We start from the raw sequence: 57,671 nt of genomic DNA on the forward strand, positions 1-57,671 counted from the left end.
TTCGGACAGGAAGCGATGGCCGAGCGTGGTGTCGTCGGCGTCGATGCCGAGCACGCTGACCGGCACGACCTCTTCGCCGTGCAGCGTGGTCAGTCGATGCACCGGGCGCACGAACTGCACGCTCGAACCGTCCGGGCGCTGATACGTCATCGGCTTTGCGATCGGCAGCTTCACGAGCGTTTCGTCGAGCGCGCCTTGCAGGCCGTCGGCGAGCGTCGCGCCCGGCGCCGCGTAGCGCAGGAAGAACGCTTCGGCCTTACCGTCCTGGGCGCGTTCGAGGTCGTTCACCGTGAAGTCGGGGAAGCCGAGCGCGGCGAGTTTCTTCGCGAGCGGCGCGGTGGGCTGGCCGTCTTTATCGAGCGCGACGGAAACGGGCAGCACTTTTTCGCGCACGTGTTTTTCCGGCGCGACCGCGCGCACGTTGTGAATCGTCACCGCGAGACGACGCGGCGTAGCAAAGCGTTCGAACGACGGCTCGCCTTCGATCAGATCGCGCGCCGCGAGGCGCTGCGCAATACCGTCGGCGAAGGCGTCGCCGAGACGGGCGAGCGCCTTCGGCGGCAGTTCTTCGGTCAGCAGCTCGACGAGCAGGGTAGCGTGTTGAGATTGAGTCATTGGTTGAAGTTCTCGTCAGTCCTGGTCGATCTTGCGTTCGACTTTCAGCGGCGGCGCCCACGCGGGCATCGCGGCTTCCTGCTCGTCGGTGGTGAGGCCGGGCACGCCGTGCACCGGATTGCCAAGCATCGGGAAGCCGAGCTGTTCGCGCGAGTCGTAGTAGGCCTGCGCGACCAGACGCGACAGCGCGCGAATCCGGCCGATGTACGCCGCGCGTTCCGTGACCGAAATCGCGCCGCGCGCGTCGAGCAGGTTGAACGTGTGGCCGGCCTTCAGCACGAGCTCATAGGCGGGCAGCGCGATCTGTGCATCGATCATGCGCTTCGCTTCCGCTTCGTAGCTGTTGAAGAACGTGAACAGCAGATCGACGTTCGCGTGCTCGAAGTTGTAGGTGGACTGCTCGACCTCGTTCTGGTGATACACGTCGCCGTAGGTCAGGCGGCGCAGTTCGGGGCCGTTCGGGCCTTGTTCTTCCCACTCGGTCCAGACGAGGTCGTAGACGTTCTCGACCTTCTGCAGATACATCGCGAGGCGCTCGAGTCCGTAGGTGATTTCGCCGAGCACCGGCTTGCAGTCGAGACCGCCGACCTGCTGGAAGTACGTGAACTGGGTCACTTCCATGCCGTTCAGCCACACTTCCCAGCCCAGCCCCCATGCGCCGAGCGTCGGGTTTTCCCAGTCGTCCTCGACGAAACGCACGTCGTTCTGCTTCAGGTCGAAGCCGAGCGCTTCGAGCGAGCCGAGGTACAGGTCGAGAATGTTTTCCGGCGCGGGCTTGAGCACCACCTGATACTGGTAGTAGTGCTGCAGACGGTTCGGGTTCTCGCCGTAGCGGCCATCTTTCGGGCGGCGCGACGGCTGCACGTAGGCGGCGCGCCACGGCTCGGGGCCGATCGCGCGCAGGAACGTATGGACGTGGGACGTGCCCGCGCCGACCTCCATGTCGATCGGCTGGAGCAACGCGCAGCCCTGCTTGTCCCAGTAGGACTGCAAGGTCAGGATGATTTGCTGAAACGTGAGCATGAAGTGCCTTTCGGGCATGGGGCCATGCCACGTGCGCCTAAGCGCGCGAGGGGGCCGTGGAGCGAAGTGCTAAACCCGAGATTTTAACGGAAAGGAAGGGGGGCGGCCCGTTTTGCGGGGTCGGACGGGCCGCGATGCGGTTTTTGGGCGACAGGCGACGCGGCAAGGGCCGCGCGCACGTTCAGCTCGCCGCCAGCTCCGCCTTCGGCGAGAACGAATCGCTTTGCGCGATCGGCCAGTACGTCTCGAACAGGGTATAGCGATAGTTGCCGTTGAGCAGGTCGTTCGGTTCGAGATATTTGAGCAGATCCGACATCAGCCGCACCTCATGCGAGGACACGCGCCGCACGATGTGATGCGCGCGCAACTCAGCCGGATGCCGGAGCCCGGCGGCCTGGATGATTTCCTGCAACGCGTGCAGCGTGTTGTGGTGGAAGTTGAACACGCGATCGGCCTTGTCCGGCACCACCAGCGCGCGCTGGCGCACCGGGTCCTGGGTCGCGACGCCGGTCGGGCAGCGGCCGGTATGGCAGGTCTGCGCCTGGATGCAGCCGACCGCGAACATGAAGCCGCGCGCCGCGTTGACCCAGTCCGCGCCGATCGCGAGCGTCTTCGCGATATCGAACGCGGTGATCATCTTGCCGCTCGCGCCGATGCGGATGCGTTGCCGCAGACCGATGCCGACCAGCGTGTTGTGCACGAGCAGCAGCCCCTCCTGCAACGGCACGCCGACGTGATCGGTGAATTCGAGCGGTGCCGCGCCGGTGCCGCCTTCCGCGCCGTCGACGACGATGAAGTCCGGCAGGATGCCCGTTTCCAGCATCGCCTTGGCGATACCGAAGAATTCCCACGGATGCCCGATGCACAGCTTGAAGCCGGTCGGCTTGCCGCCCGACAGCGTGCGCAGCCGCTCGACGAATTCCAGCAGCTCGCGCGGCGTCGAGAACTCGGAGTGCGTCGCGGGCGAGATGCAGTCGCGGCCCATCGGCACGCCACGCGTTTCGGCGATTTCGGGTGTGATCTTCGCGGCCGGCAGCACGCCGCCGTGACCCGGCTTCGCGCCTTGCGACAGCTTCACCTCGATCATCTTCACCTGCGGTTCGGCGGCCTGCTTCGCGAACTTCCCGGCGTTGAAGGTGCCGTCATCGTTACGGCATCCAAAATAACCGGACCCGATTTCCCAGATGATGTCGCCGCCATGTTCGCGGTGATACTTCGACATCGAGCCTTCGCCGGTGTCGTGCGCGAAGTTGCCTTTCTTCGCGCCGAGATTCAGCGCCATGATCGCGTTGGCCGACAGCGAGCCGAAGCTCATCGCCGATACGTTGAAGATCGACATCGAATATGGCTGCGCGCGATCGGGTCCGACGACGACGCGAAAGTCGTGGCCATCGAGCGTGGTCGGCACGAGCGAGTGGCTGATCCACTCGTGCGCGAGTGCCTTCACGTCGATCCGCGTGCCGTACGGGCGGCTGTCCACGTCGTTCTTCGCGCGTTGATAGACGATGCTGCGTTGCGCACGCGAGAACGGCTTTTCGTCGGTATCGTCTTCGACGAAATACTGACGGATCTCCGGGCGGATGGATTCGAAAATGAAGCGCAGGTGGCCCCACAGCGGGTAATTGCGCAGGATCGCGTGGCGCTGTTGCGTCAGGTCGAACAAGCCGAGCGCGACGAGCGCGGCCGGCACGAGGATCCAGAACCACGACAGGCGATGCGTCGCGGCGAGCGCGGCACATACCGCGGTGAGGGCGATTGCGCACCACATGGCCAGATAGCGTCGAGAAAACATGGGGACTCCAGTGCAGTGAAGATCATTGCGGCGGCATCGTCCGCACGGGGGTGCGGGCGGTATCGGTCGCGAGGGAAAACTGGCGGTTGCGGGTCACGGTGCGACGCGGACCGGCGAAGCCCGAAGATAAGGCCTGCGAATGGAAGCCAAGCGTCGCACGCGAAGGTGAAGTGTGTGTGAATGCGCCAGGCGGGGGAAACATGGTGAACGGCGCGAACCTGTCGGAATGGTACGACCCGCCGCGCCCGCCGTTATGCATCGCTCAACGCGCGCCGAGCAGAGCCGCGTTTTGCCGCGGGGTTTGCGGCTCGTCCTGCGCCTGGCCTTGCGGCTGCTTTGGCTTGTGCGCCTGCCTGGCGACGCTGCGCGCGGGTTTGCTTCGGCGCCTGATCCTGCGGCAGCTCGGCCGGTTGCCCGGTCATCGCGCGTTCGATGATGCCGCCGCCGAGGCACACGTCGCCGTCATACAGCACCGCCGATTGGCCCGGCGTGACGGCCCATTGCGCGGCGTCGAAGCTCAGTTCGAAGAGGCCTTCGCCCGAACCGCCTCCCGCCGAGGCGTTGAACGTGCACGCCGCGTCGGCCTGCCGGTAGCGCGTCTTCGCGCCGCACGCGAAGCCGTCGGCCGGCGGCTCGCCCGCGACCCAGCTCGTGTTGCCCGCCGACAGCGTATGGCACAGCAGCCACGGATGGTCGTGTCCCTGCGCGACGTACAGCGTATTCGTCGGAATATCCTTGCCGGCGGCGAACCAGGGCTCGCCGCTGCCGTCCTTGCTGCCGCCGAGACCGATGCCCTTGCGCTGGCCGAACGTGTAGAACGCGAGGCCGATGTGCTCGCCGACGATCTTGCCGTCGGTGGTCTTCATCGGGCCCGGCCTGGTCGGCAGATAGCGGTTCAGGAAGTCGCGGAAAGGCCGCTCGCCGATGAAGCAGATGCCGGTCGAATCCTTCTTCTTCGCGTTCGGCAGGCCGATCTGCGCGGCGATCTCGCGGACCTTCGTCTTGGGAATTTCGCCGAGCGGGAACAGTGTTTTCGACAACTGCGCCTGGTTCAGCCGATGCAGGAAGTACGACTGGTCCTTGGTATGGTCGAGCGCCTTCAGCAGCTCGAAGCGGCCATCGTTCTCGCGCACGCGCGCGTAGTGGCCGGTCGCGATCGTTTCCGCGCCGAGCGACATCGCGTGATCGAGGAAGGCCTTGAACTTGATCTCGGCGTTGCACAGCACGTCCGGGTTCGGCGTGCGGCCGGCCGAATATTCGCGCAGGAATTCGGCGAACACGCGGTCCTTGTACTCGGCCGCGAAGTTGACCGCCTCGACGTCGATGCCGATCAGGTCCGCCACCGACACCACGTCGATCCAGTCCTGGCGCGTCGAGCAGTATTCGCTGTCGTCGTCGTCTTCCCAGTTCTTCATGAACAGGCCGACCACGTCGTAGCCCTGTTCCTTTAGCAGCCACGCGGTGACCGACGAATCGACGCCGCCCGACATGCCTACTACGACTTTGCGCTTGCTCATAAGGTACTCACTGGGTGCTGCATGACTGCATGGATCTGTGGGGCCGCTCGTGACGGCCTTATTGCTTCGGCGCAACCGAATGCGTATGGACGACGTCGAGCGGGAAACGCCGGCCGGCCAGGTAATCGTCGATGCACTGCATCACGAGCGGCGTGCGATGCCGCTCGGGGCAGGCGCGCAACTCATCGGCGCTCATCCACAGCGTGCGGACGATGTCGGGATCGAGCGAACTCGCCGGGTCCGGTTCGCCGCCCGCGCCGCAATAGGTGAAGCGCAGGTACGTGGTGCCCGCGCGGTCCGGCCGCTCGAAGTGGGTCATGTACATGCCGACGAGCGCCTCGGGCGCGAACGGATGCGCGGTTTCCTCGAACGTTTCGCGGACCACCGCTTCCAGCAGCGTTTCGCCCGCCTCGAGGTGGCCGGCGGGCTGGTTCAGGCGCAGGCCGGCGGCAGTGTGTTCCTCGACAAGCAGGAAGCGCCCGTCACGCTCGACGATCGCCGCGACGGTCACGTGCGGCCGCCAGGTTTCCGGTTTCATGGGTGCGCATTTTACCGGTTATGCGCGCCGGCTGCCTGGTGACCGCTGGCAGCCGGTTCGCAGCGTGTTCGAGGTGGCATCGCGACCGATCCGTAACAGTTTGGCGGTCTGCCGCGCATTCGCATCGACCCCGATATTTGTGATGTGGCGGTTTCCGGTTAAAGTGGGGCCTGCGTTAGCCGTTGCATGTGCAAGCCGGCGAGCCTCGTCGGCAGATCTGTCGTCAAACAGGAAGTCGAGGAGGAACAACGATGCACATCGGAGTGCCAGCCGAGACGCGCGCGCATGAAACCCGCGTTGCCGCGACGCCCGAGACGGTCAAGAAGTACGTGGCGCAAGGCCACCGGGTCACGCTCCAGAGCGGCGCCGGCGCCGGCGCGAGCTTTCCCGATGACGCCTATACGGCCGTGGGCGCGGAAATCGTCGATGCCGCCACTGCATTCGGCGCAGATCTCGTCCTCAAAGTCCAATCCCCCACCGATTCCGAACTGCCGCTGCTCAAGCGCGGCGCGACGCTGGTCGGCATGCTCGATCCGTTCAACGCCGACAACGCGGGCAAGCTCGCCGCGGCCGGCGTCACCGCGTTCGCGCTCGAAGCCGCGCCTCGCACCACGCGCGCGCAGAGCCTCGACGTGCTGTCGTCGCAGGCGAACATCGCCGGCTACAAGGCGGTGCTGCTCGCGGCGACGCTCTATCCGCGCTTCATGCCGATGCTGATGACCGCTGCCGGCACCGTGAAGGCCGCGCGCGTGCTGATTCTCGGCGCGGGCGTGGCTGGCCTGCAGGCGATCGCCACCGCGAAGCGCCTCGGCGCCGTGCTGGAAGCGTCCGACGTGCGCCCGGCCGTCAAGGAGCAGATCGAGTCGCTCGGCGCGAAGTTTCTCGACGTGCCCTACGAGACCGACGAGGAGCGCGAGGCCGCGCAAGGCGTGGGCGGCTACGCGCGGCCGATGCCGCCGTCGTGGCTCGCGCGCCAGTCGGCGCTCGTGCACGAGCGCGCGAAGCAGGCCGACGTGGTGATCTCGACCGCATTGATTCCAGGCCGCCCCGCGCCGACGCTGCTGTCGGTCGAAACCGTGCAGGCGATGAAACCGGGCTCGGTGCTCGTCGACCTCGCGGCCGGCCGCGGCCCCGAAGTCGACGGCCGGCGCGGCGGCAATTGTCCGCTGACCGAGGCGGACCAGGTGGTGGTGCGCTATGGCGTGCAGATCGTCGGCTATACGAATCTCGCCGCGATGGTGCCCGCCGACGCGTCGTCGCTGTACGCGCGCAACGTGCTCGACTTCCTGAAGCTGATTATCGCCAAGGAAGGCACGCTGAACATCGATCTCGCGGACGACATCGTCGCGGCCACGCTGCTGGCTCGCGACGGCCAGGTCACGCGCAACGCATAGGGGGAAGCCGAAGATGGAAGTCATCAATCACACGGTGATCAACCTGATCATCTTCGTGCTGGCGATCTACGTCGGCTATCACGTGGTCTGGAACGTCACGCCCGCGCTGCATACGCCGCTGATGGCGGTGACCAATGCGATCTCGGCGATCGTGATCGTCGGCGCGATGCTCGCGGCGGGTCTCACCGTCGGCAGCGCCGGGAAGTTCTTCGGCACGATCGCGGTCGCGCTCGCGGCCGTCAACGTGTTCGGCGGATTCCTCGTCACGCGGCGAATGCTCGAGATGTTCAAGAAGAAAGAACCCAGGAAACTACCGGCTGGCGGCAAGGAGGGTACGTAAATGAGCCTGAACGTCGTCACGCTGCTGTATCTGGTCGCGTCGGTCTGCTTCATCCAGGCGCTCAAGGGGCTGTCCAATCCGAAGACCGCGCGCGTCGGCAATACCTTCGGCATGGTCGGCATGGCGATCGCGATTCTGACGACCATCGCGCTGATCTCGCGGCAGGCCGAAGTACTTGGCTCCAATCTCGGTCTCGGTCTCGGCCTGCTGCTGTTCGGGCTCGTGATCGGCGGCGCGATCGGCGCGTTCGTCGCCGCGCGCGTCGAGATGACCAAGATGCCTGAACTGGTCGCGGCGATGCACTCGCTGATCGGTCTCGCGGCCGTGTGCATCGCGTATGGGGTGGTGTCGGAGCCGGCCGCGTTCGGCCTCGTCGATCCCGACGTGCCGATCGAGGGCTTCCTGCCGTACGGCAACCGCATCGAACTGTTCATCGGCACGTTCGTCGGCGCGATTACTTTTAGCGGCTCGGTGATCGCCTTCGGCAAGCTGTCGGGCAAGTACAAGTTCCGCTTGTTTCAGGGTGCGCCAGTGGTCTACGGCGGCCAGCATCTGATCAACCTGATGCTCGCGCTCGCGATGCTCGGCTTTGGCGTCCTCTTCTTCCTCACGCAGTCGTGGCTGCCGTTCATCATCATGACGATCATCGCGTTCGTGCTCGGCGTGCTGATCATCATTCCGATCGGCGGCGCGGACATGCCGGTCGTCGTGTCGATGCTGAACTCGTACTCGGGCTGGGCGGCGGCGGGCATCGGCTTTTCGCTGAACAATCCGATGCTGATCATCGCCGGCTCGCTGGTGGGGTCGTCGGGTGCGATCCTGTCGTACATCATGTGCCGCGCGATGAACCGCTCGTTCTTCAACGTGATCCTCGGCGGTTTCGGCAACGAGCCGGGCGCGGCCGTGGGCGGCGCGGCGGAGCAGCGTCCGGTGAAATCGGGTTCGGCCGATGACGCGTCGTTCATGATGGGCAACGCGGAAACGGTCGTGATCGTGCCGGGCTACGGGCTGGCCGTCGCGCGCGCGCAGCATGCGTTGAAGGAGCTGACCGACAAGCTGGTCGAGAAGGGCATCGAGGTGAAGTACGCCATTCACCCGGTGGCCGGCCGCATGCCGGGTCACATGAACGTGCTGCTCGCCGAGGCCGAAGTGCCGTACGACATGGTGTACGAGATGGAGGACATCAACGGCGAGTTCGGCCAGGTCGACGTGGTGCTCGTGCTCGGCGCGAACGACGTGGTGAATCCGGCCGCGAAGAACGATCCGAAGTCGCCGATCGCGGGCATGCCGATCATCGAGGCGTACAAGGCGCGCACCGTGATCGTCAACAAGCGCTCGATGGCGGCGGGCTACGCCGGGCTCGACAACGACCTGTTCTACATGGACAAGACGATGATGGTGTTCGGCGACGCGAAGAAGGTGATCGAGGATATGGTGAAGGCGGTCGACTAGATCGCTAGCGGTGAATCGGCGTCAGGATCGCGGTGGGTCACCGCGATCCTTTTCATCTGTTCGGCCTCGCGTCCACATGCCGCAGCAGATCCGCGAGCCGCCTGCCTTCCTGATCCGGATACGTCTCGAGCACTTCGAGATCGCGCATCTTCTCCAGTCCGAAGTTGCGGAAATCAGCACGCAGCTCGCACCATGCGCCGAGCGTCCAGCGCGCGCCCCAGTACGCGAGCGCGAGCGGCCAGACGCGGCGCTCGGTGTCGGCGCCGTTCGCGTCGGTGTACGCGTGGCGAATTGTCTGCAGCCTGAAGGGGCAGCGGATCAGCTTGCGCGAAGCGTTCAACGGCTAGTCAGGAAATTTGGGGGCACTCCGCGAGTGCCGAGAAGTCCCCCATCGTCTTTGTGAGCGACGACCAGAAGGAGGATTGGGTCCTTGAAGTCGAAGGAAAGAAAATCGGCGTATTGCCGGCACTGCGGCAAGAATTGATGACGGAGACCGGACAGGACTTCCAGATTTATACGGTGCCACGCTTTTTGTCATACGTTAAGAAAACGGAGAGCCCGGAGCTTGGCGAGGAGTCCATCGAAGAAGCTGCCACGGTTCGCGATCAGCGTGTCGCCACTGTCGAAGCCCGCGACCTGGCCGGATTCCTCCAAGCGGTCGTCCCAATCCGGGAAGATTATTCAGCTGGGGCACATCGCGTCTGGCGCAGCCTAAAAGACATAAATCCTTCGATCGCATCGAAAGCATTCGAAAGGGCTCGGCTACAGGCCACGCTCACGGCTGTAACCCATGAAATTGCGCGCATGCAATATGAGGTGGCGGCGGCCCAACAAGCCGGCAACGCGACGTCGGCGGACGAGACGACGCTTTACACGCTTTTCACCGAGCAAGTGAAGAAATTGGATACGCTCCAGCTCTTGCGACGCGAGCTGGATGACCACCTTGCGTTGCTCGCTCTCGATAAGGAGAGCGAGCATAAGTGAGCCGCCGTCGGCGGATTTTTCGCGGACGCGAAAATTTCTCTTTCGGAACTCACAACGTAGTGACTTGTCTACATTCCTGACATGTAGTAACGTTACTACGTTCGGTGGCGGGAGGAAATATGACGATTACGACCTTATCCAGCAGGGAACTCAATCAGGACGTGACCCGGGCGAAAAAGGCGACCAAGGACGGCCCTGTATTCATCACCGATCGCGGCAGGCCCGCCCATGTTTTGCTGAGCATCGAGGAATACTGGCTTCTCGTCAGACAGCGTCGCAACATCGTGGACGCCTTGGCCATGCCCGAGGTTGCTGACATTGAATTCGATCCGCCGCGCGTGGATATATCCATTCGGCCGGCTGAATTCTGATGTTTGTTATCGATACGAATGTCGTTTCCGAACTCCGTAAGGGGCGCAGGGCGGATGCCAACCTCGTCGCCTGGGCAAAGAGCGTCGATGCTTCGGCGCTCTTTGTTTCTGCAATCACGATCATGGAGCTGGCAACGGGCGTTTTGCTGAAGGAGCGCAGCGACCCGAGCCAAGGCGCGTTGCTGCGCGCATGGCTCGATGAGCAGGTCTTAACTGAATTTGCGGATCGCGTGCTGCCTGTCGATACGGGCGTTGCCTTACGCTGCGCGCGCTTGCATGTACCGGATCGGCGCTCGGAGCGTGACGCGCTTATCGCCGCTACGGCGATCGTTCATGGTATGACCGTGGTGACGCGAAATGTCGCTGATTTCGTAGCAACGGGCGTCTCCCTTGTGAACCCTTGGCAGGCCGCGTGATTTTTCGCGGACGCGAAAAATTTCGCGTCGGGTCAATGCCGGTAACTGGACTTACCGGAATGCGTTTTACCTGCGATAACCGCCTGGATCGCCAGGCACCGCGGCCGTAAGCCTGATGCGGCGGGCTTTCATAGGGAGCTTGACCCAATGACCATCAACGCATCTACATGGACAAGACGATGATGGTGTTCGGCGACGCGAAGAAGGTGATCGAGGATATGGTGAAGTCGGTCGAGTAGCTCGTTAGCGGTAAACAGACCCTGAGATCGCGGTGCGTCGCGCCGCGATCCTTTTCATATTTTCGGCCTCGCGTTTACGTGCCGCAGCAGATCCGCGAGCCGCCTGCCTTCCTGATCCGGATACGTCTCGAGCACTTCGAGATCGCGCATCTTCTCCAGTCCGAAGTTGCGGAAATCAGCACGCAGCTCGCACCATGCGCCGAGCGTCCAGCGCGCGCCCCAGTACGCGAGCGCGAGCGGCCAGACGCGGCGCTCGGTGTCGGCGCCGTTGGCGTCGGTGTACGCGAAGCGCACCACCTGGCGCGCATCGATCGCGCGATGCAGCGAGTCGAGCTGCGTCGAAAAATCCCCCTTGATGTGAAACGACGGCGCGAAGATCGCGAGCCGTTCGAGCGTCGCGCGCTTGTCGGCGGGCATCGCCGATGCGATTTTGGCCAGCGCGCCCCGCGCGCCGCTCGCGAAGCCCGCGCCACCCCATGATTCGAGCATGCGCGCGCCGGCGGCGAGCGCGGCGAGTTCGTCGGCGGTGAAGGTCAGCGGCGGCAGACTTGCCGAGCGCGACAGCCGATAACCGATGCCCGCTTCGCCTTCGATCGGCACCCCTGACAATTGCAGATCGCGCACGTCGCGATAGACCGTGCGCGGCGAGATGTTCAGCCAGTCGGCTAGTTGCTGCGCGGTGGTCAGGCGCCGGCCGCGCAGCAACTCGGCGATCTGGAACAGGCGGTCGGCGCGGCGCGTCATCGTGGGCGTCGGGTAGAGGAGGAAGGGGACGGTCCCGCGATGATAGCGCCGCATGGCGGCCTTCGGTCCGGGCGCAGCGGCTTCAGGTGCGCGCTTAGCCGTTGGTGCGCGAATGCAGGCCGAGGCGGTTGCCTTCGGTATCGGTGAAGAACGCGATATAGCCGATGTCCTGCGGCAGCTTGATCACCGGGCCGTCGGTCTTGCCGCCCGCCCGTTCGATGCGCGCAAGCGCCGCGTCGACGGTAGGCAGCGCGTTCAGGTAGACGGTGACGCCGTCGACGCCGGGCGTCATCGACGGATTGTGGACGATCGCGCCGCCGGTCGCGGGCTCCTCGTAGCTGAACACGGCGATCGGCTGGCCGCCGATCTCCTGTCGATTCAACGGGGCGTCGAGCGCGGCTTCGTAAAAGCGCACCGCGCGATCGAAATCGACGGACGGGATTTCGAACCAGGCAACGAGTTTGGGCAATGCGGACATGACACTCTCCTTCGGTTGGCAGTAGGCCGTTCAAGCGCCGGATGGCGTGAGAAGGAGTGTGCGGGGGTGCTGCTGACAGCGTGGTGGCAGTAGGGTGCGAAGACGCGACCGCTTCACCCCACCAGCAACTGAAACACGCCGACCACATCGCTCATGCGCGTGGCCTGCTTTTCGAGCGACGCGATGACGACAGGGCGACGACAGCGCGCCGCCCCGCTAGAAACAGCCTCAAGCCGCCGGCGTATCGCCCTGCGGACGCTGCCGCACGCTGCCCGCGATCAGATCGAAGCGGAACAGCCGGCATTCGAGCGCACCGTTGAACAGCGGCGTCTTCGTCGATTCGCGCAGCCGCAGTTGCCCCGGAAGCTTGCGATCCGACGTCAGGATGAACGCATGCCATCCGGCAAAGCGCTGCTTCAACGCATTGCCGAGCAACTGGAAAAACTCGCTGTCCGGCGCTTCTTCCTGAATGCGGCGGAAGCCGTCGTCGTCGCGATTGCCGCGGCCTTCGCGAAGCTCGCCGCGCGCATTGCGGCCGCGCACTTCGATCCGCTCGCCATACGGCGGATTCGCGACGAGGATGCCCGGCGCCGAGCCAGGCGGGGTCATGTCGCGCGCATCGAGCTGCTTGAGCGAAATGGGCGGCAAGCCGGCGCGCTCGAAGTTCGCGCGCGCTTTTTCGAGCATGTCGCCGGAGATGTCGCTGCCGAAAATCTCCAGATCCGCGCCGCGCGAGCCGCGCGCCGCGTTTTTCGCTTCGAGCGCGGCGCCCTTCAGCGCTTGCCAGCTCCGCGCGTCGAACTGTTTGAGCTTCTCGAAGCCGAAGCGCCGCTCGACGCCCGGCGCGATGTTCAACGCGAGCTGCGCCGCTTCCGCGAGGAACGTGCCGCTGCCGCACATCGGATCGTAGAGCGGCGTGCCGGCCTGCCAGCCAGTCAGACGCAGAATGCCAGCCGCGAGGTTTTCGCGCAGCGGCGCCGCGCCCTTGTCGAGACGCCAGCCGCGCTTGAACAGCGGATCGCCGGAAGTGTCGAGGTACAGCGTGCAGTCGGTCGCGCTCAGGAACGCGAACACGCGCACGTCGGGCATCGCGGTGTCGATGCTCGGCCGCACGCCGCTTGTTTCGCGCAGACGATCGCAGATCGCGTCCTTCACGCGCAGCGTCGTGAACTCGAGACTGCGCAGCGGCGACTTGATCGCGGTGACGTCGACGCGCAGCGTCTCGTGCGCGGAGAACCACTGCTCCCAGCGCTGCTCGAGCGCGAGCGCGTAAATGTCCTGCTCGCTGCGGTAGGGCCGCTCCGCGATTTTCAGCAGCACGCGGCTCGCGAGACGCGAGTGCAGATTGGCGGCCATGCCGGCGGCCCAGCCGCCGCGAAAATGCACGCCGCCCGGTACCTGGGCGCCGGCCGTGAAGGCGGCGCCGTTCAGATGTTTGGCGGCAATTTCGGCGAGTTCGGCCGCGAGCGGAGCTTCGAGCCCGCGCGGGCAAGGAAGGAAGAAATCGAAGGACATTGAGGTTGCCGCAAGGCGTTGGATAAGGCGCTATTGTACGCGGTCGGGGTCGGCGGGCCGGCACGATTGGGCGCCGGCCCGCCGCCTGTCCTCGCGCTATCTCGCCTCGCGTACCGCTTTGGCCGGCCACACGAGTTCCAGCGGATGCCGCCTGACCCGCTGCCAGATCGCCCCGCGCAGCGAGCGCACCGCATTGCGCCGCAAATCGCGCGATTTCACCGCCATGTAGAACGCCAGCGCAAAACTCACCGCGACATTGAGAATCGCCATGCTGCCGACGCCCGCCACCGCCCACCACAGAGCCGGCAGCTTCAGCGCGCTTTCGCCGAGCACGCCGAGCGCCACGCCGATCGAGCCGGCAGACAGCGTCACGTGACGCACGTCGAACTTGAACGTGAAGGCGGTGAGGATCGCCGGCACGAGCCCGAGCATCAGGCCGAGCGTGATATTGCCGACCACGCCCGCGACGTTCGCGCGGCACCAGCGCGCGAGACGGTCGGCGCCGGCCACGCCGAGCGTCATGCGCAGGCGCCGGTTGTAGGCGAGCGCGTCGGCGACGCGATGCAGGATGAACCAGTTGTCCGCCCAGCCCGCGAGCAGGCTGGACGACCACAGCAGCACGCCCGTCAACGCCGCATAGAACGGCGTCGGCCCGATCAGCGAGAACGACTGCAGCGTCGCGATCGCCTTGTCGGCCGAAATGAGGTCGGTGTTGAACAGCGCGTGGTACAGCAGATCCACGCACAGACTGACGGGAAACACCAGCAGCACGTTGCCGAGCACCGCCGCGGCCTGCGTGCGCATCAGTGCGGTCACCGAACTCACGAAACTATCGACGCCGGCCGGCGTGCCGACGCCGTCGAGTTCGCGCGCGAGCGTCGGCGCGGTCATCGCGGGCTGTTTGGTCGCGAGCGAGAAGTGCAGGAAGTGGATCAGCAGAAAGCTCGCCGCGTAGTTGATGCCGGCGAGCACGCCTTCGAGCATCGCGTGCAGATGGGCGCCGGTGATCGCGAACTTCACGCACACGGTGACGACGGTCACGAGTCCGCCGCCGGCCGCCATGCGTATCATCTTCAGATACTCGGCGCGATCGCGCGCGATGTAGTGTTCGCCGGTGTCCGCGCTGTACTCGACGATCTTGCGCGCGAGCAGCGATGAATTGCTGCGCGCGAGATGCGCGACGCTCTGGCTCGCGTGATTGGCGCGCACGAGTTCGGCGGTCAGGCGCGCGGCCGCGTGCAGATCGTCCTGCGCCATCCAGGCATCGAGCAGATGCTCGGCGCGCTCGATGCGCATGCGCATCCGCTCGACCTGGAACACGATGTCGACACTCACGCCGTTGCGGTACAGATGCGCGAACACGTTGTCGGTTGCGCCGCGGCATTCGTCGAGCAGCAGCCGCAGATAGTTGACCTCGCGTAGCAGCGGCTCCTGCGGGCCGCCCGCCGCGTACGCGTCGTGAGCGGCTTCGACCGCGAGCATCGCGCGGGTGAGACGGTAGAACGGTTGGCTTTCCATTGCGACGCGCACGCCGTTGACGTCGGTGGTTCGTGCGTCGATTACGCGGTCGACGCGGTCGTCGATGCGATCGCCAGGTGGCGCCACACCGCCCAGCCGGCTGCGCACCGTTTGCGACAGTCCGGTCGAGCTGATCTGGCAGGTCAGGTTGTGCAGCGCGGCCAGCAGGTCGAGCGAGAAGGGCGTGCTGTCGCGTCCGTCTTCTTCGTCGTCGGACGCGTAGTCGAATAGCGCGTGGATACGCACCAGCAGATCGGTGGGCAGCGTGTCGATCCATTCGACGTCGCTCTCGGAGCCGAACATCAGCGTGACGATCGCGGTGAGGTCGCGGCGGTTCGGCGCGGGCGGAATCAGCGACGCCTCGAGGCGTTCGAACACCGCGCCGAAGAAGCCCGAATGCACCGGCATGCCGGCGTCGCACAGCAGCGAGAGGCCATCGCTTTCGCGCAGCAGCGCGCGCAGGATGCCGGCGACGTTCGCCTTCCACGCCGGGTTGCGATCGAGCACGTGCAGCAGGTAGCGGATGCGCGTATGGGCGGGGTTGGACTGTGGGGCGGCGGTGTCGTCGGTATCCGTCGTGACGGGCCGCATCGTACGGCCCCGGCGAATCCAGTGCACGAGTTCGATCAGCCACTCGCTGCGTTCCGCATACGGTGCGCTCTTGTCGGCGATCGCGAGCAGGACATCGAGTTGATGGCCGCCGTCGCGCGACGCGCGCCATTTTTTTATCAACCGTGTGATGGAGTCGAACATGATGTTTTCGTGCAGAGACGCGCGGAATCGGAGGGGCAAGCAGGTATTGCGGATGCGCGTCTGCTGAAGGTGTGCGCTGAAGTGGGTGCGGCCCGGATCAACACGCGTGTGCACGCGGGCACCGGGCTCGCGCCAGCCAGGCCTGTCAGGCGCCGGCTCCCGCGGCCGTTCCCGCCGAAGGACAGGGCGGCACGGCCGGCGCCGCGGCGGGTCTGGCCGAAGACGAAGGCCGGCCCGTCGTGCTCGTGGAAGCGACGGCCGTTGCCGCCATCGCGCGCACGCCCATCGCGATCTGTGTCGACACTTCCGCGAGCGCGCGCCGATGTCCATCGACGAGCGCGTCGTACCCGCCGCCAACCGTCTCGCTGACCACGCTGCGACACGTCATCACCGCATTGCTGCGCACGGCCCGCACGCTCCACACCGCATCGATCAACGCATGCGAGCCGGGCCACGACTCGAAGCGCTGCACGTTCATGGCGATCCGGTAGACGGCCGCGTCGTCGGGGTGCGCGGTGCCGAACGTATCGATGGTGCCGAGCTGCTGCGTCAGATTCGTCGACAGCGCGCGGCGGATTTCATCGCCGGGCAGCGACGCCCAACGCTCCTGTTCGAGCAACTGCACCTGAGTCGGCCCGGTCTGCACGACCAGCTGATTTCTCGCCACCTGCGGCGGCACGTTGACCGGCGCGACTTCGATCAGCCAGGCAGGCGCGGCGCTCGTGCGCGCGACGGCCGGCGCGGTGCCATTCGCGGCGGTGCTTGCGCTATCCGCGCCACCCAGCGTATAGAAACGGCTCGACGGCGACGAGCACGCCGCGATGGCGAGAGCCGCAGCCAGTGCGGTGCCGTACGCGACGCCGCGTACGGCACCGCGCACGAGCGCGCGCGGCGGACGGGGGAGCCGGGCAAACATCATGGTTTATCTCCTGATTTACCGCGCAACAGCGATTCGGGATGACGCTCGAGGTAGTCCGACAGCGCGTTCAGCGACTGCAACGTGCGCGTCAGTTCCTGCAGCGCCTGATGAACGTCGGACTGCATCGGCGAATCCTGCTGCAAGGTTGCCTGGGCCGAACTGAAGGTCTGCTTCGCGGCCGTCAGCGTGTCGCGCGCCTGCGGCACGACTTCGTTGTCGAGACGCGAGAACAGCTGGTCGGCGTTCTTCAGCGCGGTGTTCAGATTCGCGCCGATCTGGTCGAACGGCACCTTGTCGAGCTTCTTCGCGATGTCGGCGACCTGCAGCTGCAGTTCGTCGAGCGTGTTCGGAATGGTCGGCAGCTCGAACGGATCGGTCGTCACGTCGACCTTGGCCGGCGGCGCTTTCGGGAAGATATCGAGCGCCACGTACAGCTGGCTCGTGATCAGGTTGCCGGTGCGCAACTGGCCGCGCAGGCCGTGCCTGACGAGTTCCTGCAGCAGGTTCTCGCCGGCGAGCGTGCCCGGCTGCGGCGAGCTCTCGCGGAAGCGCTTGCCGAGGCGGTCCGGGTACAGGTTCATCGTGACCGGCATCGTGAAGCTCTGCGTCTTCGGATCGTAGTCGATGCCGATATTGGTCACCTGGCCGAGCACGATGCCGCGGAAATCGACCGGTGCGCCGATCGACAGCCCGCGCAGCGACTGGTTGAAGTTCATCACGACGCGCAAGGGCACGCCGTCTGGTTCGCGCATCGCGTCCGCTTCGTCCGAGCCGAGGCGGAAGGTCTGGTTGTTCGGCGCCTGCGGGCCCATGTTCTGGCCGGGCGGCGACTGGAAAGACAGACCGCCGACGATCACTGTCGCGAGCGACTGCGTGTTCAGCTTGAAGCCGCTCGAATCGAGCCGCAGATCGACGCCGCTCGCATGCCACCAGCGCGTGTTGGTGCCGACGTACTGGTCGAACGGTGCCGACACGAACACCCGCATCGTCACGCCGGTGCCGCTCTTGTCGAGCGAAAAGCCGACCACCTGGCCGACCTGTACGCGCCGGTAGAAGATCGGCGAGCCGATGTCGATCGAGCCGAGCGAATCGCCGTGCAGCGTGTACTGGTGGCCTTTCTGGTCGCCGGTGATGGGCGGCGGCGTTTCGAGGCCGACGAAGTTGCTCTCGCTTTCGGTCGAGCGGCCCGCGTCGGCGCCGATGTACGAGCCCGACAGCAGCGTGGTCAGACCCGACACGCCGCTCGCGCCGACGCGCGGGCGCACCACCCAGAAGCGCGAGTCCTTGACCGCGAACTTTCCGCCTTCCTTGGTCAACTGCACCTGCACGAGCACGTGCGACAGATCCTGCGACAGCGTGATCGTCTTAACCGCGCCCACGTCGACGTCCTTGTACTTGACCTTGGTCTTGCCCGGCTCGAGGCCTTCCGCGCTGATGAAGCTGATCGTGATCACGGGGCCCCGCTCGGTCACCGACCTGATCACGAGCGCGATGCCGATCAGCGCGGCAATCAGCGGAATCACCCAGACGAGCGACGGCAGCCAGCGGCTGCGTGGCTCGATCTCGGGGTCGGGCAGTTGGGGCGGCAGTCTGGGTCCGTTCGAATCGTTGCGCGGCGCGTCATCGGAAGCGGGCGTCGGTCCTTGCGGGCTAGTCATGGTCGAGATCCTGAGGTGTTGGGGTACGGCTTTCCACGGGGTCCCAGATGAGTCGTGGATCGAATTGCATGGAGGCCAGCATCGTCAGGATCACGACCGAGCCGAACGCGATCGCGCCCGGCCCGGCCGTGATCACGGCCAGCGATTTGAAACGCACGAGCGCCACGGTGAGCGTGACGACGAACACGTCGAGCATCGACCAGCGGCCGATCCGCTCGACCATCCGGTACAGCGACGTGCGCTGTTGCGGACGCCAGCGCGAGCGGCGCTGAGCGGTGACGGTGAGCAGCACGAGCACCGAGAGCTTCAGCATCGGCACCAGGATGCTGGCGATGAACACGATCATCGCGAGCGGCCAGTCGCCGGAGGTCCAGAAATAGACGACGCCGCTCATGATGGTGTCGTCCTCGGAGCCGAGCAGCGACGACGTATGCATCACCGGCAGCAGATTCGCCGGGATATACAGCAGCGCCGCGGCGATCAGCAGTGCCCATGTGCGCATCAGGCTGTCGGGGTTGCGCGAGTGCAGGTGCGCGCCGCAGCGGCCGCAGTGCTGCGGCGTGACCGAGCGGATGCGCGGTTCGACGCGCCCGCACGAATGGCAGGACAGCAGGCCCGCGCGTTTCGCGGTGACGTATTTCATCGCGGGCTCATCCTTCGCGCGGCGTGGGCGGCAAGCCGGGCGGGGTGCCGTCCGCCGTGCTGTTGGTTGTGCCACCAGCGCTGCCGCTGGTCGAGCCCGCGAGCGCGGACGGCGCCGGCGGACCGGCGAGCGAGCCGACCGCGACCGCCGCGCTGTTGTCCGACGTGCGCGGCAACGGCCGATCGCCGCTCGCGTCGATCTCGTCGGCGACATCCCACAGCACGCGCGGATCGAATGTGACGACGACCGCGAACATCAGCGTCAGCGCGCCGAAAGCGAACAGTGCCGCCTCGGGAATCACGCGCGCGAGGCTCACCATCTTCACGATCGTGATCAGCACGCCGAGCATGAACACTTCGATCATGCCCCACGGCCGCACGAACTGGATCGCGCGCAGCACGCGATTGAAGTGCGCGGGCACGTAGCCGGCGCGTAGCGGCACCAGCACGTACAGCAGCGCGACGAGTTCGGTGAACGGAAAGAGGATCGTCGAGCAGAACACCATCACGGCGACGATCTCCATGTCCTCGCCCCACAGCGCGACGAGCGCGCCGAACAGCGTAGTCTGTGACGTGATGCCGTTGGTTTCGAGTTCGACGATCGGAAAGCCCTGCGCGATCACGAACGTGATCAGCGCGGCGAGCGTCAGTGCGCAGATCGCGTCGAGCTTGCGCGAGACGCCGCGATAGAGCGTCGCGCCGCAGCGCGGACAACGCGCGGCGACGCGCCCGACAAGCCGTGGCTTGCGGAACAGCGTATCGCATTCATGGCACGCGATCAGGTTGTCATGTTCCATGCGGCAGATGGGCTAACGACGTAGTGGCGGCGTGCAAGGCCTGCTCGTTACGAGGGGTCGGACGGCGGTGAGCAGCAATAGTACCAAACGCGGCCTCGCGACCGAGGCGAGCCGCGCGCGGCGCGGGGCGTGGCGCCGTCCCCCGCGCGCGCTGGTCCGGGCCTGAGATGGCGTCGATTCGGGGACTTCCGTCCCCGAATCGTTCAACGCAAGGGCGGTGACGCGGCGCCCTGGGGCCATTGCAGCGCAAAATTCGGGCCCGTTCCGCCGACGCGCTCCAGCCAGCTTTTCGCGCTTGGGGTAGCATGGCGCCCGTGGCATGCCCGGCGGCCTTTTGTGGCGATGATGTCCGCCGCATCGGCCGCGCGTGCCGCGCCGATGCGCGGCGGTGATCGCGGAATAGCTGGCCGCGGCGCGCCGTTAACTTCTAACTGCCTGCGTTGATCTGTCATGACACTCAATCCATCGTTCGGTACCCGGGAGTCGTACACGCGGACCGCCATCGCGTTTCACTGGCTGATCGCATTGCTGATCGTCTGCGGCTTTGCGCTCGGCTGGGTGATGACCGACATCCCGGGCTTCACGCCCACCAAGCTGCGCTATTTCTCGTGGCACAAATGGATCGGCGTGACCGTGTTCGCGCTCGCGATCGTGCGCATCCTGTGGCGCGCGACCCACGCCTCGCCGCCGATGCCGCGCCGCATGCCCACCTGGCAGCGTGGCGCCGCGCATGTCACACATCTGTTGCTGTACGTGCTGATGATCGTGATTCCCGTGTCCGGCTATCTGTATAGCTCGGCGGCGAACGTGCCGGTCGTCTACCTCGGGCTGATTCCGCTGCCGCGAATCATCGCGCCCGATCCGCACCTGAAGGAAGTGCTGAAGAACCTGCACATCGCGTTGAATTACACGTTGCTCGTGCTGGTCGCGCTACACACCGCGGCGGCGCTCAAGCATCAATGGCTCGATCGCGACGGCCTGCTGTCGCGCATGATCCCCTTCCTCAAATAAGGACAACCATGAAGGGTTCGTTTTATCGCTACATGCTGGCCGCGTTCGCAGCGGCGTCGCTGAGCGCCGCAGGCGCGGCGCTCGCGCAGGTCGACGTCGCGAAGAGTTCGGTGACGGCTACCTCGAAGCAGATGAACGTGCCGGTTGAAGGCAAGTTCAACAAGTTCACGGCGCAGGTCAGCTTCGATCCGGCCAAACCGACGGCCGGCAGCGCGCAGCTCAACATCGACGTCGCCAGCTACGATCTCGGCGACGAGAGCTACAACGAGCAGGTGCGCGGCAAGGAATGGTTCGACGCGAAGACCTTTCCGAGCGCGACGTTCGTGTCGAGCGCGATCGCGCCGGCCGGCGGCAGCCAGTTCAAGGTGACCGGTAAGCTGACCATCAAGGGCAAGTCGGAGACGGTCGTGGTGCCGGTCACGGTCGGCCAGCAGGGCGCGATGCAGACTTTCGACGGCGCGCTGCCGATCAAGCGCTCGCAGTTCGACATCGGCACCGGCGAATGGAAGGACACATCGGTCGTCGCCGACGACGTCGTGATCAAGTTTCATATCGTCGCCGCGCGCAAGTAACGCGCACGGCGCTCGCGAGGTCCGCCGCGCCACGTGGGGCGCGGCCGCTTTCCCACCGCAGGTTGCATCGCGATTTTCAACGCAAAACAGGAGCACGAATTGAAAACGTCCATATTGATCGCTGTTGGCGCGCTGGCTTCGTCGCTGTCGTTCGGCGCCTTCGCCGCCGATACCTATCTGCTTGATCCGATGCATACGTTTCCGAGCTTCGAGGCCGACCACTTTGGCGGTCTGTCGATCTGGCGCGGCAAATTCACGAAGACCACGGGAACGGTGACGCTCGATCGCGCGGCCAAAACCGGCACCATCGACGTCACCGTCGATCCCGCTTCGGTACAGACCGGCAACCCGAAGCTCGACGATCACCTGAGGGCCGCCGAGTTCTTCGACGTCGAGAAGTATCCGACCGTGACCTACAAGGGCACCGAGATCAAGTTCGACGGCGACAAGCCCGTCGAGGTGATCGGCACGCTGACGATTCGCGGCATCACGAAGCCGGTGAATCTGAAGATCGATTCGTTCAAGTGCATGCAGCACCCGGTCCTCAAGCGCGAAGTCTGCGGCGTCGAGGCGAGCACCGAATTCAATCGCGCCGATTACGGCATGGAGTTCGGCGCGAAGTACGGCTTCAGCATGCAGACGCGCCTGCATATCCAGTCGGAAGGTATCAAGCAGCAGTAGGGGCGCCGGCAGCTGTTGCGATTCGATCCGCGCTGCGCCGCAATACGAAAACCGTTTCGGTCGTTCACCGACGAAGCGGTTTTTTGTCGCCCGTTGCGAACGCCTCGGCCATGGTGGCGCGCCTCGGCCATTTGTCGCTCGCATCGCTTTTATTTTTTCAGTTAAATAGAGCGCAAGCAGTCATGCCGGTGCTGCGCGTTGCCGGGATGGCCTGGGCGGACGTTATGCGTTCGTGTCGATAAATATTTCGCGCAGTACAGGAGATCTGGATGAATGCAACGACAGCAGCAAGCGTCGCGGGAAGCCGGCAGAATTCGTGGGGCGCGGTGGTGGCCGCCTCGATCGGCAACGCACTCGAATGGTTCGATCTCGTGGTGTACGGCTTTTTCGCCGTGACCATCTCCAAGCTGTTTTTTCCGGCCGGCAACGACACCGTATCGCTGCTGCTCACGCTCGGCACGTTCGGCGTGTCGTTCTTCATGCGGCCGCTCGGCGCGATCGTGATCGGCGCGTACTCGGACCGCGCCGGGCGCAAGGGGGCGCTCACGCTTTCCATCCTGCTGATGATGAGCGGCACGCTGATCATCGCGATTTTGCCGACCTACCAGAGCATCGGTCTCGCCGCGCCGCTGATCCTCGTGCTCGCGCGGCTGATGCAAGGCTTCTCGGCCGGCGGCGAATTCGGCAGCGCGACTGCGTTTCTCGCCGAGCACGTGCCGGGCCGGCGCGGCTTCTACGCGAGCTGGCAGATGGCGAGCCAGGGTCTGACGACGCTGCTCGCGGCCGGTTTCGGCGCGTTGCTGACCGGCCAGCTGTCGCCGGAACAGATGGCATCGTGGGGCTGGCGCGTGCCGTTCTTCTTCGGTCTGCTGATCGGGCCCGTTGCGTTCTACATCCGCACCAGGCTCGACGAGACGCCCGAATTCCTCGCCGCCGAAACGACGCAGACGCCGCTGCGCGATACGTTCGCGACGCAGAAGCTGCGGCTCGTGATCGCGATGGGCGTGGTGATCCTCGGGACCGTGTCCGCGTATCTGATGCTGTTCATGCCGACCTATGGCGTGCGGCAACTGGGGCTCGCGCCGTCGGTCGCGTTCTCGGCGATCGCGGTGACGGGTCTGATCCAGATGGTGTTCTCGCCGGTGGCCGGGCATTGGTCGGACCTGCATGGACGCACACGCATCATGCTGGGCGCGGCCGTGCTGCTGTTCGTGCTCGTCTATCCGGCGTTCGCGTTCCTGATCGCGCATCCGAGCTTCGGCACGCTGATCGTGTGGCAGATCGTGTTCGGTTTTCTCGTCAGCGGCTACTTCGGCGCGACGCCGGGACTGCTGTCGGAGATATTCCCAGTGCAGACGCGCACGACCGGCATGTCGCTCGCGTATAACATCGCGGTGACGATCTTCGGCGGCTTCGGGCCGTTCATCATCGCGTGGCTGATCAGCGCGACCGGTTCGAAGGCAGCGCCGAGCTACTACGTGATGTTTGCCGCGCTGCTGAGCATCGCGGCGCTGATCGGCGCACGGCGCAAGCTGGGGTTCCGCTAGGGCCTGTTCACGCTTCGTTATTAGCGTGAACAGGCCCTGGGAACGAGGCGGTAACGACGGCGTACGTAGACGCAAAAGGCCGGTTCGACAGAACCGGCCTTTTTTATTGTGCGCATCCTCAGCGGTTACGCGCGCATCAAACCTGGGCGCCCGCGTTCGGATCGTCCGGATCGACGCGTTCCTTCTTGTCCTTGATCAGGTCTTCGCGCTTGACGCCGAACCACATGGCAAGAGCCGCGGCGACGAACACCGACGAGTAGATACCGAACAGAATACCGACCGTCAGCGCGAGCGCGAAGTAGTGCAGCGTCGGGCCGCCGAACAGGAACATCGACAGCACCATCATCTGCGTACAGCCGTGCGTGATGACGGTTCGCGACATCGTGCTGGTGATTGCGTGGTTGATCACTTCGATCACGGTCATCTTGCGTTCGCGGCGGAAGGTTTCGCGAATCCGGTCGAAGATAACGACCGACTCGTTGACCGAATAGCCGAGCACCGCGAGCACCGCGGCCAGCACCGACAGCGAGAACTCCCACTGGAAGAACGCGAAGAAGCCGAGAATGATGACGACGTCGTGCAGGTTGGCGATCACGCCGGCGATCGCGTACTTCCATTCGAAGCGGAACGACAGGTAGATCACGATGCCGGCCACCACGCAGGCGAGCGCGAGCAGACCGTCGGTGGCGAGCTCCTTGCCGACCTGTGGACCGACGAACTCGACGCGCTGCAACTGCACTTCCGGCGTGTCGGCCTTCAGCGCGCCCATCACCTGGTCGCTCTGCTGCGCGGACGTGTAGCCCGTCTTCAGCGGCAGACGGATCAGTACGTCGCGCGAGGAGCCGAAGTTCTGCACCTGCGCGTCGGCATAGCCGAGCTTGCCGAGCGTGTTACGCACCGGGTCGAGCGGCACCGCGCCCGGATACTGCACCTCGATCACGGTACCGCCGGTGAATTCCACCGACAGATGCAGCCCGCGATGCACGAGGAAGAACACGGCGGCGAGGAAGGTGATCAGCGAGATCGCGTTGAAGATCAACGCGCGCTGCATGAACGGAATGTCTTTACGGAAACGGAAAAATTCCATGGTCTTGTTCTCCGGGACTCAGCGGGATGAACCCGGTTTTTGCCGCGTCGAGTCATTCGACGTCGGCGTGCCCGGCGCATTGCGGCGACGCACGGTCGGCTTCGAGCGACCCTGCGCGCCGGCCGCGGCCGGTGCCTTCGAGCTTGCCTTCGCTTTCGCCTTCGCCTTCGCCGTGGCGATGGCCTGCGCGGTGTCGGTCGCGGCGTCGCTGCCGCCGAGGGTGTTGCCGGCATACGCGGCCGAGCCTGCCGCCGCCGTTTGCGGACGCCACACCTGGCCGATCGACAGCGACTTCAGCTTCTTCTTGCCGCCGTACCAGAAGTTGACCAGGCCGCGCGAGAAGAACACCGCCGAGAACATCGACGTCAGAATGCCGATACAGTGGACGATCGCGAAGCCGCGCACCGGACCGGAGCCGAACGCGAGCAGCGCGAGGCCGGCGATCAGCGTGGTCACGTTCGAGTCGAGAATCGTCGCCCATGCATGCGCGTAGCCGTTCTGGATGGCCAGTTGCGGCGGCGCGCCGTGGCGCAGTTCCTCGCGCACGCGCTCGTTGATCAGCACGTTCGCGTCGATCGCCATACCGAGCGCGAGCGCGATAGCGGCGATACCCGGCAGCGTGAGCGTGGCCTGCAGCATCGACAGCACCGCGACCAGCAGCAACAGGTTCACGGACAGGCCGATCATCGAGATCACGCCGAACAGCATGTAGTACGCGCTCATGAATACGGCGATCGCCGCGAAGCCCCACACGACCGAGTGGAAGCCCTTCTTGATATTGTCGGCGCCGAGGCTCGGGCCGATCGTGCGTTCCTCGATGATTTCCATCGGCGCGGCGAGCGAACCGGCGCGCAGCAGCAGCGCGAGGTCGGCGGCCGCTTGCGGGGTCGGCTGGCCGGTGATCTGGAAGCGGTCGCCCAGTTCCGACTGAATCGTCGCGACGGTCAGCACTTCGCCCTTGCCGCGCTCGAACAGCACCATCGCCATTGGCTTGCCGATGTTGTCACGCGATACCGCGCGCACCGCGCGGCCGCCGGCCGAGTCGAGACGGATATTGACCGACGGACGCTGATGCTCGTCGAAGCCCGCCGACGCGTCGATGATGCGGTCGCCGGTGAAGATCACCTGCTTGCGCAGCAGCACCGGCGTCTGGTTGCCTTGCGTGAAGAGTTCATCGCCCGGCGGCACCGGGTCGTTCGGGTTCGGATGCGTGTTGACCGGATCGGCGAGGCGCGCTTCGAGCGTCGCCGTACGGCCGATGATGTCCTTCGCCTTCGCGGTGTCCTGCACGCCCGGCAGCTCGACGACGATGCGGTCCGTGCCCTGTTGCTGGATCACCGGCTCGGCCACGCCGAGTTCGTTCACGCGGTTATGCAGCGTCGTGATGTTCTGCTTGAGCGCGGCGTCCTGCACCTCGCGCTGCACGGCCGGCGTAAAGGTGCCGACGAGCTGCACGCCGCCGTCCGCGCCGGTGTTCGGCTGCGACGCCCACTGCAGTTCGCTGACGCTGCGGCCGAGCAGCTTGAGCGCTGCGTCCGCCGTGGCCTGGTCGGCCAGATTCACCACCACCGACTGGTTCACGCGATTCACGCCGCCGTCGCGCACGTTGTTGTCGCGCAGGAGCGTGCGCACGTCCGAGGCGTCCGAGTCGAGCTTCTTGTTCAGCGCGCCGGCCATGTCGACCTGCAGCAGGAAGTGCACACCGCCGCGCAGGTCGAGACCGAGGTACATCGGCAGCGCGCGCAGCGCGGTCATCCAGGTCGGCGACGCGCTTTGCAGGTTCAGTGCGACGACGTACTGCGGATCGTTCGGGTCGCTATTGAGCGACTTCTGCAGCAGGTCTTTCACGCGCAGCTGCGTGTCCGTGTCCGTCAGGCGCACGCGGATGTTCGCGTTGTTCTGCGAGTTGTCGAACGTGATTGCGGTCGGCTTGATGTGATTGGCCGCGAGCGCGGCTTCGATCGACGCTAGCGTGGCGGCGTCGAGTCTGACCGTGGCCTTGCCGCTCGACACCTGCACCGCCGGCGCTTCGCCGTACAGATTGGGCAGCGTGTACACGAGGCCGATGACCAGAGCCACCAGCATCACGGCGTATTTCCAGAGGGGGTAGCGATTCATGAGTGGTCCAACGGGAAGGTTGGCTTGGATGCGATGCGTCCGGCGATGAGCGCGGGCCGTTCAGCGAACTGCCTGAACCGCCGGCGAGGCCGCACCGGACGCGGGGAGTGCAGGCCTTACAGCGACTTGATCGTGCCCTTCGGGAGAATTGTCGTGACCGACGCCTTTTGCACGGTGACTTCCGTGCCTTCCGAGATTTCGATGCCGACGTAGGCTTCGCCCACCTTCGTCACCTTGCCGACGATGCCGCCGTTCGTCACGACTTCATCGCCCCTGGCCATCGCTGCGAGCATGTTGCGATGTTCCTTCTGACGCTTCATTTGCGGGCGAATCATGATGAAGTACAGCACGCCGAACATCAGGATCAGCGGCAGGAAGCTCATCAGGTTCGATTCGATACCACCTGCTGCTGCGCCTTGCGCGAAGGCATTGGAAATGAACGACACGTTGGTCTCTCCGTTATCAGTCAAACGATCAAAAAAATCAGCCGATTATTCTACCACCGGCCACACGCGCGCCGGCGCGGCGAATCGGCTTTGGGATCAACCGTTTAAAGGTCCGATTCGGGGCAAATTCAGCGGCCGGCGAAAGTAAATTGTAAGTTGTCCGCGTGCGGCATGCGCAATCCATGTGGCGGGCCGTCAGGACGACGGTTCGACGCCGCGCGCGCGGTCTTCGTGGAAACGCTTGCGGAATGTGTCGAACAGTTTCGCCTCGATCGCATCGCGCATTTCCTGCATCAGTTCCAGGTAGTAATGCAGGTTGTGGATCGTGTTCAGCTGCGCGCCGAGAATTTCGCCGACGCGATGCAGGTGGTGCAGATAGCCGCGCGTGAAGTTGCGGCAGGTGTAGCAGCCGCATTGCTCGTCGAGCGGGCGCAGCGAGTTCCTGTGCGTCGCGTTGCGGATCTTGATGTCGCCGAAACGCGTGAAGAGCCAGCCGTTGCGCGCGTTGCGCGTGGGCATCACGCAGTCGAACATGTCGACGCCGGCCGCGACGCCGGCCACCAGGTCTTCCGGCGTGCCGACGCCCATCAGGTAGTGCGGCTTGTCGGCCGGCAGCTTCGGGCCGATGTGGTTCAGGATCCGCATCATGTCTTCCTTCGGCTCGCCGACCGACAGACCGCCGATCGCGAGGCCGTGGAAGTTCTTCTCCGCGAGGCCGGCGAGCGACTCGTCGCGCAGATCCTCGAACATGCCGCCCTGCACGATGCCGAATAGTGCATTCGGATTGCCGAGGCGCTCGAATTCGTCGATCGAGCGTTGCGCCCAGCGCATCGACATGCGCATCGATTCGGCGGCTTCCTTGTGCGAGGTCGGGATGTTGTCGGTCGCGTACGGCGTGCATTCGTCGAACTGCATCACGATGTCCGAGTTCAGCACCTTCTGGATCTGCATCGACACTTCCGGCGACAGGAACAGCCGGTCGCCGTTGATCGGCGACGCGAACGTGACGCCGTCCTCGGTGATCTTGCGCAGATCGCCGAGCGAGAACACCTGGAAGCCGCCCGAGTCGGTCAGGATCGGCTTCTTCCAGCCCATGAAGCCGTGCAGGCCGGCGTGCGCCTCGATGGTTTCGAGGCCGGGTCGCAGCCACAGGTGAAACGTATTGCCGAGGATGATCTGCGCGTGCATTTCGTCGAGCTCGCGCGGCTGGACCGCCTTCACGGTGCCGTAGGTGCCGACCGGCATGAAGATCGGCGTTTCCACCACGCCGTGATTGAGCGCGACGCGGCCGCGGCGGGCGAGGCCGTCGGTGCCGAGCAGTTCGAATTTGAGGCGGTTCTCGGGGCGCTCGTGGGCAGGCTGTTGCGAGGGATGACCAAGGGTCATGGGGATCACTCCTGGGCGACCGGAAAACAGTCCGGCGCAATCAATGAAAACCGCCACGAGGGATCGGGGCGGCTAGGAAAACTGCCAATACGCTGAAGCAGTGCTCGAACCGGCTCATGCATCGCGCCGCGTGAGCAGCATCGCGTCACCGTAGCTGAAAAAACGATAGCGCTCGTCGATCGCATGACGGTACGCGGCGCGAATCGTCTCGACGCCGGCGAACGCCGACACCAGCATCAGCAGCGTAGATTTCGGCAAATGGAAGTTCGTGACCAGCCGGTCGACCACGCGGAACCGGTAGCCCGGCGTGATGAAGATGTCGGTTTCCGCGCTCGCCGCGCCGAGCGGATGACCGGCGGCTTCGGCGTCGCGCGCGGCGGCTTCGAGCGCGCGCATCGACGTCGTGCCGACCGCGATCACGCGGTTGCCGCGCGCTTTGGTCGCAGCGATCTTGTCCGCGAGCGCTTGCGGCAGGTGATACCACTCGCTGTGCATCTTGTGCTCGGCGATGTTTTCGACGCGCACCGGCTGAAACGTGCCCGCGCCGACGTGCAGCGTCAGCGTCGCGCGGTCGATGCCGAGGGCATCGAGCCGGGCGAGCAGCGTGTCGTCGAAGTGCAGGCCGGCGGTCGGCGCGGCGACCGCGCCCGGGTTCTGCGCGAATACGGTCTGATAGCGGGTTTCGTCGGTCGCGTCGGGGTCGTGCTCGATGTACGGCGGCAGCGGCAGACGGCCGTACTGCTCGATCAGCGTCAGGCAGTCGTCGGGGAAATGCAGCGTGTAGAACTGATCGACGCGCTCGCCGACGGTGACGTCGAACGCATCCGCGAGACGGATCGTCGTGCCCGCCTGCGGGCTCTTGCTCGCCCGGATCTGCGCGAGCGCGCTGCGCTCGCCAGTCAGGCGCTCGACCAGCACTTCGATCTTGCCGCCGCTCGACTTCTGGCCGAAGAAGCGCGCCTTCAGCACTTTGGTATCGTTGAAGACGAGCAGATCGCCCGGCGCGAGGCACTCGGGAAGTTCGGTGAAGCGGCGATCGATCAGGCGCGCGGCGCCGTCGGCGGCGCCTGCGGCGTCCACGTCGAGCAGACGGCTTGCGCTGCGCTCGGGCAGCGCGACTTGCGCGATCAGCTCGGGCGGCAGATCGAAATCGAAATCGGAAAGCGTAAACATGCGAACGACTGGAAGCGGGTTGGGACTGATTTGGGACTGAATTGAGCCGAAGCCGGAGCCGGGCGGCTATGATGGCGGGACGCCGAAGCGGCCCGCGCGCTTTGTGCCGCATCCTGCCTACGCTGGACGCGCGAAGGGCGGTACGACTTCTTTTCGACAGCACCCGATATTGTACTTGCGAAGCAGCCTATGCCTTTGTCCGACCGCCGATCGTCCGTTGCCACCCTCGAAGCGGGCGCCGAACCGCGGCGCCGCGGTGCGCGGGCGGAGGCGGGGGAGCGGGATGCGGCGGAAGATGGCGCGCAAGGCGGCATGATGTCCGCTGGCCACGATGCCGGGCGCGGCGGCGACAAGCCCGGCGAGCACACGGGCGACCCGCCGGATCAATTCGCCGCCGACCACGCGAGCGACGACAAACCCGCCGCCAAAACCAAAGGCGCGGCAAAAGCCGCCGCCAAAGCCCCGGTCAAAACCGCCGACAAGCTCGCCAAACTCGGCCTCACACGCGACATCGACCTCGTGCTGCATCTGCCGATGCGCTACGAAGACGAAACCTCGCTGACGCCGATCGGCCACCTGCTGCCCGGCGGCATCGCGCAAACCGAAGGCGTGGTGTTCGACAATGAGATCGCCTATCGCCCGCGCCGGCAGCTGCTCGTGAAGCTGCGCGACGCCGACGGCGACGAACTCGTGCTGCGCTTTCTGAATTTCTACGGCTCGCAGGTCAAGCAGATGGCGCCCGGCGCGCGCCTGCGCGTGCGCGGCGACGTGCGGGGCGGCTTCTTCGGCATGGAGATGGTGCATCCGACCGTGCGCGTCGTCGATGAAGACACGCCGCTGCCGCAGGCGCTGACGCCGGTCTATCCGAGCACCGCGGGCGTGTCGCAGGCGTATCTGCGCAAGGCGATCGACAACGCGCTCGCGCGCACGTCGCTGCCGGAGCTGCTGCCCGCGCCGGTCGCGCGCGCGTTTCTCGAACCGCTCGGCGTGCCGGCGCTGATGGACGCGGTGCGCACGCTGCATCATCCGGGCCCGCAGTCGGACGAAACGGCGCTGATCGACGGCACGCATCCCGCCTGGGTGCGCATCAAGTTCGAGGAGCTGCTCGCGCAGCAGATGTCGCTGAAGCGCGCGCACGACGAGCGGCGCACGCGCGCCGCGCCGGCCATGCCGCGCCGCAAGCTCGGCGACGAATCGGCGCTGGTCGCGCGGCTGCTGAAGGCGCTGCCGTTTTCGCTGACGGCCGCGCAGCAGCGCGTCGGCGGCGAGATCGCACTCGACCTGACGCAGCCGCATCCGATGCAGCGGCTGTTGCAGGGCGACGTCGGCAGCGGCAAGACGATCGTCGCGGCGCTCGCCGCCGCGCAGGCGATCGACGCCGGCTACCAGGCCGCGCTGATGGCGCCGACCGAAATTCTCACCGAGCAGCACGCGCGCAAATTGCGCGGCTGGCTCGAGCCGCTCGGCGTGAATGTCGCGTGGCTCGCGGGCAGTCTGAAGACGAAGGAGAAGCGCGCCGCGATCGAAGCGGCCGCGCTCGGCACCGCGCAGCTCGTGATCGGCACGCACGCGATCATCCAGGACGCGGTCGAGTTCGCACGCCTCGGACTCGTGATCGTCGACGAGCAGCATCGCTTCGGCGTCGCGCAACGGCTCGCGTTGCGCGCGAAGGCGCAGGGCGCCGCCGACGGCGCGGCCGACTTCCAGCCGCATCAACTCATGATGTCCGCGACGCCGATTCCGCGCACACTCGCCATGACCTACTACGCGGACCTCGACGTCTCCACGATCGACGAACTGCCGCCGGGCCGCACCCCGATCCTCACGAAGCTCGTGTCCGACGCGCGCCGCGAAGAGGTGATCGGCCGCGTGCGCGAGGCGGCGTTGATGGGGCGCCAGGTGTACTGGGTGTGTCCGCTAATCGAGGAAAGCGAGACCCTGCAGTTGCAAACCGCGGTCGAGACCTACGAGACGCTGGTGGCCGCGCTGCCCGAGCTGAAGGTCGGGCTGGTGCACGGGCGCCTCGCGCCCGCCGAAAAGGCCACGGTGATGGACGCGTTCTCGCGCAACGAGATCCAGCTGCTGGTCGCGACCACGGTGATCGAAGTCGGCGTCGACGTGCCGAACGCATCGTTGATGGTGATCGAGCATGCGGAGCGCTTCGGTCTCGCGCAGCTGCATCAGTTGCGCGGACGCGTGGGGCGCGGCAGCGCCGCGTCGGTCTGCGTGCTGCTCTACACCGGACCGCTGTCGATGACCGCCCGCGCGCGCCTGCAAACGATGCGCGAAACCACCGACGGCTTCGAGATCGCCCGCCGCGACCTCGAAATCCGCGGGCCTGGCGAGTTCCTCGGCGCGCGGCAGTCTGGCGCCGCGATGCTGCGTTTCGCCGACCTGCAGAACGATCAGCACCTGATCGAGCCGGCGCGCGAAGCCGCCGCGACGCTGCTCGACCAATATCCGGACGTGGTCATTCGGCATCTGGCGCGCTGGCTCGGCGCGCGCGAGCAGTATCTGAAGGCCTGAGCGCCGTCCCCGCCGCAAGCACAACGGCTAAAAAGTTGGCGAACCGACCCTATAGGTGTATAACTAGAACCTATCGAATCCATCAGACTGATTGATCCCCGAATGACGCTCACCGAATTGAAATACATCGTGGCGGTGGCCCGCGAGCGGCACTTCGGCCGTGCCGCCGAAGCGTGTTTCGTCAGCCAGCCCACGCTGTCCGTCGCCATCAAGAAGCTCGAAGACGAGCTGAACGTGCAGATTTTCGAGCGCGGAACCAGCGAGGTCAGCGTGACGCCGATCGGCGAACAGATCGTTACGCAGGCGCAACGCGTGCTCGAGCAGACGCTCGCGATCAAGGAAATCGCCAAGCAGGGCAAGGACCCGCTGCTCGGTCCGCTGCGCCTCGGCGTGATTTACACGATCGGGCCGTACCTGCTGCCGACGCTCGTCAAGCAGATGATCCAGCGCGTGCCGCAAATGCCGCTGATGCTGCAGGAAAACTACACGCTGAAGCTGATCGAGCTGCTCAAGCAGGGCGAAATCGACGTGGCGATCATGGCGCTGCCGTTTCCCGAAACCGGGCTGATGCTGCGTCCGCTGTACGACGAGCCGTTCGTCGTCGCGCTGCCGTCCGGCCACGCATGGGAAAGTCGCCCGAAAATCGACCCCGACGACCTGAAGCAGGAAACCATGCTGCTGCTCGGCAGCGGCCACTGCTTCCGCGATCACGTGCTCGGCGTGTGTCCCGAGCTGATGCGCTTTTCGCAGAACGCCGACGGCATCCAGAAGACCTTCGAGGGCTCGTCGCTCGAAACGATTCGTCATATGGTCGCAAGCGGCGTCGGCATTACCGTGCTGCCGCGCATGTCGGTGCACGAGGTCAAGCCACATGCGGGCGGTATCGACGCGGGCCTGCTCAGCTATGTCGCGTTCGACGAGCCGGTGCCCGATCGCCGCGTCGTGCTGGCATGGCGCAAGAGCTTCACGCGCATGCCCGCGATCGACGCGATCTGCGACGCAATCGCCGCGTGCGACCTGCCGGGCGTCAAAAAGCTCGATCTGCCCGCCGCCGTCAACTGACTCGCCATCATCCGCAGCCGCGCCGGACACCGGTGCGGCCTGCCGCAAAAAGGGCGCAAGCCCTATCGAATAGATTAAATTAATCAAATACGAATATTCGATAGATGTTGCTATAGTTTCCTCCACGGATCGCCCGATCCCCTTATTCGATAAGGCTCAGCGCCCAGACTCCGAGTCGGGGCGCGAGACAAGCCAGGAGGAAAACACCATGCAAGCGCCTTCACAGCCCATCCACGCTTTTCCCGCGCAACCGGCCACGACGGCCGCCGCGCCGAGTATCCGTACGGTCGTCGTGTCGTTGCTGGCCGACCGGGTGCTGGCCGCCTGACGTGCCTACCCGTGACGGCGTCCGTCGCGCACGGATGTCGCATGCTTTTCCCCGATTCGATAGAAACCACGCAGGAGTGCCCATGTCCGAACGTAAGCTCACCAATGCCGCCGGCGCGCCCGTCGCCGATAACCATAACTCGATGACCGCCGGCCCGCGTGGCCCCGTGGTGCTGCAGGACGTCTGGCTGCTCGAAAAGCTCGCGCACTTCGATCGCGAAGTGATTCCCGAGCGGCGCGTTCACGCGAAGGGTTCGGGCGCGTTCGGCACGCTGACGGTGACGCACGACATCTCGCGCTACACGAAGGCGAAGGTGTTCGCGCAGGTCGGCAAGGAAACGCCGCTTTTCATGCGCTTTTCGACGGTGGCCGGCGAGCGTGGCGCGGCCGACGCCGAACGCGACGTGCGCGGCTTCTCGATCAAGTTCTACACCGGGGAAGGCAACTGGGACGTGGTAGGCAACAACACGCCGGTGTTCTTCATTCGCGATCCGCTCAAGTTTCCGGACTTCATTCATACGCAGAAGCGTGATCCGTACACGAATCTGCGCAGCAACGTCGCCGCGTGGGACTTCTGGTCGAGTCATCCGGAGTCGCTGCATCAGGTGACGATTCTGATGAGCGATCGCGGCATTCCGAAGAACTACCGGCAGATGCACGGCTTCGGCTCGCACACGTACTCGTTCATCAACGCGAGCAACGAGCGTTTCTGGGTCAAGTTCCACTTCAAGTCGCTGCAAGGCATCGAGAACTTCACCGACGCCGATGCCGCGCAGGTAGTCGCCAATGACCGCGAAAGCGCGCAGCGCGATCTGGTGAACAGCATCGACGCGGGCAACTTTCCGAAGTGGCGCTTCGCAATTCAGGTGATGCCGGAAGCGGATGCGGCGAACTACCGCTTCAATCCGTTCGACATCACGAAGGTGTGGTCGCAGAAGGACTATCCGTTGATCGACGTCGGCACGCTCGAACTGAATCGCAACGCGGCGAACTATTTCGCGGACGTCGAGCAGGCGGCGTTCACGCCGGCGAACGTGGTGCCGGGCATCGGATTTTCGCCGGACCGTCTGTTGCAGGGGCGGCTGTTCTCGTACGGCGATACGCAGCGTTACCGGCTCGGCATCAATCATCACCAGATTCCGGTGAATTCGCCGCGCGTGCCGAACCCGCATTCGTTTCATCGCGATGGCGCGATGCGCACCGACGGCAATCGCGGCGGCAACGTGAATTACGAGCCGAATCGCTTCGGCGACTTCGTGCAGGACGCGAACGCGTCCGAGCCGCCGCTCGCGGCGGGCGCGGTCGCGCGTTACGAGCATCGCGAGGACGACGACTACTACACGCAGCCGCGCATGTTGTTCGCGCTGTTCGACGACGCGCAACGTGAGCGTCTGTTCGGCAATATCGCGCGACATATCGACGGCGTGCCGCAGGAGATCGTCGCGCGTCAGATCGAGCATTTCCGCCGCGCCGATCCGGCTTACGCGGAAGGTGTGATCGCGGCGCTCGCCGCGTTGCGGGAAGGCAGGAACCGCTAGGCGTCATATACGCGGCGGATGGTAAAGCAGTGGCAAAGTAATCGACGGCGCGGCGCATTGCTGCGGTCCGTCACGAGACGAACCCGGAGTACGATCATGATTCGGATGATGATGGCGAGCATTGGCGGTCGGGCCGCCGCGCCGAGCATGCAGGCGCAATGGCAGGCGTTGATGTTTCGCAAGGCGCTGGGCTTTGCGATCGTCGCGAGCGGCTTTGCGGTAATCGCCGCGCAGGCGTTGCAACACGCGCTGGGCGGCTGAGCGCAGTACCGCCAGAATGGCTGCGCAGCAAGGCTCTCGGGCACGCGTTGCGCAAACCTTGCGGCATTCACGCTACACTGTCGAACGTTTTATTCGTGTTTTCGCAGACCGTCATCTGCCGACCGGTTCGTATCACTCTTCAAAGGAGTCATCATGGCCAAGAAAGAAGCCGCCGCAGCAGTACAGCACGTCAACATCGGGATCAGCGACAAGGATCGCAAGAAGATCGCCGAAGGGCTGTCGCGTCTGCTCGCCGACACCTACACGCTGTACCTGAAGACCCACAACTTCCACTGGAACGTCACGGGTCCGATGTTCAATACGCTGCACCTGATGTTCGAAACGCAGTACAACGAACTCGCGCTCGCGGTCGACTCGATCGCCGAACGCATCCGTGCATTGGGCGTGCATGCGCCGGGCAGCTACAAGGATTTCGCGAAGCTGTCGTCGATCCCCGAAGCGGACGGCGTGCCGGCCGCGGAAGACATGATCCGTCAGCTGGTCGAAGGTCAGGAAGCGGTGGTGCGCACCGCGCGCGCGATTTTCCCGTCGACGGAAGCCGCCAACGACGAGCCGACCGCCGACCTGCTCACGCAACGCATGCAGACACACGAAAAGACCGCATGGATGCTGCGCTCGCTGCTCGCCTGATTTGGCGCAGCTGAGCCGGTCGAGTCCGATGCCGGCGCCGGCATCGCCCGCGCCGTGCTAAAAACGCACAAGCCTCCCTGCACGGGAGGCTTTGTTTTTTGCGCCGCTGCCGCGTGACGCACAGATTCGAGCGCGTGGCACTTCGATACGCGGCCGCGCGAATCCTGGGCCGCCGTGCGCTTCCCGTAAAATAGGCGCACCGTGTTCGCACTTCACCGAATTCGTCCCATGTTCGCCCGACTTCCCCTGTATCTGCGCCTCGTGCGCATGGACAAGCCGATCGGCAGCCTGCTGCTGCTGTGGCCGACGCTCAACGCACTGTGGATCGCGTCCGGCGGTCATCCGTCGTGGCAATTGCTGGTGATCTTCACGCTCGGCACGGTGCTGATGCGCTCGGCCGGCTGCGCGATCAACGACTACGCGGACCGCGATTTCGACCGTCACGTGAAGCGCACCGAGAACCGGCCGATCACGTCCGGCAAGATCAATGCGTGGGAAGCGGTCGGGTTGGCAACCGTGCTGTCGCTGGTCGCGTTTCTACTGATTCAGCCGCTCAATGCGTTGACCAAGGAGTTGTCGGTGGTCGCGCTGTTCGTCGCCGGCACTTATCCGTTCATGAAGCGCTTCTTCGCGATTCCGCAGGCGTATCTGGGCATCGCGTTCGGCTTCGGTATTCCGATGGCGTTCGCCGCGGTGCAGGATCACGTGCCGCTGCTCGCGTGGGTGATGCTGGTCGCGAATATCTTCTGGGCCGTTGCGTACGACACCGAATACGCGATGGTCGATCGCGACGACGACATCAAGATCGGCATCCGGACGTCGGCGCTGACGTTCGGCCGTTTCGACGTGGCCGCGGTCATGCTGTGCTATGCGGTGACGCTCGGGATTTACGTCGGCATCGGCGTGACGCTCGGGTTTGGTCCGCTGTACTGGATCGGCTGGGCGGTCGCGGTGGGTTGCGCGATCTATCACTACACGCTGATCCGCCATCGCGAGCGCATGCCGTGCTTTGCCGCGTTCCGTCACAACAACTGGCTCGGCGGCGCGTTGTTCGCGGGGATCGCCGCGCATTACGTGGTGGCTTCGTTTTAATTCGCGTCAGCGCTTTTCTGGCTTCAGACCGCTGCGTTTCTACACGCCGTAGGCGCCTGCCCTGATGAGAAGAAGGACAGTCGCGCTACGGCGTGTCTGTTTCCGCTGTTTCTTTTCGACGCCGGTTCGCGTTACTGCTTGCCGAACTCGTCGCCCATTTCGCGCGCCCGCGCGTCGGCGGCCAGTGCGCCGCGCACGATCGCGTCCTTGATGCCGCTCGCTTCGAACGAGGCGAGCGCTGCCGCAGTCGTGCCGCCTTTGGATGTCACGCGCTCGCGCAGCACGCTCGGCGGCTCGTCGGAATTGGCTGCGAGTTGCGCGGCGCCCGTGAAGGTCGCGACCGCCAGCGCGCGGCCCTGCGCTTCGTCCATACCGAGCTGGCGCGCGGCTTCCTGCAGCGCTTCGATGAAATAGAACACGTAGGCCGGCCCGCTGCCCGAGATCGCGGTGACCGCGTCGATCTTCGCTTCGTCGTCGAACCAGACGGTTTCGCCGACCGCGCCGAGCACCTGCGACGCGAGCGCGCGGCCCGCTTCGTCGACGCTGCCGCTGGCGACGAGACCCGTGACGCCCCTGCCGATCAGCGCCGGCGTATTCGGCATCACGCGCACGATGCGGTTGTGGCCAGCGAGCCAGCGCGACATGTCGCCGATCCGAATGCCCGCGACGATGCTGACGACGAGTTGCGACGCGCGCAGATGCGGCGCCAGCGTCCCGGCGACGCTCTTCAGGATCTGCGGTTTCACCGCGAGCACGACCGCGTCGTAGTCGGCGAGCGTGACGTCGGCGGCCGCGCCGGTGCGGATGCCGAATTGCTGCTCGTTGCGCTGGCGCGCGTCTTCGTTCGGATCGACCGCGTACAGGTCCGCGGGCGCGACGCCCCGCTTGATGAGGCCGCCGATCAACGCCGCGGCCATGTTGCCGCCGCCGATAAACGCAATTTTCATGATGGTCCGGGTAGGTTCAGATGAGATGCGGTGAGGGCTTCGCGCAGCCAGGTTCGCGCAAGGCCCGTGGAAATGCTCAGCGCGAGTAATCGCGTGCGCCGAAGATCGCGGTGCCGACGCGCACGATCGTCGCGCCTTCGAGCACGGCTGCTTCAAGATCGGCCGACATGCCCATCGACAGCGTATCGAGCGCGAGCCCGTCGTTACGCAAGCGCTCGAACAGCTCGCGCAATTGGCGATGCGGCGCGCGTTGTTCTGCGAGATCGCCGCCCGGTTCGGGAATCGACATCAGTCCGCGCAGCTTCAGCTTCGGCAGCGCGGCGATCTGCTGCGCGATAGCGGCCGCCTCGGCGATGGCGACGCCACTCTTCGACGCTTCACCGCTGACGTTGACCTGCAGGCACACGTTGAGCGGCGGCATGTTGTCCGGGCGCTGCTCCGACAGCCGTTGCGCGATCTTCAGCCGATCGACCGAATGTACCCAGTCGAAATGCTCGGCGACGGGCCGCGTCTTGTTCGATTGCAGCGGCCCGATGAAATGCCATTCGAGCGACGCGCGCAGATCGGCAAGTGTCTGGATCTTGTCGAGCGCTTCCTGCACGTAGTTCTCGCCGAATGCGCGCTGACCGGCCGCATGAGCGGCGCGCACGGCATCGGCGGGAAACGTCTTGGAGACCGCGAGCAGCGTCACGGACTGCGCGTCGCGGTGGGCCGCTTGCGCGGCCCTGGCGATGCGCTCGTGCACGTCGGCGAGATTGTGAGGCAGATCGGACATGGAACGAACCGGGGTTCAGCGAAGACGATGCCCCGATTATACGGACAGCATGTGCTCGACCAGTTCGATCCAGTGCGCGACGGGCGTCGACGTACCGCTTTGCAGATGCGCGATGCAACCGACGTTCGCCGACACGATCACCTGCGGCTCCTGCGCCTGCAAACGCTCGAGCTTCTGGTCGCGCAGCGCGTACGACAGGCGCGGCTGCAGCAGCGAGTAGGTGCCGGCAGAGCCGCAGCACAGATGGCTGTCGGCGGGCAGGCGCACTTCGACACCGAGCGCGCTGAGCAGTTGCTCGACCTTGCCGCGGATCTGCTGGCCATGCTGCAGCGTGCAGGGTGGATGAAACGCGACCGTGTGTACCGAGCGGCGGCGCGTGATGGCGACGAGCTGTTCTTCGAACTCGGGCAGGATCTCGGAGACGTCGCGCGTCAATTCGACGATGCGGCGCGCCTTCTCGGCATAGTTCGGATCGAGGCGCAGCAGGTGCGCGTATTCCTTGACCGTCGCGCCGCAGCCCGACGCGTTCATCACGATCGCTTCAACGCCCTGTTCGACGTAGGGCCACCATGCGTCGATGTTCGCGCGCAGGTCGTCGAGCGCTTCGTCGTGGTAGCCGAGGTGCAGGCGGATCGCGCCGCAGCAGCCGGCGTCGGGTGCGATCAGCGTTTCGATGCCGAGCGCATCGAACACGCGCGCGGTCGCGATGTTGACGTTCGGCATCATCGACGGTTGCACGCAGCCCGCCAGCATCAGCACCTTGCGTTCGTGTTTTGCGCTCGGCCATTCGAGCGGGTGTTGGCGCGCGGGCACCTTGTCGCGCAGCTTCTTCGGCAGCAGGCCGCGCACGTGCTGACCCAGCCGCATCGCCGGCGTGAAGATCGCGCTGTTCGGCAGCACGCTCGCGAGCAGGCGCCGCATCAGCCGCTGATTGAGCGGACGCGTGACTTTCTCTTCGGTGAGCTTGCGGCCGATTTCGACGAGCCGCCCATATTGCACGCCCGACGGGCAGGTCGATTCGCAATTGCGGCAGGTCAGGCAGCGGTCGAGGTGAACCTGCGTGCTGCGCGTGACCGGCGCGCCTTCGACCATCTGCTTGATCAGATAGATGCGCCCGCGCGGGCCGTCGAGCTCGTCGCCGAGCAGTTGGTAGGTCGGGCAGGTGGCGGTGCAAAAACCGCAATGCACGCATTTGCGCAGGATGGCGTCCGCTTCGTTGCCATCGGGCGTATTACGAATGAAGTCCGCGAGGTTGGTTTGCATCGCGTCGCTCAGAAGTCGGGGTAGAGACGGCCGCGGTTGAAGATGCGGGCCGGGTCGAATGCATGTTTGAGGCCGCGATGGATTTTCATCAGCGGCGCGGGCAGCGGTGTGAATACGCCGGCGCTGCGGTCGTAGCCGTGGCCGCTGCGGAAGATGGTCGCGTGGCCGCCGGCCTGTTTCGCGCTGATGCGCACGGTTTGCGCGTCGGTGTCGGTGATCCACCAGCGCTGGCCGCCGCCCCATTCCATCAGTTGCGCGCCGGGCAGCTGCAGCGGCTCGGTGATCGACGGTAGCGCGAGACGCCACAGCGCGGCCTTCGGTGGAATGCCCGCGAAAAACGAATCGGTCTGTTCGCGCAGGCCGGCCCAGAAGCGTTCAGCTTCGACCGCATCGACGACTTCGCCGCCGAGCCCGGTGCGCGCTGCCTTGACCGCGGCTTCCGCGCCGCCCAGGCGCACCGCGAGCGTGCCGTTGCGCCATGCGCTCGCGGTGATCGGCAGGGGTCGGCCGCCCCATTCGTTGAGCTTGCGTACCGCGTCGGTGCCGTTCATGTCGAACTTCAGCGTGGCTTCGACCTGCGGCCGCGGCAGCACTTTGACCGACAGCTCAAGGATCAGCCCGAGCGTGCCGAGCGAGCCCGCGAGCAGCCGCGACACGTCGTAACCCGCGACGTTCTTGACGACCTGGCCGCCGAAGTGCAGCACCTGCCCCTGGCCGTTCATCACGACGGCGCCGAGCACGAAGTCGCGCGCGGCGCCGACGGCCGGCCTGCGCGGCCCCGAAATCCCAGCGGCGATGCAGCCGCCGAAGGTGGCCTGCGGCCCGAAGTGCGGCGGCTCGAACGGCAGCATCTGGTTGTGCTCGGCGAGCGCGGCTTCGATTTCCAGCAGCGGTGTTCCCGCGCGCGCGGTGATCACGAGCTCGGCCGGATCGTACGCGATGATGCCGCGATAAGCGCGCGTGTCGAGGATCTCACCTTCCAGCGTCTGGCCATACCAGTCTTTGGTGCCGCCGCCGCGGATGCGCACCGCGCGTCCCTCGGCGCTGGCCGAACGCACGCGTTCGGACCATACGGCGACGATGTCGTCCTCTTCCATGGTGTCCTGCTCGTTGTGTTTCGTTTGATTGTACCGGGCGGCGGCTCGCTGGCAAGCCGGAGCGCACCCGCATGACGGGGCGCGGCATCGGTCTGGAGGAGAGGGCGCAAAGCGCCGCGCAGGCCGCGCCAGCATCAGCGCGGGCGCGGCGAACGGTGGATGCGCGCTGCAAACGCCAGCCGCTAGAAGCGCGGCAGCTCGGGATGAGGCAGCAGCCCGCCGCGCACGTGCATCTTGCCGTATTCGGCACAGCGCGCCCGCGTCGGGATGCCCTTGTCGGGGTTCAACAGGCCGGGCGCGTCGAATGCTCGCTTGACCGCGTGGAACGTGTCGCGCTCTTCGGGCGAGAACTGCACGCACATCGAATTGATCTTCTCGATGCCAACCCCATGCTCGCCCGTCACCGTGCCGCCCAGCTCGACGCAAGCTTCGAGGATGTCGCAACCGAACAACTCGGCGCGATGCCACTCGTCCTGGTCGTTGCCGTTGAACAGGATCAGCGGGTGCATGTTGCCGTCGCCGGCATGGAATACGTTGATGCAGCGCAACTGGTAGGTCTTCTCCATCTCCTCGATGCGCGCGAGCAGCGGCCCGATACTGCGGCGCGGCACGGTACCGTCCATGCAGTAGTAGTCCGGCGAAATGCGGCCGGCGGCCGGAAACGCGTTCTTGCGCCCGGACCAGAAGCGCAGGCGCTCGGCTTCCGTGCGTGAAATCTGGATACGGGTCGCGCCGTGCTCGCGCAGCACCGCGGTCATGCGCACGATCTCGGCCGCGACTTCCTCGGGCGTGCCGTCCGATTCGCACAGCAGGATCGCCGCCGCGTCGAGGTCGTAGCCCGCGTTGACGAACTCCTCGACCGCGCGCGTGGCGGGCTTGTCCATCATCTCGAGGCCGGCCGGAATGATGCCCGCCGCGATGATGCCCGCAACGGCGTCGCCGCCTTTGACGACGTCGTCGAAGCTGGCCATGATGACCTGCGCGGTTTGCGGCTTCGGGATCAGCTTGACGGTGACCTCGGTGACGATCGCGAACATGCCTTCGCTGCCAATCAGCACCGCGAGCAGATCGAGCCCCGGCGCGTCAGGCGCGAGCGAGCCGAATTCGACGATCTCGCCTTCCATCGTGACCGCGCGCACGCGCAGCACGTTGTGCACGGTGAGGCCGTACTTCAGGCAATGCACGCCGCCCGAATTCTCCGACACGTTGCCACCGATCGTGCAGGCAATCTGCGACGACGGATCCGGCGCATAGTAAAGACCATACGGCGCCGCGGCTTCGGAGATCGCCAGATTGCGCACGCCCGGCTGCACGGTCGCGATGCGCGCGTACGAGTCGACTTCGACGATCTTGCGAAAGCGCGCGAGCGATACCACCACGCCGTGCCGAATCGGCATCGCGCCGCCGGACAGCCCGGTGCCCGCGCCGCGCGGCACGATGGGCACCTCGAGGCGATGGCAGATCTGCACGATGCGCTGCACCTGCGATTCGGTTTCCGGCAACACGACCGCGAGCGGCAAACGCCGGTACGCGGCGAGTCCGTCGCATTCGTACGCGACGGTGTCTTCTTCGCGATACAGCAGACAGTGGGTCGGCAACACGGCCATCAGCGCCTGCACGACTTCGCGCTGACGCTGCGCGAGGACTTCGGCCGACAGTTCAGCGGGTGCGTTCATGTGAGTTGTCTCCTCGTGGCTTGCGCCGGTCCGGCTTGCTGGTTCGAGCCGGCTGTTTCGTGCAGCCTGCCTCGCATCGCTTGCGTGTTCAGCTTGGCGCGGTTGCCGCCGGGCGTGTCAGCGGTTTGCCGCGGCCGGCATGCGCAGTGTCGATCAGGCCGCCGCCCAGGCGAAAATCTTGCCCGGGTTCATCAGATTGCGAGGGTCTAGCGCGTGCTTGATGGAGCGCATCGTGTCGACCGCGACGTCGCCGTGCTCCTCGAGCAGAAAGCCCATCTTGTGCAGGCCGATGCCATGCTCGCCGGTGCAGGTGCCGTCCATCCGCAGCGCGCGCTGCACGATGCGATGGTTCAGGCGCTCGGCCTCCTCGAGCTCTTCGGGCTTGTCCGGGTCGATCAGGATCGCGACGTGGAAGTTTCCGTCGCCGACATGGCCGACGATCGGGCAGGGCAGCGGCGACGCCAACAGATCCTGCTCCGTTTCGACTACACACTCCGCGAGACGCGAGATCGGCACGCAGACGTCGGTGGTGACCGCGCGCGAGCCGGGCTTCAGTTGCAGCATCGCGAAATAGGCGTTGTGACGCGCGGTCCACAGACGGCTGCGGTCTTCGGGGCGCGTCGCCCATTCGAAGCCTTCACCGGCATTCTGTGCGGCGATTTCCTCCACGAGTTCGGCCTGTTCCTTGACGCCGGCCTCGGTGCCGTGAAATTCGAAGAACAATGTGGGCGCTTCGCGCAGTGTCAGATTCGAATGGCGATTGATCGAGCGGATCGCAAGTGAATCGACGAACTCGACACGCGCGATCGGCACGCCGATCTGGATCGTCTCGATGACCGCGCGCACCGCATCGCCCATCGACGGGAACCTGCACACCGCGGCCGACACCGCCTCCGGCTGCGGATAGAGGCGCAGCGTGATTTCGGTAATCACGCCGAGCGTGCCTTCCGAGCCGACGAACAGGCGCGTGAGGTCGTACCCCGCCGACGATTTGCGCGCGCGCGAGCCGGTCTTGATCACGCGGCCATCGGCGAGCACGACCGTCAGGCCGAGCACGTTCTCGCGCATCGTGCCGTAGCGCACGGCGTTGGTACCCGACGCGCGGGTTGCCGACATCCCGCCGATGCTCGCGTCGGCGCCGGGGTCGATCGGGAAGAACAGGCCGGTGTCGCGCAGCGCTTCGTTCAGTTGCTTGCGCGAGATGCCGGGCTCGACGGTGACGGTCAGGTCTTCGGCGTTGATCGACAACACCCGGTTCATTTCCGACAGATCGATCGACACGCCGCCTTGCACGGCAAGCAGATGTCCTTCGAGCGACGAGCCATTGCCGTACGGAATGATCGGCACGTCGTACTGGCCGCACAGCTTGACGGCGGTTTGCACGTCTTCGCTTGTACGCGCGAACACGACGGCGTCAGGCAGTTGCGGATCGAACGGTGATTCGTCGCGGCCGTGGTGCGCACGCACGGCTTCGGCAACGGAAACCCGATCGCCGAAAGCGGCTTTGAGCTGGTTCAGCAATTCGGCGGGAAACGGCCGGCGTAGCGGCGCCGGCGGCACGGGATGGTTCACGCATGTCTCCTGTGTCGACCGGAGTTAGCGCGACGGCGCTTACTCCGGTCCCATGAAAGTTTCTTTAGATAACGGTCTGTTTGCAGCACGTGTTTCATTTTACGCCGTTCGCCCGCCGGGCAGCGCTGGGCCGGCTTCCGCTCATATAATGGCGGCGATTTCGCGATGCGTGCAATATGGACAAACCAGCTGGCAGCATCGTCACTAATACATGGGAGACGTCATGGGCAATCGCCTCAGCAAGATCGCCACTCGCACCGGCGACGACGGCACCACCGGTCTCGGCGACGGCCGCCGCGTGCGCAAGGACAGCGCGCGTATCGCCGCGATTGGCGACGTCGACGAACTCAATTCGAATCTCGGCGTGCTGTTGTGCGAGAACCTGCCCGAGAACGTACGCGCGGCGCTGGTCGCAATCCAGCACGACCTGTTCGATCTGGGCGGCGAGCTGTGCATTCCCGGTCACACGATGATTACCGAACAGCATCTCGCGCAGCTCGACGGCTGGCTCGCCGACTACAACGCCACGCTGCCGCCGCTGAAGGAATTCATTCTGCCGGGCGGTTCGCGCGCGGCCGCGCTCGCGCATGTGTGCCGTACCGTTTGCCGCCGCGCGGAGCGGGCGATCGTCGCGCTTGGCGAACACGAGGCACTGAACACGGCGCCACGTCAGTACGTGAACCGGCTGTCCGATCTGCTGTTCGTGCTGGCGCGCGTGCTCAATCGCGCGGACGGCGGCACCGACGTGCTGTGGCAGCACGATCGCGGCGCGCCGTGAATGGCGACGCACATGTGCGCATGGACACGCACGGTGCTTCGCACGAGCCGAGGCTCAACCGACGGCGAGCGTGACCGGCTTGCCGATGCGGCTCAGCATTTCCACGAGCGTGTCGATCGTGAACTTGGTGGTTTTCTTGTTGACGACGTCGGACACGCGCGGGCGCGACACCATCAGGATTTCGGCCGCCTCGGCCTGCTTCAGATGATGCTGTTCGATCCACGTGGACAGCTCGGTCATCAGCTGTTCCTTGAGCAGCCGCGTGTCGTTGATCTGCTTTTGCGACGCCGCGTGAAGGCGCTTCGCTTCATCGGCGGAAAAACCGAGTTCGAGGAACACGTTCGCGCCGGCTCGCGTTACGTGACGAATGTTGGTGTCGATCGTCATGGCTGGGTGGTCCTGTAATGGGTGATGGCGCGGTAGCGCGTTTCGGCAATTTTTCTGTCGCGCGGTCCGAGCCTCTGCGTTTTCTTCTGAAAGCAATGCAGCACGTACAGCGCTTCGGCGTATTTGGTCACGTACATCACGCGAAAAATGCCGTCTTGGTCTCTAATGCGAATTTCGCGCGTGCCCGCGCCGATAGACTCGAACGGTTTCCAGTTGTCAGGGTCGAGTCCTGACTGAATCTTGTGAAGCTGAAACCCTGCGAGACGACGCGCTTCGTTGGGAAAAGCGAGCAAATCACGGTAGCTGGAGCCTAGCCAGCGAATTTCTTTTTCCTGCTCCATCGCCACCTCATGTATAAAATCTTATACGCATTCTCCAGCCCAGTCAAGCGTGTAAACGACCGGGCAACGAGCTATGACGATATCGAGGCGGCAGGCTGAGTACCATTCGTCCGAATGGCCAATAAAAAACCCCGGTTCGAAATTGAACCGAGGTTTTTTCTACGGACGGCTAACAAGCCCCCGCCGTGGTGGCGGGCCAGGCGTTCAGTTGCCGCTGCCGCGCGCGACGCGGCGCTGCCTGACCGCTTCGGCAAGGCCTTCGAGCACCGCGACGCTTTCGTCCCAGCCGATACACGCATCGGTAATGCTCTGGCCGTACGTGAGCTCGCAGCCTTCCTGCAGATCCTGGCGACCCGCGACGAGGTGCGACTCCACCATCACGCCGACGATCCGCTCGTCACCCGCGGCGATCTGACGGCCGATGTCCGCGCACACCGGAATCTGGTTTTCGTGCTTCTTCGAGCTGTTCGCGTGGCTCGCATCGATCATCAGACGCGCGGCGAGACCCGCCTTGCCGATGTCCGCGCAGGCCGCGTTGACGTTGTCGGCGTCGTAGTTCGGCGTTTTGCCGCCGCGCAGAATCACGTGGCAGTCCTCGTTGCCCGCGGTCGATACGATCGCCGAGTGGCCGCCCTTCGTGACCGACAGGAAATGGTGCGGCTGCGAGGCGGCCTTGATCGCGTCGACGGCGATCTTCACGTTGCCGTCCGTGCCGTTCTTGAAGCCGACCGGGCACGACAGTCCCGAAGCCAGCTCCCGGTGCACCTGCGATTCGGTCGTGCGCGCGCCGATGGCACCCCAGGAGATCAGATCCGCGATGTACTGCGGGCTGATCATGTCGAGGTACTCGGTGCCGGCCGGCAGGCCGAGTTCGTTGATGCGCAGAAGCAGCTCGCGCGCGGTGCGCAGACCTTCGTTGATCTTGAAGCTGTTGTCCATATGCGGGTCGTTGATGAGACCCTTCCAGCCCACCGTCGTACGCGGCTTTTCGAAGTACACGCGCATCACGGCTTCGAGTTCGCCGGCAAAGCGCTTGCGCTGCTCGATCAGACGCCCCGCGTATTCGATCGCGGCCTTCGGATCGTGAATCGAGCACGGGCCGATCACGACGATCAGACGATCGTCCATGCCGTGCAGAATGCGATGCATCGCGGTGCGCGAGTCGTAGATCACGTTGGAAACCGTCTCGTCGCAGGCAAATTCGCGGATCAGGTGAGCGGGCGGCGTGAGTTCCTTCAATTCGCGAATGCGGACATCATCGGTATTGTGCGGGGGCATGTTGTTCTCCTGAATCGGTTCGTAGCGTGTTCGCGCGGGCAACGGGGGCGATCAGTCAGTGATCAAACAGCGAGGCCAGAGCGGACGACGATCAAAAAATGGTCAACGACAAAATGTCAGTCAGGTATCGAAAAGCGTGAGACGAAAAAAAACCGCCAGGCTAGCTGGCGGTTTTTCGGGAATTCTCGGTGTCCTGCGTGCACTAACACCCCTCTCGATCCGCCAGCGGTCTGAGATACCAAAAAAAGTAAAAATAAAACTTGGCGGACATGGCGAAGTGAATGCGTCGCTGGTCAAAAAGGGTGAGTGAGTTTATAACCCGGTACAGGCTCGGCTGACAAGCTGGGGCGTCGAAAAATGCGGAAAACCCGCACACTTCGGGCCTTGCGTGCGCGAAGCGTGCATCCGTGACGAAATCAGGCCGTGCCGCCGACCGTCATCCGCTCGATGCGCAGCGTCGGTTGACCGACGCCCACCGGCACGCTCTGGCCTTCCTTGCCGCACACGCCCACGCCCGAATCGAGCTTCATGTCGTTGCCGATCATCGTGACGTACTTCAGCGATTCCGGTCCGCTGCCGATCAGCGTCGCTCCCTTGACCGGATACGTGATCTTGCCGTTCTCGATCATGTACGCCTCGGAGGCCGAGAACACGAATTTGCCGTTCGTGATGTCGACCTGACCGCCGCCGAAGTTCACCGCATACAGGCCGTTCTTCACGGACGCGAGGATTTCTTGCGGGTCCTTGTCGCCGTTCAGCATGTACGTGTTGGTCATGCGCGGCATCGGCAGCGCCGCGTACGATTCGCGCCGTGCGTTGCCGGTGACCGGCATCTTCATCAGACGCGCGTTCAGGGTGTCCTGGATGTAGCCCTTCAGGATGCCGTCCTCGATCAGCGTCGTGCACTGGGTCGGATTACCTTCGTCGTCGATATTGAGCGAGCCGCGACGATTCGGCAGCGTGCCGTCGTCGACCACGGTGACGCCCTTCGCGGCGACCTGCTCGCCGATGCGTCCCGCGAATGCCGACGACCCTTTGCGGTTGAAGTCGCCCTCGAGCCCGTGGCCGATCGCCTCGTGCAGCAGCACGCCGGGCCAGCCCGGCCCGAGCACGACGGTCATCGCGCCGGCCGGCGCCGGACGCGCGTCGAGATTGACGAGAGCGGCGTGCACCGCATCGTCGACATAGCGCGACAGCACTTCATCGGTGAAATAGCCGTAGTCGAAACGCCCGCCGCCGCCGCCGCTGCCGATTTCGCGGCGGCCGTTCTGCTCGGCGATCACCGTCACCGAGACACGCACGAGCGGCCGGATGTCGGCCGCGAAGCCGCCGTCGCTGCGCGCGACCAGCACCACGTCGTATTCGCCGGCGAGGCCCGCCATCACCTGCTGGATGCGCGGGTCGCGGCCGCGCGCCATCTGCTCGATGCGCTCGAGCAGCTTGACCTTGGCGGTGGCGTCGAGCGAATGCAGCGGGTCGGACGGCAGGTACAGATCGCGCCCGGCGATGCCGGTCAGCGACGACGCCACCTTGATCTTCTGCTTGCCGCCGCCTGCCTTGGCGATCGCGCGCGTGGCGATGGCCGCCTGGCGGATCGCTTCCGGCGACAGGTCGTCCGAGTAGGCGAACGCGGTGCGCTCGCCCGACACGGCGCGCACGCCGACACCCTGATCGATGCTGAAGCTGCCCGACTTTACGATGCCTTCCTCGAGACTCCACGCTTCGCTGCGGGTGGTCTGGAAGTACAGGTCCGCGTAGTCGACGCGGTGCGTGAAGATTTCGGCGAGCGTGCGCGTGAGCAGCGATTCGTCGAGACCATAGGGCGTGAGGAGGATGTCCTTGGCGGCGGCGAGATTACGGATACCGGGTTCGATGATGTTCATGCGAAGTATGTTCTGCTCGATACGAAGGGGTCGGGGAGCGCCTGCGTCGCTATATGCGTGGCAGGCGCCGCAGTTTCAATGTCGGTTTCAGGTCAGCACGCGATGACGCCATGCCGGCAGGCTCTGCCGCACTTCGTCGATGCGCGCGCGTTCGAGGTTGCCCGCGACCACGCCGGCGCCCTCGTCGCGCACCGCGACGATCTCGCCCCACGGGTCGATCAGCATGCTGTGGCCCCAGGTGCGGCGACCGTTTTCATGTTTGCCGCCTTGCGCCGCGGCGAGCACGTAGCACTGGTTTTCGATCGCGCGAGTGCGCAGCAGCAGCTCCCAATGCGCGCGGCCGGTCGTGTAGGTAAACGCCGACGGCACCACGATCAGCGCGCAGTCGCCCATGCGCCGGTACAGCTCGGGAAAGCGCAGATCGTAGCAGACCGACAGGCCGACCCGGCCGAATGGCGCCTCGAAGCTTTGCACCGAGGTGCCGGGTCGAATCGTGCGCGCTTCGTCGAACGATTCTTCGCCCTTTTCGAAGTTGAACAGGTGGATCTTGTCGTAGCGCGCGGCCTCGTTGCCGTTCGGGTCGAACACCAGCGTCGTGTTCAGTACGCGCGACGGCTCCGGTGCGTTCAGCGGCAGGGTGCCGCCGATCACCCAGATCTGGTGGCGGCGCGCGGCGTCGGCGAGAAAGCGTTGGATCGGGCCGTCCTGATGTGGCTCGCGCACGGCGAGCTTGTCGGTGTCCTTGAAGCCCATGAAACAGAAATACTCGGGGAGCAGCACGAGTTGCGCGCCGTCGGCGGCGGCTTCGGCGATCAGGCGCTCTGCGTCGGCGAGATTGCGATCGCGATCCGGCGAGCTGACCATCTGCAGCGCGGCGACCCGGAAGGGGCTGGCTACAAGGCCGCTGGACGTTGCGGCGGATGCGGATGAAGTGACGTGTGTTTCGCTCATGAGCGTGTCGAAAGACTCCCGGCGGGCGGCGGTGTGAAGCGCGGGCGCCGCATGCATGGTTCTGGGCTGGCTCGGCCCCGTTGGCGCGTTGAGTCGATAGAGCGGCACGAGCGGCCGCGTGGTTCGAGACGGCGGCGCCAGGGAAACCGGAGCTCAGTGCGCTTCCACGGTCGAAGCCGGAGCGTCAATCTTACCCCCTTCGCCCGTCACCCGCTCGACGTGCGGTTTCGACCACGAGCCGGTGATCGCGTAGTCGCGCGCGAATACGTGCGACACCCCATGCGTGAACGCGATATCGGCGATCAGCGCGCCGAGGCCGATCAGCGGATTGATGACCGTCGCGGCGATCACCGCGGAGCCGGCGCTGACGGTCGGCACTACGTGCAGGTGCAGGTCCTGGCTCTTCTGCGCGATGTCGACCGAGCCCACCATCTCGGCGCGGGCCGGCGCGGTCACCATCCTGAAGTTGTCGGTGCGGGCGATGCCGTCATGAATCTGCGCGGTACCCGTCACGCTCGAGAACGGCAGGCCCTCGCCGATCACATCGCGGAAATTGAGTGTGGCGATGCGCGCGAGGCTTTGCAGGCTCAGCACGCCGAGCAGCGTCGCGACGCCCGGATCGACCTTCAGGATCTGACCGTGGTGTAGATCCAGCGCGAGGTTGCCGTTCAGCGTCGAATAGTCGATCGTGGTCGGGCCGCCCTGCCACACGGCCTTGCCCTGAATCGAGCCGGTGCCGCCCCTGAGCGTCCTCGGCAGACCGAAGCGCTCGAGCATTGCGCCGGCATCCTTGATGTCGAGCTTGAAATCGAACACGGTGCGGCGCGGCGTGGCTTCGTCGGCCGAGATGGGCAGTTCGGTCGAAGTACGCCAGTTCGCGGTCGCGGTCAGCGTCGCGGTGGGGTTCGTCACGTCGAGCTTGTCGAGCTGCCAGACCGGCACGCCGTTTTCTTCGAAGTTGTGCGCGTCGACCTCGAGCCGGCCGACGTTGCGATCGTGCACGATCAGCTCGTCGACGACCAGATCGATCGACGGCATGTTCAGCGCGGGCGCCGACATCGCCGGACCGAGCAGGTCCTTGTCCGCGACCGACGGAATCACGACGCGCGCGAAGCGCGCCTGCAGTTCGCCCGGCGATTCGCGGGTCGCTCCTGGCAGCCACGACACGTGGCCTGAGACCTGATTCGACGCGATGTTCGCCTGCCACGTGCGATCCACGTGCGACGCGCCGACGATCACGTTGTCCCAGTGACGCTTGAGCAGCGTAAGCATGTCGATGTGCAGCGCGAAGCGGTTCGGCAGGAACTGCGTGAGCATGGGATTCGGCACGGCCGTAGGCGCGGCCGCGGGTGTGGCCGCGCTGCCGGCGGTATTGCCGCCGTTCGCACCGCCGTTCACGCCATTCGCCCCGCCCGCGCTCACGCCCGCGCGCAGCTGCGCGGCGAGCGCGCGCCAGGCGTCGGCATCGATCTCCTTGATGTCCGCCGCGGCGACCACGCCCTCGGACGGCAGGTCGATCGGCCGGTTCACGCCGATCGCGCCGCGCACGACGGTCGGTGACGTACGCGGCTGCGCGTTCGGCCGATAGCGCAGCAGATACGCGGCGACGACCGGCCCCAACGTCAGGTCGGCGCGTTCGAGGCCGGCTTCGCCCGGCACCGTCGACGGATTGACCGAGAAGTGCAGCGGCATCGGCGTGCCGGCAGTCTTTTTGAACGGCGCTGGAAAATCGAGCCCGAGGCCGCTCAGATCAGAGTTGGCGCTGACCTCCGGCAGGCGGCCCTTCGCGCCGGTGACGCGCAATGCATAAGGCGCGCTGCCGCTCATATGCGTGAGCACCTGTGCGGCCGGGCCATGCAGATGCAGCTCGCGCGCGGCATCGACGGCGATGTGGCCGTTGAGTGCGAGCGCGTACGTGCCGTCTTGCCGCAAGCCGCCGTTCGCACGCACGTCACCGCCGAGGAACTGGCCGGAGAGCCGCTCAACCTCGGCCGTGCGTTCGGTGAAGCGCACCCGGCCGTTCAGCTGCGACAGCGACGGCGCATTGCTCACGCTCAGGCGATTGTTCTGGAAGCCGAGCGCGCCTTCCACGCCGATATGCGGCTTCGGCGTACGCGGGATCGTCAGCTTCAACGCGAGCGACGCGGGCCCTTCCGCGCGAATCTTTTCGGTCTGGTGCCGCGCCATGATGCCGAGCGAGCTGCCGTTCACGTAGTCGAGCATATCGGCGAGCGGGCCGCGGCCGTTGCCCTGGATGGTTAGGTTCGAGCCTTTGGTGCCGAGGTCGTCGATGCGGCCGTTCACGCCGGTCAGCGCGACGCGCTTGTAACGGCCGCGGTCGATGTCGAAGCGCAGCACGTTCTGCTTGAGCTCGAACACGCCGTCGATGCGGTCGAGCGGCGGCCAAACGTTTGGCGTGCCGTTGCGCATGTTGCGCGGCGGGAACGGCGTCGGATCGAACTTGCCGCCGGTGAACGGCGCGACGATGTGGAAGATGCCGGCGTCGGGGTCGCGCGCGTAGGGGAACTTGGTCAGGTCGCCGTGCACTTCGATCGTGGCGCCATGCGACACGCCAGCCTGCAAGCCGTGGCCGAGGTAAATGCGCAGCTTTTCGCTGACCGCGGTCGGCAGATAGCGGGCGATGTGCGTCACCTGCGCGCGCTGGAAGTCGGCTTTCAGGTCGAGCGAGCCGCGGCCGTGGCCGGGATTGCTGTAGCTCGCAGTCGCGCTCGCCTCGACGTCAGGGTTCGATACGCTGAAATTGTTGAGCTTGAGCGCGAACGCGGGACGCGTGTCGCCCGGTGCCTTCGTGCCCATCGTCCAGTCGGCGCGGCCGTGCAGACGCGCAAGCGTGAGACGCGGATCGTCGAACACACCCGGCAGCGTGATCGCCACGTTGGTCGTATCGAAGTTCGCGTGGCCGCCTTTTTCATCGGCGTCGACGTTGCCCCACAGGTTTTCGATGCCGGGAACGCCGGCGCGCGGGTGGCCGCGCGGCGTCAGGCCCGGCCCCGGCTCCTGAGCGGCAAAGCTGATGCCCTGCAAATCGCCCTTGAAGCGATAACGCTCGATCGGTTCAGCGCCCGTGGGCCGATGGTCGCTGCCCACTTCTCCGGATTCCGGCTTGCCGCGCTCGAGCTCGATCACGTAGTTCGCGACGCGCCCGCGCGGATTGATGCGCACGAGTTCATTGAGAAAGTGCCGCGGCAGCGGCAGCGCGCGGCTGAATTCGGCGAGGATGCCGAGATCGACGCGATCGCCGCTGACGCTCAAAAGCTGGCCATGCTGCTGCGACGCCATCCGGTAGCGGCTGTCGAGGGTCCGGAAGCGCAGGATGCGCGTGAGCGGCGTGCCGTCTTCGAGCGGCGGCTGGCCGAGCTCGGCACGCAGGTCCGACAGCTGCAGCCGGTACTCGCCTTCGTTTGCCTCGACGCGCCACAGAAAGTGGGCGATCGGCACGAGCAGCTTTGGCTGGGTCGGGCGCACGCGCATCGCGACGTCGTAACCGCTCAACTGACCGGTCGCCTGGGTCATGCGGCCTTCGCTGAAGTCGATCCAGATTGCATTGTCGATGCGGCCGGCGAACGTCTCGATCGGGAACTGGATGTAGCGCGCGAGCGTCGGCAGATCGACCGGGCCCGTCGACATGTACACCTGCCCGCTCCAGTTGATCGGCTTGCCGAGCGCCGAGAGCGGCGCGTGGCGGAAGTGCGTGCGGAAGTCGAGCGGGCCTTTCAGCACCTGGCCGTCGGGTGGCGCCTGCAGCGCCATGCGGTGGTCGCGGCCGTCATTGAGGATCGCGATGCGGATGTCGCGCAGCGCCAGTTCGGGTTCGTTGCGCGTCGCGTCGCGCCAGCGCAGCACGCCGCCGCGCACGACGATCGCCTGCTGACGCAACAACCAGGTGGACAGCGCGTCGTTGCCGCTGTGGCGCGTCGGCACCGGCACGCCCGCGACCGACAGCACGCCGTCCTCGCTGCGCGACACCAGCACGTCCGGCTGATCGACGATCAGGCTCGACAGCGCCAGATGAAACTCCCATAGCGAGCGCCAGGACACCGACGCGGTGGCGTGCGGAATCGTCAGCGCGGGTTGGCCGTCGTGATCGCGGATGACGAGATTCGTGACATCGAGCCCTGGCTGGAAGCCGCTCCAGTGCGGCGCGAGCCGGCCGATCGTGAATTGGGTGCGCAGCTTGTCGGAGACCGCGGCTTCGATGCGCGGCCGGAACATGTCGGCGCGCGGCAGCACCACGTAGCGCAAACCCAGAAACAGTCCGCCCGCGATGAAATAGAGGACGAGCGCGAGCGCGGCGAGCACGCGCAACGTCCGACGCAGCACGATGTGGTCGCTTCCGCTCACATGCCGGACCTGCGGTGGGGTTTGCGGGTCGGCGGATTCGTTTCGCTCGGACATGCTGCGGCGGCTGGGCGTATGGTAGTTTTGCGTGTTAACGACGAAATGTATCACACGGGAAAGCGTCGGCGGACCTCCTGCAAACCCTGTCCGACGGCCCGTGACGGCGATTGGCGAGGCCGTCCGGCACGGGGGCCGGCACGCTTGGCGCCGCATGCCGATGGCACGACGGAACGACACGACAACGACCCCGGAACGACACCCGTACACCGTCAGAATACCGCCGGACAAATTCGATCAAGCAACGAGCGAGCCAGATTTTTGATGACTGACGCCACCCTCCTGAGTTCCAGCTATTCGCACTATGCCGCGCGCGCCGCCGCGGCCCGCCCGCAACTGGTCGCGCATGTCGGCGCGCTGGCCGACGAACCGCTGACGCGCGAGCGCATCGACGCGCGTCTCGACGAACTGTGCGCCGAGGCGGCGAGCCCAGCCGGTGCGCCGGTCAACGAAGATGCACTGAAGCGCGCGCTGCGCCGGCTGCGCACCGAAGTATTCTGCGCGGTGATGGAGCGCGACCTGGCCGGTGAGGCCGATATCGCCGAAGTCACCGGCGCGATGACCGATCTCGCGGAAACGACGATCCAGCGCGCGCTGACGGTGCTGAGCGCCGAGCTCGAAGCGCTGTATGGCGAGCCGCGCGACCAGCAGGGCGAACGGCTCACACTCGGCGTGGTCGGTATGGGCAAGCTCGGCGGGCGCGAGCTGAACGTGTCGTCGGATATCGACCTGATCTTCGTCTATGAGGACGACAGCGAGACCGCCGGCGGCCAGCGCTCGCCGCTCGCGACCCAGGAGTTCTTCACGCGGCTCGGCAAGCGGCTGATCGGCGCGCTCGCCGAAGTCACCGCCGACGGCTACGTGTTTCGCGTCGATATGCGTCTGCGGCCGAACGGCGATTCGGGGCCGCTCGTATGCAGCCTCGGCATGCTCGAAGAGTATTTCTATGTGCAGGGCCGCGAGTGGGAGCGCTACGCGTGGATCAAGGGCCGGCTCGTGTCCGAGGGCGCGAGCGCCTCGGCGCAGCGGCTGCAGAAGCAGCTCGGGGCGATCGTCACGCCGTTCGTCTATCGACGCTATCTGGATTTCGGCGTGATCAGCGCGATTCGCGCGCTGCATCTGCAGATTCGCCAGGAGGCGCAGCGCCGCGCGTCGATGCGCCCCGACAAGGCCGACGACATCAAGCTCGGCCGTGGCGGCATCCGTGAAATCGAATTCAGCGCGCAGGTGTTCCAGCTGATCCGCGGCGGCCAGGACGCCGGCTTTCGCGTGCGGCCGACGCTCGCCGTGCTGCGCCACGCGGCCACGAATGGGTTGATGGATCCGTCGGTGTGCGTGAAGCTGTCGCAGGCGTATCGCTTTCTGCGGGAGCTCGAGCATCGTTTGCAATATCGCAACGACGCGCAGACCCACGCGATGCCCGTCGATGCCGAAGACCGCATGGCGCTCGCGCGCGTGATGGGCTGCGACGACTACCCGCAATTGATGACGAAGCTCGACGCGCATCGCGAGTTCGTCGAACAGCAGTTCGACCAGATTTTCGCCGACAAGGTGGGCGGCCGCGACGGTTGCGGCGCGCCCGAGGACGGCGCGGCCGCGTGGGTGTGGAGCAGCGCGCTCGCCGACGATAGCGCCGACGACGCACTGCGCGCGCGCCTCGTCGAACTGGGGGTGGCCGAGCCCGGTGAGCTGCTCGCCCGGCTGCAGGCGGTGTGGCGCTCGTCGCGCTACACGGGCCTGAACGAGCGCAGCCGGCAGCGTTTCGACATCGTCGCGCAGCGCGCGCTCGAAGCCGCGCGCACGCTGGAGCCGGCCGGGCGGCGCGGCGATACGGTCGCGCGCCTGTTCGATCTGCTCGAAGCGGTGAGCCGGCGCGGCGCGTATCTGGCGCTTCTGACCGAGTATCCGCAGGCGCTGCACCAGGTGCTGTCGGTGCTGGGCGGCTCGCGCTGGGCGGCCGGCTATCTGATCCGCCATCCGCAGCTGCTCGACGAGCTGCTCGACGTCGAGGCGATCAACAGTCCGTTCGACTGGGCTGAATTCAAGCGTACGTTGCGTTTGCGGCTCACCGCCGCCGATGGCGTCGAGCAGCAGATGGATCTGCTGCGTCACGCGCATCAGGCCGAGGTGTTCCGCATTCTGCTGATCGAGCTTGCCGGCAAGCTGTCCGTCGAGCACGTCAGCGACCGGCTATCCGAGCTCGCCGACGCGGTGCTCGACGTGACGATCGAAGCCGTGTGGAAGCAGTTGGCCAAACGTCATCGCGACGTGCCGCGCTTCGCGGTGATCGCCTACGGCAAGCTCGGTGGCAAGGAGCTCGGCTACGCGTCGGACCTCGACCTGATCTTCCTGTACGACGATCCCGGCGATGCCGCCGCCGACGTCTACGCAACCTACACACGGCGTCTGATCACATGGCTGACCACCGCGACCGGCGCCGGCACATTGTTCGACATCGACCTGCGGCTGCGGCCCAACGGCGAGTCAGGCCTGCTCATCACCGACCTCGATGCGTTCCGTCGCTACCAGCTGCGCGAGGGCGACGCGGCGAATACCGCGTGGGTGTGGGAGCATCAGGCGCTGACGCGTGCGCGCTACTGCGCGGGCGATCCGGAGATCGGCGCGAAGTTCGAGGCGATCCGCGAACAGGTGCTGACGACGCCGCGCGAAGCGGCGCCGCTCGCGAAAGAGATCGTCGAGATGCGCGCGCGTGTCGAGGCGGGACATCCGAACCATACGCCGGCGCTGTTCGACCTGAAGCACGACCGCGGCGGCATGGTCGATATCGAGTTCACCGTGCAGTACTGGGTGCTGCTGCATGCGGCGCGCGATCCCGAGCTGATCCGTAATACCGGCAATATCGCGCTGCTGCGTGAGGTGTCGCGTTTCGGGCTGATGAGCGAAGCGGAAGCGGAGACGGTCGGCGCCGCCTATCGGCGCTATCGCAAGCTGCAGCACACGCTGCGGCTCGATGGGATGGAGAAGGCGCGGGTCGATCCGGCGCTGGTCGCGGCCGAGCGCGAGGCGGTGCTGGCGTTGTGGAAGAGGGTGTTTGGGTAAGGGCGCTCATGCACTTCGCGTAGCGCATCATGCGCGGCCGGGATCGGTGTGACGTCCCGGCCAA

Annotated in this window: 48 protein-coding genes and 2 pseudogenes (1 of these 50 only partly in view); 19 read left to right on the forward strand and 31 right to left on the reverse strand. The window is 65.5% G+C overall.

Features of this window, described 5'->3' with window-relative positions:
- From glyS to OKW29_RS37870, 5 genes and pseudogenes are all read right to left on the reverse strand, one after another.
- Positions 1-615, reverse strand: the beginning of a protein-coding gene (gene glyS, locus OKW29_RS37850; RefSeq protein ID WP_429294496.1) for a glycine--tRNA ligase subunit beta. It extends 1,485 nt beyond the left edge of the window; the window shows 615 of its 2,100 coding nt (coding positions 1-615); its start codon is at positions 613-615; its stop codon lies off the left edge, out of view.
- Between the two features lie 15 nt (positions 616-630).
- Complete coding sequence (gene glyQ / locus OKW29_RS37855) at positions 631-1,638, reverse strand: glycine--tRNA ligase subunit alpha (RefSeq protein WP_429295004.1); 1,008 nt, start codon at positions 1,636-1,638, stop codon at positions 631-633.
- Positions 1,639-1,819: 181 nt separating this feature from the next.
- On the reverse strand, positions 1,820-3,430 hold the full coding sequence (locus tag OKW29_RS37860; RefSeq protein WP_429294497.1) for an FMN-binding glutamate synthase family protein: 1,611 nt from the start codon (positions 3,428-3,430) through the stop codon (positions 1,820-1,822).
- 262 nt (positions 3,431-3,692) lie between these two features.
- Positions 3,693-4,947 (reverse strand): annotated as a pseudogene (mnmA, locus tag OKW29_RS37865) (tRNA 2-thiouridine(34) synthase MnmA).
- A gap of 58 nt (positions 4,948-5,005) precedes the next feature.
- Positions 5,006-5,485: an NUDIX hydrolase gene (locus tag OKW29_RS37870; RefSeq protein ID WP_184034572.1), complete on the reverse strand. Its 480-nt coding sequence runs from the start codon at positions 5,483-5,485 to the stop codon at positions 5,006-5,008.
- Between the two features lie 251 nt (positions 5,486-5,736).
- Between OKW29_RS37870 and OKW29_RS37875 the strand changes: the two genes are divergently transcribed.
- The 3 genes from OKW29_RS37875 to OKW29_RS37885 are packed head-to-tail and all read left to right on the forward strand — an operon-like array spanning position 5,737 to position 8,671.
- Positions 5,737-6,879 carry a Re/Si-specific NAD(P)(+) transhydrogenase subunit alpha gene (locus OKW29_RS37875; protein WP_184067200.1) on the forward strand — a complete coding sequence of 381 codons (1,143 nt, stop codon included), beginning with the start codon at positions 5,737-5,739 and terminating at the stop codon, positions 6,877-6,879.
- A 13-nt stretch (positions 6,880-6,892) separates the two neighbouring features.
- Entirely contained in the window at positions 6,893-7,219 is a 327-nt protein-coding gene (locus tag OKW29_RS37880) for an NAD(P) transhydrogenase subunit alpha (protein ID WP_018419437.1), read from the forward strand.
- Positions 7,220-8,671: an NAD(P)(+) transhydrogenase (Re/Si-specific) subunit beta gene (locus OKW29_RS37885; RefSeq protein ID WP_429294498.1), complete on the forward strand. Its 1,452-nt coding sequence runs from the start codon at positions 7,220-7,222 to the stop codon at positions 8,669-8,671.
- A 52-nt stretch (positions 8,672-8,723) separates the two neighbouring features.
- On the opposite strand, the pseudogene OKW29_RS37890 reads toward OKW29_RS37885, so the two are convergent.
- Positions 8,724-8,969: pseudogene (locus OKW29_RS37890) on the reverse strand (helix-turn-helix transcriptional regulator); the annotation flags it as partial.
- A gap of 101 nt (positions 8,970-9,070) precedes the next feature.
- On the opposite strand from OKW29_RS37890, the gene OKW29_RS37895 reads away from it, so the two are divergent.
- From OKW29_RS37895 to OKW29_RS37905, 3 genes are all read left to right on the forward strand, one after another.
- Entirely contained in the window at positions 9,071-9,655 is a 585-nt protein-coding gene (locus OKW29_RS37895) for a hypothetical protein (RefSeq protein WP_429294499.1), read from the forward strand.
- A gap of 119 nt (positions 9,656-9,774) precedes the next feature.
- Positions 9,775-10,026: a type II toxin-antitoxin system prevent-host-death family antitoxin gene (locus OKW29_RS37900; RefSeq protein ID WP_429294500.1), complete on the forward strand. Its 252-nt coding sequence runs from the start codon at positions 9,775-9,777 to the stop codon at positions 10,024-10,026.
- A complete protein-coding gene (locus OKW29_RS37905; RefSeq protein ID WP_429295005.1) occupies positions 10,023-10,442 on the forward strand; it encodes a type II toxin-antitoxin system VapC family toxin in 420 nt (139 codons plus the stop codon). Before OKW29_RS37900 ends, OKW29_RS37905 begins: the two co-directional genes overlap by 4 nt.
- 293 nt (positions 10,443-10,735) lie before the next feature.
- Here the strand turns inward: OKW29_RS37905 and OKW29_RS37910 are convergent, their stop codons facing one another.
- From OKW29_RS37910 to OKW29_RS37945, 8 genes are all read right to left on the reverse strand, one after another.
- On the reverse strand, positions 10,736-11,479 hold the full coding sequence (locus OKW29_RS37910; protein WP_429294501.1) for a helix-turn-helix transcriptional regulator: 744 nt from the start codon (positions 11,477-11,479) through the stop codon (positions 10,736-10,738).
- Positions 11,480-11,519: 40 nt separating this feature from the next.
- The gene (locus tag OKW29_RS37915) at positions 11,520-11,903 is read right to left on the reverse strand and encodes a VOC family protein (protein ID WP_184034560.1); all 384 of its coding nucleotides are present in this window, start codon (positions 11,901-11,903) and stop codon (positions 11,520-11,522) included.
- A gap of 228 nt (positions 11,904-12,131) precedes the next feature.
- The gene (locus tag OKW29_RS37920; protein ID WP_429294502.1) at positions 12,132-13,418 is read right to left on the reverse strand and encodes a THUMP domain-containing class I SAM-dependent RNA methyltransferase; all 1,287 of its coding nucleotides are present in this window, start codon (positions 13,416-13,418) and stop codon (positions 12,132-12,134) included.
- A 96-nt stretch (positions 13,419-13,514) separates the two neighbouring features.
- Complete coding sequence (locus OKW29_RS37925; protein ID WP_429294503.1) at positions 13,515-15,689, reverse strand: site-specific recombinase; 2,175 nt, start codon at positions 15,687-15,689, stop codon at positions 13,515-13,517.
- Between the two features lie 145 nt (positions 15,690-15,834).
- Positions 15,835-16,608, reverse strand: a complete 774-nt coding sequence (locus OKW29_RS37930) for a PqiC family protein (protein WP_429294504.1) — start codon at positions 16,606-16,608, stop codon at positions 15,835-15,837.
- A complete protein-coding gene (locus tag OKW29_RS37935; RefSeq protein WP_429294505.1) occupies positions 16,605-18,266 on the reverse strand; it encodes an intermembrane transport protein PqiB in 1,662 nt (553 codons plus the stop codon). Before OKW29_RS37935 ends, OKW29_RS37930 begins: the two co-directional genes overlap by 4 nt.
- The gene (locus OKW29_RS37940) at positions 18,259-18,909 is read right to left on the reverse strand and encodes a paraquat-inducible protein A (protein ID WP_429294506.1); all 651 of its coding nucleotides are present in this window, start codon (positions 18,907-18,909) and stop codon (positions 18,259-18,261) included. The genes OKW29_RS37935 and OKW29_RS37940 overlap by 8 nt, the downstream gene beginning before the upstream one ends.
- Positions 18,910-18,916: 7 nt before the next feature.
- Positions 18,917-19,705, reverse strand: coding sequence for a paraquat-inducible protein A (locus tag OKW29_RS37945; RefSeq protein ID WP_429294507.1), 789 nt, complete (start codon positions 19,703-19,705; stop codon positions 18,917-18,919).
- A 450-nt stretch (positions 19,706-20,155) separates the two neighbouring features.
- Here OKW29_RS37945 and OKW29_RS37950 point away from each other — a divergent pair, with 450 nt between their 5' ends.
- The 4 genes from OKW29_RS37950 to OKW29_RS37965 all read left to right on the forward strand — a co-directional run bounded on the left by OKW29_RS37950 (position 20,156) and on the right by OKW29_RS37965 (position 23,516).
- Positions 20,156-20,716 (forward strand): cytochrome b, encoded by a 561-nt coding sequence (locus OKW29_RS37950; RefSeq protein ID WP_187611133.1) that lies wholly within the window; start codon positions 20,156-20,158, stop codon positions 20,714-20,716.
- An 8-nt stretch (positions 20,717-20,724) separates the two neighbouring features.
- Complete coding sequence (locus tag OKW29_RS37955) at positions 20,725-21,288, forward strand: YceI family protein (protein ID WP_429294508.1); 564 nt, start codon at positions 20,725-20,727, stop codon at positions 21,286-21,288.
- 111 nt (positions 21,289-21,399) lie between these two features.
- Complete coding sequence (locus OKW29_RS37960) at positions 21,400-21,969, forward strand: YceI family protein (RefSeq protein WP_429295006.1); 570 nt, start codon at positions 21,400-21,402, stop codon at positions 21,967-21,969.
- Between the two features lie 269 nt (positions 21,970-22,238).
- A complete protein-coding gene (locus OKW29_RS37965) occupies positions 22,239-23,516 on the forward strand; it encodes an MFS transporter (protein WP_429294509.1) in 1,278 nt (425 codons plus the stop codon).
- 136 nt (positions 23,517-23,652) lie between these two features.
- Here OKW29_RS37965 and secF read toward each other — a convergent pair whose 3' ends face one another.
- The 5 genes from secF to queA form a co-directional block, all read right to left on the reverse strand.
- Positions 23,653-24,603, reverse strand: coding sequence for a protein translocase subunit SecF (secF, locus tag OKW29_RS37970; protein ID WP_184034530.1), 951 nt, complete (start codon positions 24,601-24,603; stop codon positions 23,653-23,655).
- Between the two features lie 18 nt (positions 24,604-24,621).
- A complete protein-coding gene (secD, locus tag OKW29_RS37975) occupies positions 24,622-26,721 on the reverse strand; it encodes a protein translocase subunit SecD (RefSeq protein ID WP_429294510.1) in 2,100 nt (699 codons plus the stop codon).
- Between the two features lie 116 nt (positions 26,722-26,837).
- On the reverse strand, positions 26,838-27,167 hold the full coding sequence (gene yajC, locus OKW29_RS37980) for a preprotein translocase subunit YajC (protein ID WP_184034524.1): 330 nt from the start codon (positions 27,165-27,167) through the stop codon (positions 26,838-26,840).
- A gap of 195 nt (positions 27,168-27,362) precedes the next feature.
- A complete protein-coding gene (tgt, locus tag OKW29_RS37985) occupies positions 27,363-28,553 on the reverse strand; it encodes a tRNA guanosine(34) transglycosylase Tgt (RefSeq protein WP_429294511.1) in 1,191 nt (396 codons plus the stop codon).
- A 114-nt stretch (positions 28,554-28,667) separates the two neighbouring features.
- Positions 28,668-29,726, reverse strand: a complete 1,059-nt coding sequence (gene queA, locus OKW29_RS37990; protein ID WP_184034518.1) for a tRNA preQ1(34) S-adenosylmethionine ribosyltransferase-isomerase QueA — start codon at positions 29,724-29,726, stop codon at positions 28,668-28,670.
- A gap of 189 nt (positions 29,727-29,915) precedes the next feature.
- On the opposite strand from queA, the gene recG reads away from it, so the two are divergent.
- The 6 genes from recG (at position 29,916) to ubiA (ending at position 37,183) form a co-directional block, all read left to right on the forward strand.
- Entirely contained in the window at positions 29,916-32,252 is a 2,337-nt protein-coding gene (gene recG / locus OKW29_RS37995; protein WP_429294512.1) for an ATP-dependent DNA helicase RecG, read from the forward strand.
- Between the two features lie 102 nt (positions 32,253-32,354).
- Entirely contained in the window at positions 32,355-33,314 is a 960-nt protein-coding gene (locus OKW29_RS38000; RefSeq protein WP_187627301.1) for a LysR substrate-binding domain-containing protein, read from the forward strand.
- Positions 33,315-33,724: 410 nt separating this feature from the next.
- Positions 33,725-35,179: a catalase gene (locus OKW29_RS38005; RefSeq protein ID WP_429294513.1), complete on the forward strand. Its 1,455-nt coding sequence runs from the start codon at positions 33,725-33,727 to the stop codon at positions 35,177-35,179.
- 96 nt (positions 35,180-35,275) lie between these two features.
- The gene (locus OKW29_RS38010; protein ID WP_184034506.1) at positions 35,276-35,440 is read left to right on the forward strand and encodes a hypothetical protein; all 165 of its coding nucleotides are present in this window, start codon (positions 35,276-35,278) and stop codon (positions 35,438-35,440) included.
- Between the two features lie 153 nt (positions 35,441-35,593).
- Positions 35,594-36,091, forward strand: a complete 498-nt coding sequence (locus tag OKW29_RS38015; RefSeq protein ID WP_184034504.1) for a Dps family protein — start codon at positions 35,594-35,596, stop codon at positions 36,089-36,091.
- Between the two features lie 228 nt (positions 36,092-36,319).
- Positions 36,320-37,183: a 4-hydroxybenzoate octaprenyltransferase gene (ubiA, locus tag OKW29_RS38020; RefSeq protein WP_187617826.1), complete on the forward strand. Its 864-nt coding sequence runs from the start codon at positions 36,320-36,322 to the stop codon at positions 37,181-37,183.
- Between the two features lie 131 nt (positions 37,184-37,314).
- On the opposite strand, the gene proC is transcribed toward ubiA, so the two are convergent.
- The 6 genes from proC to OKW29_RS38050 form a co-directional block, all read right to left on the reverse strand.
- Entirely contained in the window at positions 37,315-38,130 is an 816-nt protein-coding gene (gene proC, locus OKW29_RS38025; RefSeq protein WP_184055565.1) for a pyrroline-5-carboxylate reductase, read from the reverse strand.
- 76 nt (positions 38,131-38,206) lie between these two features.
- Positions 38,207-38,905, reverse strand: coding sequence for a YggS family pyridoxal phosphate-dependent enzyme (locus OKW29_RS38030; RefSeq protein ID WP_429294514.1), 699 nt, complete (start codon positions 38,903-38,905; stop codon positions 38,207-38,209).
- A 36-nt stretch (positions 38,906-38,941) separates the two neighbouring features.
- Positions 38,942-40,168: a glycolate oxidase subunit GlcF gene (gene glcF, locus OKW29_RS38035; RefSeq protein WP_429294515.1), complete on the reverse strand. Its 1,227-nt coding sequence runs from the start codon at positions 40,166-40,168 to the stop codon at positions 38,942-38,944.
- Between the two features lie 8 nt (positions 40,169-40,176).
- Positions 40,177-41,265 (reverse strand): glycolate oxidase subunit GlcE, encoded by a 1,089-nt coding sequence (glcE, locus tag OKW29_RS38040; protein WP_429294516.1) that lies wholly within the window; start codon positions 41,263-41,265, stop codon positions 40,177-40,179.
- A gap of 182 nt (positions 41,266-41,447) precedes the next feature.
- Positions 41,448-42,941: an FAD-linked oxidase C-terminal domain-containing protein gene (locus tag OKW29_RS38045; protein ID WP_090803097.1), complete on the reverse strand. Its 1,494-nt coding sequence runs from the start codon at positions 42,939-42,941 to the stop codon at positions 41,448-41,450.
- 153 nt (positions 42,942-43,094) lie between these two features.
- Positions 43,095-44,513 carry an FAD-linked oxidase C-terminal domain-containing protein gene (locus tag OKW29_RS38050; RefSeq protein ID WP_184067275.1) on the reverse strand — a complete coding sequence of 473 codons (1,419 nt, stop codon included), beginning with the start codon at positions 44,511-44,513 and terminating at the stop codon, positions 43,095-43,097.
- Positions 44,514-44,736: 223 nt separating this feature from the next.
- Here OKW29_RS38050 and OKW29_RS38055 point away from each other — a divergent pair, with 223 nt between their 5' ends.
- A complete protein-coding gene (locus OKW29_RS38055; protein WP_184067278.1) occupies positions 44,737-45,291 on the forward strand; it encodes a cob(I)yrinic acid a,c-diamide adenosyltransferase in 555 nt (184 codons plus the stop codon).
- 54 nt (positions 45,292-45,345) lie between these two features.
- Here the strand turns inward: OKW29_RS38055 and OKW29_RS38060 are convergent, their stop codons facing one another.
- The 3 genes from OKW29_RS38060 to aroG form a co-directional block, all read right to left on the reverse strand.
- Entirely contained in the window at positions 45,346-45,678 is a 333-nt protein-coding gene (locus tag OKW29_RS38060) for a helix-turn-helix domain-containing protein (RefSeq protein ID WP_090803102.1), read from the reverse strand.
- Complete coding sequence (locus OKW29_RS38065) at positions 45,675-46,019, reverse strand: type II toxin-antitoxin system RelE/ParE family toxin (RefSeq protein ID WP_429294517.1); 345 nt, start codon at positions 46,017-46,019, stop codon at positions 45,675-45,677. The genes OKW29_RS38060 and OKW29_RS38065 overlap by 4 nt, the downstream gene beginning before the upstream one ends.
- Positions 46,020-46,223: 204 nt before the next feature.
- On the reverse strand, positions 46,224-47,297 hold the full coding sequence (aroG, locus tag OKW29_RS38070) for a 3-deoxy-7-phosphoheptulonate synthase AroG (RefSeq protein WP_429294518.1): 1,074 nt from the start codon (positions 47,295-47,297) through the stop codon (positions 46,224-46,226).
- 58 nt (positions 47,298-47,355) lie between these two features.
- Between aroG and OKW29_RS38075 the strand changes: the two genes are divergently transcribed.
- Positions 47,356-47,607 (forward strand): hypothetical protein, encoded by a 252-nt coding sequence (locus OKW29_RS38075; protein ID WP_221311849.1) that lies wholly within the window; start codon positions 47,356-47,358, stop codon positions 47,605-47,607.
- Between the two features lie 106 nt (positions 47,608-47,713).
- Here OKW29_RS38075 and tldD read toward each other — a convergent pair whose 3' ends face one another.
- The 3 genes from tldD to OKW29_RS38090 form a co-directional block, all read right to left on the reverse strand.
- A complete protein-coding gene (gene tldD, locus OKW29_RS38080; RefSeq protein WP_429294519.1) occupies positions 47,714-49,180 on the reverse strand; it encodes a metalloprotease TldD in 1,467 nt (488 codons plus the stop codon).
- Between the two features lie 87 nt (positions 49,181-49,267).
- A complete protein-coding gene (locus OKW29_RS38085) occupies positions 49,268-50,131 on the reverse strand; it encodes a carbon-nitrogen hydrolase family protein (protein ID WP_184062298.1) in 864 nt (287 codons plus the stop codon).
- A 153-nt stretch (positions 50,132-50,284) separates the two neighbouring features.
- Positions 50,285-54,547 (reverse strand): YhdP family protein, encoded by a 4,263-nt coding sequence (locus OKW29_RS38090; RefSeq protein ID WP_429294520.1) that lies wholly within the window; start codon positions 54,545-54,547, stop codon positions 50,285-50,287.
- Between the two features lie 264 nt (positions 54,548-54,811).
- Here OKW29_RS38090 and glnE point away from each other — a divergent pair, with 264 nt between their 5' ends.
- Positions 54,812-57,607, forward strand: a complete 2,796-nt coding sequence (gene glnE, locus OKW29_RS38095) for a bifunctional [glutamate--ammonia ligase]-adenylyl-L-tyrosine phosphorylase/[glutamate--ammonia-ligase] adenylyltransferase (RefSeq protein ID WP_429294521.1) — start codon at positions 54,812-54,814, stop codon at positions 57,605-57,607.
- The last annotated feature ends 64 nt before the right edge of the window (positions 57,608-57,671 follow it).

The organism is Paraburkholderia sp. CI3 (genome assembly GCF_050436505.1).
GTDB classification, from domain to species: Bacteria; Pseudomonadota; Gammaproteobacteria; order Burkholderiales; family Burkholderiaceae; genus Paraburkholderia; species Paraburkholderia tuberum.

Excerpts from the sequence above, each read along its gene's own strand:
- glyQ (WP_429295004.1), bottom strand. The coding sequence starts at position 1,638 with ATGCTCACGTTTCAGCAAATCATCCTGACCTTGCAGTCCTACTGGGAC.
- OKW29_RS37860 (WP_429294497.1), bottom strand. The coding sequence starts at position 3,430 with ATGTTTTCTCGACGCTATCTGGCCATGTGGTGCGCAATCGCCCTCACC.
- OKW29_RS37870 (WP_184034572.1), bottom strand. The coding sequence starts at position 5,485 with ATGAAACCGGAAACCTGGCGGCCGCACGTGACCGTCGCGGCGATCGTC.
- OKW29_RS37875 (WP_184067200.1), top strand. The coding sequence starts at position 5,737 with ATGCACATCGGAGTGCCAGCCGAGACGCGCGCGCATGAAACCCGCGTT.
- OKW29_RS37880 (WP_018419437.1), top strand. The coding sequence starts at position 6,893 with ATGGAAGTCATCAATCACACGGTGATCAACCTGATCATCTTCGTGCTG.
- OKW29_RS37885 (WP_429294498.1), top strand. The coding sequence starts at position 7,220 with ATGAGCCTGAACGTCGTCACGCTGCTGTATCTGGTCGCGTCGGTCTGC.
- OKW29_RS37900 (WP_429294500.1), top strand. The coding sequence starts at position 9,775 with ATGACGATTACGACCTTATCCAGCAGGGAACTCAATCAGGACGTGACC.
- OKW29_RS37910 (WP_429294501.1), bottom strand. The coding sequence starts at position 11,479 with ATGCGGCGCTATCATCGCGGGACCGTCCCCTTCCTCCTCTACCCGACG.
- OKW29_RS37915 (WP_184034560.1), bottom strand. The coding sequence starts at position 11,903 with ATGTCCGCATTGCCCAAACTCGTTGCCTGGTTCGAAATCCCGTCCGTC.
- OKW29_RS37920 (WP_429294502.1), bottom strand. The coding sequence starts at position 13,418 with ATGTCCTTCGATTTCTTCCTTCCTTGCCCGCGCGGGCTCGAAGCTCCG.
- OKW29_RS37925 (WP_429294503.1), bottom strand. The coding sequence starts at position 15,689 with ATGTTCGACTCCATCACACGGTTGATAAAAAAATGGCGCGCGTCGCGC.
- OKW29_RS37930 (WP_429294504.1), bottom strand. The coding sequence starts at position 16,608 with ATGATGTTTGCCCGGCTCCCCCGTCCGCCGCGCGCGCTCGTGCGCGGT.
- OKW29_RS37935 (WP_429294505.1), bottom strand. The coding sequence starts at position 18,266 with ATGACTAGCCCGCAAGGACCGACGCCCGCTTCCGATGACGCGCCGCGC.
- OKW29_RS37940 (WP_429294506.1), bottom strand. The coding sequence starts at position 18,909 with ATGAAATACGTCACCGCGAAACGCGCGGGCCTGCTGTCCTGCCATTCG.
- OKW29_RS37945 (WP_429294507.1), bottom strand. The coding sequence starts at position 19,705 with ATGGAACATGACAACCTGATCGCGTGCCATGAATGCGATACGCTGTTC.
- OKW29_RS37950 (WP_187611133.1), top strand. The coding sequence starts at position 20,156 with ATGACACTCAATCCATCGTTCGGTACCCGGGAGTCGTACACGCGGACC.
- OKW29_RS37955 (WP_429294508.1), top strand. The coding sequence starts at position 20,725 with ATGAAGGGTTCGTTTTATCGCTACATGCTGGCCGCGTTCGCAGCGGCG.
- OKW29_RS37965 (WP_429294509.1), top strand. The coding sequence starts at position 22,239 with ATGAATGCAACGACAGCAGCAAGCGTCGCGGGAAGCCGGCAGAATTCG.
- secF (WP_184034530.1), bottom strand. The coding sequence starts at position 24,603 with ATGGAATTTTTCCGTTTCCGTAAAGACATTCCGTTCATGCAGCGCGCG.
- secD (WP_429294510.1), bottom strand. The coding sequence starts at position 26,721 with ATGAATCGCTACCCCCTCTGGAAATACGCCGTGATGCTGGTGGCTCTG.
- tgt (WP_429294511.1), bottom strand. The coding sequence starts at position 28,553 with ATGACCCTTGGTCATCCCTCGCAACAGCCTGCCCACGAGCGCCCCGAG.
- queA (WP_184034518.1), bottom strand. The coding sequence starts at position 29,726 with ATGTTTACGCTTTCCGATTTCGATTTCGATCTGCCGCCCGAGCTGATC.
- recG (WP_429294512.1), top strand. The coding sequence starts at position 29,916 with ATGCCTTTGTCCGACCGCCGATCGTCCGTTGCCACCCTCGAAGCGGGC.
- OKW29_RS38000 (WP_187627301.1), top strand. The coding sequence starts at position 32,355 with ATGACGCTCACCGAATTGAAATACATCGTGGCGGTGGCCCGCGAGCGG.
- OKW29_RS38005 (WP_429294513.1), top strand. The coding sequence starts at position 33,725 with ATGTCCGAACGTAAGCTCACCAATGCCGCCGGCGCGCCCGTCGCCGAT.
- OKW29_RS38010 (WP_184034506.1), top strand. The coding sequence starts at position 35,276 with ATGATTCGGATGATGATGGCGAGCATTGGCGGTCGGGCCGCCGCGCCG.
- OKW29_RS38015 (WP_184034504.1), top strand. The coding sequence starts at position 35,594 with ATGGCCAAGAAAGAAGCCGCCGCAGCAGTACAGCACGTCAACATCGGG.
- ubiA (WP_187617826.1), top strand. The coding sequence starts at position 36,320 with ATGTTCGCCCGACTTCCCCTGTATCTGCGCCTCGTGCGCATGGACAAG.
- proC (WP_184055565.1), bottom strand. The coding sequence starts at position 38,130 with ATGAAAATTGCGTTTATCGGCGGCGGCAACATGGCCGCGGCGTTGATC.
- OKW29_RS38030 (WP_429294514.1), bottom strand. The coding sequence starts at position 38,905 with ATGTCCGATCTGCCTCACAATCTCGCCGACGTGCACGAGCGCATCGCC.
- glcF (WP_429294515.1), bottom strand. The coding sequence starts at position 40,168 with ATGCAAACCAACCTCGCGGACTTCATTCGTAATACGCCCGATGGCAAC.
- glcE (WP_429294516.1), bottom strand. The coding sequence starts at position 41,265 with ATGGAAGAGGACGACATCGTCGCCGTATGGTCCGAACGCGTGCGTTCG.
- OKW29_RS38045 (WP_090803097.1), bottom strand. The coding sequence starts at position 42,941 with ATGAACGCACCCGCTGAACTGTCGGCCGAAGTCCTCGCGCAGCGTCAG.
- OKW29_RS38055 (WP_184067278.1), top strand. The coding sequence starts at position 44,737 with ATGGGCAATCGCCTCAGCAAGATCGCCACTCGCACCGGCGACGACGGC.
- OKW29_RS38060 (WP_090803102.1), bottom strand. The coding sequence starts at position 45,678 with ATGACGATCGACACCAACATTCGTCACGTAACGCGAGCCGGCGCGAAC.
- OKW29_RS38065 (WP_429294517.1), bottom strand. The coding sequence starts at position 46,019 with ATGGAGCAGGAAAAAGAAATTCGCTGGCTAGGCTCCAGCTACCGTGAT.
- aroG (WP_429294518.1), bottom strand. The coding sequence starts at position 47,297 with ATGCCCCCGCACAATACCGATGATGTCCGCATTCGCGAATTGAAGGAA.
- tldD (WP_429294519.1), bottom strand. The coding sequence starts at position 49,180 with ATGAACATCATCGAACCCGGTATCCGTAATCTCGCCGCCGCCAAGGAC.
- OKW29_RS38085 (WP_184062298.1), bottom strand. The coding sequence starts at position 50,131 with ATGAGCGAAACACACGTCACTTCATCCGCATCCGCCGCAACGTCCAGC.
- OKW29_RS38090 (WP_429294520.1), bottom strand. The coding sequence starts at position 54,547 with ATGTCCGAGCGAAACGAATCCGCCGACCCGCAAACCCCACCGCAGGTC.
- glnE (WP_429294521.1), top strand. The coding sequence starts at position 54,812 with ATGACTGACGCCACCCTCCTGAGTTCCAGCTATTCGCACTATGCCGCG.